The 57,671-nt window shown below is 45.2% G+C and carries 51 protein-coding genes and 1 riboswitch (2 of these 52 running past the window's edge); of the genes, 37 read left to right on the forward strand and 14 right to left on the reverse strand.

What is annotated here, in order from left to right; all coding sequences use genetic code 11:
• A protein-coding gene (trxB, locus tag ASD24_RS06540; RefSeq protein ID WP_056693304.1) for a thioredoxin-disulfide reductase crosses the window boundary here: on the forward strand, positions 1 to 874 show its 3' portion. 68 nt of this gene lie to the left of the window's left edge; 874 of the gene's 942 nt are visible here — the last part of the coding sequence; its start codon lies off the left edge, out of view; its stop codon occupies positions 872 to 874.
• An 82-nt stretch (positions 875 to 956) separates the two neighbouring features.
• Positions 957 to 1,187: a glutaredoxin family protein gene (locus ASD24_RS06545; protein WP_056693307.1), complete on the forward strand. Its 231-nt coding sequence runs from the start codon at positions 957 to 959 to the stop codon at positions 1,185 to 1,187.
• A 269-nt stretch (positions 1,188 to 1,456) separates the two neighbouring features.
• On the opposite strand, the gene ASD24_RS06550 is transcribed toward ASD24_RS06545, so the two are convergent.
• Together ASD24_RS06550 and ASD24_RS06555 are read right to left on the reverse strand one after the other, a co-directional pair.
• The gene (locus tag ASD24_RS06550) at positions 1,457 to 1,654 is read right to left on the reverse strand and encodes a hypothetical protein (protein WP_056693310.1); all 198 of its coding nucleotides are present in this window, start codon (positions 1,652 to 1,654) and stop codon (positions 1,457 to 1,459) included.
• Between the two features lie 144 nt (positions 1,655 to 1,798).
• Positions 1,799 to 2,959 carry an ROK family transcriptional regulator gene (locus tag ASD24_RS06555; protein ID WP_056693313.1) on the reverse strand — a complete coding sequence of 387 codons (1,161 nt, stop codon included), beginning with the start codon at positions 2,957 to 2,959 and terminating at the stop codon, positions 1,799 to 1,801.
• A 201-nt stretch (positions 2,960 to 3,160) separates the two neighbouring features.
• On the opposite strand from ASD24_RS06555, the gene xylA reads away from it, so the two are divergent.
• From xylA to ASD24_RS06595, 8 genes are all read left to right on the forward strand, one after another.
• Complete coding sequence (xylA, locus tag ASD24_RS06560) at positions 3,161 to 4,477, forward strand: xylose isomerase (RefSeq protein ID WP_056693316.1); 1,317 nt, start codon at positions 3,161 to 3,163, stop codon at positions 4,475 to 4,477.
• A gap of 684 nt (positions 4,478 to 5,161) precedes the next feature.
• Positions 5,162 to 6,655: a xylulokinase gene (xylB, locus tag ASD24_RS06565; protein ID WP_056693321.1), complete on the forward strand. Its 1,494-nt coding sequence runs from the start codon at positions 5,162 to 5,164 to the stop codon at positions 6,653 to 6,655.
• Positions 6,656 to 6,999: 344 nt separating this feature from the next.
• Complete coding sequence (locus tag ASD24_RS06570) at positions 7,000 to 7,716, forward strand: glycosyltransferase family 2 protein (protein ID WP_235540425.1); 717 nt, start codon at positions 7,000 to 7,002, stop codon at positions 7,714 to 7,716.
• A gap of 895 nt (positions 7,717 to 8,611) precedes the next feature.
• Positions 8,612 to 9,682: a glycosyltransferase gene (locus ASD24_RS31400; protein WP_056693512.1), complete on the forward strand. Its 1,071-nt coding sequence runs from the start codon at positions 8,612 to 8,614 to the stop codon at positions 9,680 to 9,682.
• Between the two features lie 239 nt (positions 9,683 to 9,921).
• Positions 9,922 to 10,554: a bifunctional 4-hydroxy-2-oxoglutarate aldolase/2-dehydro-3-deoxy-phosphogluconate aldolase gene (locus ASD24_RS06580; protein ID WP_056693324.1), complete on the forward strand. Its 633-nt coding sequence runs from the start codon at positions 9,922 to 9,924 to the stop codon at positions 10,552 to 10,554.
• A 152-nt stretch (positions 10,555 to 10,706) separates the two neighbouring features.
• Complete coding sequence (locus tag ASD24_RS06585) at positions 10,707 to 11,630, forward strand: alpha/beta hydrolase (protein ID WP_235540429.1); 924 nt, start codon at positions 10,707 to 10,709, stop codon at positions 11,628 to 11,630.
• Positions 11,631 to 11,987: 357 nt separating this feature from the next.
• Complete coding sequence (locus ASD24_RS06590) at positions 11,988 to 14,363, forward strand: S-layer homology domain-containing protein (RefSeq protein WP_162248928.1); 2,376 nt, start codon at positions 11,988 to 11,990, stop codon at positions 14,361 to 14,363.
• 199 nt (positions 14,364 to 14,562) lie between these two features.
• On the forward strand, positions 14,563 to 15,690 hold the full coding sequence (locus ASD24_RS06595; RefSeq protein ID WP_056693330.1) for a transglutaminase domain-containing protein: 1,128 nt from the start codon (positions 14,563 to 14,565) through the stop codon (positions 15,688 to 15,690).
• A gap of 196 nt (positions 15,691 to 15,886) precedes the next feature.
• On the opposite strand, the gene ASD24_RS06600 is transcribed toward ASD24_RS06595, so the two are convergent.
• Both ASD24_RS06600 and ASD24_RS06605 read right to left on the reverse strand, forming a co-directional pair.
• Complete coding sequence (locus tag ASD24_RS06600) at positions 15,887 to 17,353, reverse strand: amino acid permease (RefSeq protein ID WP_056693333.1); 1,467 nt, start codon at positions 17,351 to 17,353, stop codon at positions 15,887 to 15,889.
• Positions 17,354 to 17,476: 123 nt separating this feature from the next.
• Positions 17,477 to 17,696: riboswitch (Lysine riboswitch) on the reverse strand.
• Between the two features lie 146 nt (positions 17,697 to 17,842).
• The gene (locus ASD24_RS06605; RefSeq protein WP_056693338.1) at positions 17,843 to 18,985 is read right to left on the reverse strand and encodes a virulence factor; all 1,143 of its coding nucleotides are present in this window, start codon (positions 18,983 to 18,985) and stop codon (positions 17,843 to 17,845) included.
• A 234-nt stretch (positions 18,986 to 19,219) separates the two neighbouring features.
• On the opposite strand from ASD24_RS06605, the gene ASD24_RS06610 reads away from it, so the two are divergent.
• Positions 19,220 to 19,648, forward strand: coding sequence for a hypothetical protein (locus tag ASD24_RS06610; protein WP_056693341.1), 429 nt, complete (start codon positions 19,220 to 19,222; stop codon positions 19,646 to 19,648).
• Between the two features lie 54 nt (positions 19,649 to 19,702).
• On the opposite strand, the gene ASD24_RS06615 is transcribed toward ASD24_RS06610, so the two are convergent.
• Positions 19,703 to 20,398: a response regulator transcription factor gene (locus tag ASD24_RS06615; protein ID WP_056693344.1), complete on the reverse strand. Its 696-nt coding sequence runs from the start codon at positions 20,396 to 20,398 to the stop codon at positions 19,703 to 19,705.
• A gap of 430 nt (positions 20,399 to 20,828) precedes the next feature.
• Between ASD24_RS06615 and ASD24_RS06620 the strand changes: the two genes are divergently transcribed.
• The 6 genes from ASD24_RS06620 (at position 20,829) to ASD24_RS06640 (ending at position 29,828) form a co-directional block, all read left to right on the forward strand.
• Positions 20,829 to 23,681, forward strand: coding sequence for an ATP-binding protein (locus ASD24_RS06620; protein WP_056693347.1), 2,853 nt, complete (start codon positions 20,829 to 20,831; stop codon positions 23,679 to 23,681).
• Between the two features lie 394 nt (positions 23,682 to 24,075).
• Positions 24,076 to 25,422 carry a cytochrome ubiquinol oxidase subunit I gene (locus ASD24_RS06625; protein ID WP_056693351.1) on the forward strand — a complete coding sequence of 449 codons (1,347 nt, stop codon included), beginning with the start codon at positions 24,076 to 24,078 and terminating at the stop codon, positions 25,420 to 25,422.
• Positions 25,419 to 26,453 (forward strand): cytochrome d ubiquinol oxidase subunit II, encoded by a 1,035-nt coding sequence (locus ASD24_RS06630; protein ID WP_056693357.1) that lies wholly within the window; start codon positions 25,419 to 25,421, stop codon positions 26,451 to 26,453. The genes ASD24_RS06625 and ASD24_RS06630 overlap by 4 nt, the downstream gene beginning before the upstream one ends.
• A 5-nt stretch (positions 26,454 to 26,458) precedes the next feature.
• Positions 26,459 to 26,611, forward strand: a complete 153-nt coding sequence (gene cydS, locus ASD24_RS30155) for a cytochrome bd oxidase small subunit CydS (RefSeq protein ID WP_156395355.1) — start codon at positions 26,459 to 26,461, stop codon at positions 26,609 to 26,611.
• Positions 26,612 to 26,676: 65 nt separating this feature from the next.
• The gene (locus ASD24_RS06635; protein ID WP_056693360.1) at positions 26,677 to 27,765 is read left to right on the forward strand and encodes an MBL fold metallo-hydrolase; all 1,089 of its coding nucleotides are present in this window, start codon (positions 26,677 to 26,679) and stop codon (positions 27,763 to 27,765) included.
• Between the two features lie 437 nt (positions 27,766 to 28,202).
• Positions 28,203 to 29,828 carry an ABC-F family ATP-binding cassette domain-containing protein gene (locus ASD24_RS06640; RefSeq protein ID WP_056693362.1) on the forward strand — a complete coding sequence of 542 codons (1,626 nt, stop codon included), beginning with the start codon at positions 28,203 to 28,205 and terminating at the stop codon, positions 29,826 to 29,828.
• A 153-nt stretch (positions 29,829 to 29,981) separates the two neighbouring features.
• On the opposite strand, the gene ASD24_RS06645 is transcribed toward ASD24_RS06640, so the two are convergent.
• Positions 29,982 to 30,170, reverse strand: coding sequence for a hypothetical protein (locus ASD24_RS06645; RefSeq protein WP_056693364.1), 189 nt, complete (start codon positions 30,168 to 30,170; stop codon positions 29,982 to 29,984).
• A 302-nt stretch (positions 30,171 to 30,472) separates the two neighbouring features.
• Here ASD24_RS06645 and ASD24_RS06650 point away from each other — a divergent pair, with 302 nt between their 5' ends.
• Entirely contained in the window at positions 30,473 to 31,360 is an 888-nt protein-coding gene (locus tag ASD24_RS06650) for a cation diffusion facilitator family transporter (protein ID WP_056693368.1), read from the forward strand.
• 122 nt (positions 31,361 to 31,482) lie between these two features.
• Here ASD24_RS06650 and ASD24_RS06655 read toward each other — a convergent pair whose 3' ends face one another.
• Both ASD24_RS06655 and ASD24_RS29885 read right to left on the reverse strand, forming a co-directional pair.
• Entirely contained in the window at positions 31,483 to 31,956 is a 474-nt protein-coding gene (locus ASD24_RS06655; RefSeq protein WP_056693370.1) for a hypothetical protein, read from the reverse strand.
• Between the two features lie 395 nt (positions 31,957 to 32,351).
• A complete protein-coding gene (locus ASD24_RS29885; RefSeq protein WP_017692264.1) occupies positions 32,352 to 32,516 on the reverse strand; it encodes a DUF1328 domain-containing protein in 165 nt (54 codons plus the stop codon).
• A 222-nt stretch (positions 32,517 to 32,738) separates the two neighbouring features.
• Here ASD24_RS29885 and ASD24_RS06660 point away from each other — a divergent pair, with 222 nt between their 5' ends.
• The 11 genes from ASD24_RS06660 (at position 32,739) to ASD24_RS06710 (ending at position 45,024) form a co-directional block, all read left to right on the forward strand.
• The gene (locus ASD24_RS06660) at positions 32,739 to 33,248 is read left to right on the forward strand and encodes a DUF948 domain-containing protein (RefSeq protein WP_056693373.1); all 510 of its coding nucleotides are present in this window, start codon (positions 32,739 to 32,741) and stop codon (positions 33,246 to 33,248) included.
• 83 nt (positions 33,249 to 33,331) lie between these two features.
• Positions 33,332 to 33,865: a hypothetical protein gene (locus ASD24_RS06665; RefSeq protein WP_056693375.1), complete on the forward strand. Its 534-nt coding sequence runs from the start codon at positions 33,332 to 33,334 to the stop codon at positions 33,863 to 33,865.
• Positions 33,866 to 33,992: 127 nt separating this feature from the next.
• Positions 33,993 to 34,337 carry a general stress protein gene (locus tag ASD24_RS06670; protein ID WP_056693378.1) on the forward strand — a complete coding sequence of 115 codons (345 nt, stop codon included), beginning with the start codon at positions 33,993 to 33,995 and terminating at the stop codon, positions 34,335 to 34,337.
• Between the two features lie 336 nt (positions 34,338 to 34,673).
• Positions 34,674 to 35,843: a PP2C family protein-serine/threonine phosphatase gene (locus ASD24_RS06675; protein WP_056693379.1), complete on the forward strand. Its 1,170-nt coding sequence runs from the start codon at positions 34,674 to 34,676 to the stop codon at positions 35,841 to 35,843.
• A complete protein-coding gene (locus ASD24_RS06680; RefSeq protein ID WP_056693382.1) occupies positions 35,840 to 39,559 on the forward strand; it encodes a response regulator in 3,720 nt (1,239 codons plus the stop codon). Before ASD24_RS06675 ends, ASD24_RS06680 begins: the two co-directional genes overlap by 4 nt.
• Before the next feature lie 68 nt (positions 39,560 to 39,627).
• Complete coding sequence (locus ASD24_RS06685; RefSeq protein ID WP_056693384.1) at positions 39,628 to 40,500, forward strand: CheR family methyltransferase; 873 nt, start codon at positions 39,628 to 39,630, stop codon at positions 40,498 to 40,500.
• A 15-nt stretch (positions 40,501 to 40,515) separates the two neighbouring features.
• Positions 40,516 to 42,189, forward strand: coding sequence for a response regulator (locus tag ASD24_RS06690; protein WP_056693390.1), 1,674 nt, complete (start codon positions 40,516 to 40,518; stop codon positions 42,187 to 42,189).
• A gap of 82 nt (positions 42,190 to 42,271) precedes the next feature.
• Positions 42,272 to 42,610: an STAS domain-containing protein gene (locus ASD24_RS06695; RefSeq protein ID WP_056693392.1), complete on the forward strand. Its 339-nt coding sequence runs from the start codon at positions 42,272 to 42,274 to the stop codon at positions 42,608 to 42,610.
• A gap of 18 nt (positions 42,611 to 42,628) precedes the next feature.
• Entirely contained in the window at positions 42,629 to 43,081 is a 453-nt protein-coding gene (rsbW, locus tag ASD24_RS06700) for an anti-sigma B factor RsbW (protein ID WP_056693393.1), read from the forward strand.
• The gene (locus ASD24_RS06705; protein WP_056693399.1) at positions 43,078 to 43,851 is read left to right on the forward strand and encodes a sigma-70 family RNA polymerase sigma factor; all 774 of its coding nucleotides are present in this window, start codon (positions 43,078 to 43,080) and stop codon (positions 43,849 to 43,851) included. Before rsbW ends, ASD24_RS06705 begins: the two co-directional genes overlap by 4 nt.
• A 153-nt stretch (positions 43,852 to 44,004) precedes the next feature.
• Positions 44,005 to 45,024, forward strand: a complete 1,020-nt coding sequence (locus tag ASD24_RS06710) for a magnesium transporter CorA family protein (RefSeq protein WP_235540431.1) — start codon at positions 44,005 to 44,007, stop codon at positions 45,022 to 45,024.
• Between the two features lie 17 nt (positions 45,025 to 45,041).
• Here ASD24_RS06710 and ASD24_RS06715 read toward each other — a convergent pair whose 3' ends face one another.
• The 4 genes from ASD24_RS06715 to ASD24_RS06730 all read right to left on the reverse strand — a co-directional run bounded on the left by ASD24_RS06715 (position 45,042) and on the right by ASD24_RS06730 (position 47,233).
• Positions 45,042 to 45,407: a DUF5665 domain-containing protein gene (locus ASD24_RS06715; RefSeq protein ID WP_056693403.1), complete on the reverse strand. Its 366-nt coding sequence runs from the start codon at positions 45,405 to 45,407 to the stop codon at positions 45,042 to 45,044.
• Positions 45,408 to 45,640: 233 nt separating this feature from the next.
• Positions 45,641 to 46,066, reverse strand: coding sequence for a YtxH domain-containing protein (locus tag ASD24_RS06720; RefSeq protein WP_056693406.1), 426 nt, complete (start codon positions 46,064 to 46,066; stop codon positions 45,641 to 45,643).
• Positions 46,067 to 46,130: 64 nt separating this feature from the next.
• Positions 46,131 to 46,388, reverse strand: a complete 258-nt coding sequence (locus ASD24_RS06725; protein ID WP_056693407.1) for a GlsB/YeaQ/YmgE family stress response membrane protein — start codon at positions 46,386 to 46,388, stop codon at positions 46,131 to 46,133.
• 146 nt (positions 46,389 to 46,534) lie between these two features.
• Positions 46,535 to 47,233, reverse strand: coding sequence for a phosphatase PAP2 family protein (locus ASD24_RS06730; protein ID WP_056693409.1), 699 nt, complete (start codon positions 47,231 to 47,233; stop codon positions 46,535 to 46,537).
• Positions 47,234 to 47,409: 176 nt separating this feature from the next.
• On the opposite strand from ASD24_RS06730, the gene ASD24_RS06735 reads away from it, so the two are divergent.
• Positions 47,410 to 48,429, forward strand: coding sequence for an asparaginase (locus tag ASD24_RS06735; RefSeq protein WP_056693411.1), 1,020 nt, complete (start codon positions 47,410 to 47,412; stop codon positions 48,427 to 48,429).
• Positions 48,430 to 48,727: 298 nt separating this feature from the next.
• Entirely contained in the window at positions 48,728 to 49,453 is a 726-nt protein-coding gene (locus ASD24_RS06740) for a pirin family protein (RefSeq protein ID WP_056693413.1), read from the forward strand.
• A 218-nt stretch (positions 49,454 to 49,671) separates the two neighbouring features.
• Here the strand turns inward: ASD24_RS06740 and ASD24_RS06745 are convergent, their stop codons facing one another.
• The gene (locus ASD24_RS06745; RefSeq protein ID WP_056693416.1) at positions 49,672 to 49,893 is read right to left on the reverse strand and encodes a DUF1128 domain-containing protein; all 222 of its coding nucleotides are present in this window, start codon (positions 49,891 to 49,893) and stop codon (positions 49,672 to 49,674) included.
• A 155-nt stretch (positions 49,894 to 50,048) separates the two neighbouring features.
• On the opposite strand from ASD24_RS06745, the gene yyaC reads away from it, so the two are divergent.
• From yyaC to ASD24_RS06770, 5 genes are all read left to right on the forward strand, one after another.
• Positions 50,049 to 50,606, forward strand: a complete 558-nt coding sequence (gene yyaC, locus ASD24_RS06750) for a spore protease YyaC (RefSeq protein WP_235540433.1) — start codon at positions 50,049 to 50,051, stop codon at positions 50,604 to 50,606.
• Between the two features lie 289 nt (positions 50,607 to 50,895).
• Positions 50,896 to 51,693 (forward strand): alpha/beta fold hydrolase, encoded by a 798-nt coding sequence (locus ASD24_RS06755; RefSeq protein ID WP_056693417.1) that lies wholly within the window; start codon positions 50,896 to 50,898, stop codon positions 51,691 to 51,693.
• Positions 51,694 to 51,994: 301 nt separating this feature from the next.
• The gene (locus tag ASD24_RS06760) at positions 51,995 to 52,699 is read left to right on the forward strand and encodes a DUF6483 family protein (RefSeq protein WP_056693419.1); all 705 of its coding nucleotides are present in this window, start codon (positions 51,995 to 51,997) and stop codon (positions 52,697 to 52,699) included.
• A gap of 95 nt (positions 52,700 to 52,794) precedes the next feature.
• Complete coding sequence (locus tag ASD24_RS06765; RefSeq protein WP_442952581.1) at positions 52,795 to 54,021, forward strand: class I SAM-dependent methyltransferase; 1,227 nt, start codon at positions 52,795 to 52,797, stop codon at positions 54,019 to 54,021.
• A 1,404-nt stretch (positions 54,022 to 55,425) separates the two neighbouring features.
• A complete protein-coding gene (locus ASD24_RS06770; RefSeq protein WP_327205231.1) occupies positions 55,426 to 56,874 on the forward strand; it encodes an O-antigen ligase family protein in 1,449 nt (482 codons plus the stop codon).
• Between the two features lie 90 nt (positions 56,875 to 56,964).
• Here the strand turns inward: ASD24_RS06770 and ASD24_RS06775 are convergent, their stop codons facing one another.
• Positions 56,965 to 57,312 carry a dehydrogenase gene (locus tag ASD24_RS06775; RefSeq protein WP_082560313.1) on the reverse strand — a complete coding sequence of 116 codons (348 nt, stop codon included), beginning with the start codon at positions 57,310 to 57,312 and terminating at the stop codon, positions 56,965 to 56,967.
• Positions 57,313 to 57,472: 160 nt separating this feature from the next.
• On the opposite strand from ASD24_RS06775, the gene ASD24_RS06780 reads away from it, so the two are divergent.
• Positions 57,473 to 57,671: the start of a DedA family protein gene (locus ASD24_RS06780; protein ID WP_056693428.1), read on the forward strand. It continues 419 nt past the right edge of the window; 199 of the gene's 618 nt are visible here — the first part of the coding sequence; the start codon lies at positions 57,473 to 57,475; its stop codon lies off the right edge, out of view.

Here is a 57,671-nt window from a genome sequence, read left to right on the forward strand (position 1 = left end):
CAACTTGAGCCCACTCGTTATTGAAGGACCACAACCTGGTGGTCAACTGACAACAACAACAGAAGTTGAGAACTTCCCAGGTTTCCCTGACGGAATTATGGGTCCTGAATTGATGGATAATATGCGTAAACAAGCAGAACGCTTCGGTGCAGAATTCCGCACAGGCTGGGTTAATAACATCGACATGAGCGAGCGTCCATTCAAAATCCAAGTTGAAGGTATGGGAGAACTCGTATCGGAAACGCTGATCTTGTCTACAGGCGCATCTGCTAAATATCTTGGCATTCCTGGTGAAGAAACCAATGTTGGACGTGGTGTAAGTACTTGTGCAACATGTGACGGATTCTTCTTCCGTAACAAAGAAATTATTGTTATTGGTGGCGGTGACTCCGCGCTTGAAGAAGCAAGCTTCCTGTCCCGTTTTGGTTCCAAAGTAACGTTGGTACACCGTCGTGAAGAACTGCGTGGCTCCAAAATCATGCAGGATCGTGCACGCAGCAATGAAAAAGTAGAGATGGCTTTGAATCGTACTCCGCTTGAAGTACTTGCTGGTGAGAATGGTGTAACTGGTCTGAAAGTGCTGAACAACGCAACAGGTGAAGAAGAAGTGATCCCTGCGAGCGGTGTATTCGTAGCGATTGGTCATACGCCTAACACAGGCTTCTTGGGTGGACAGATCACAACTGACGAGCATGGTTATATTTTGACAACACCAGGCACATCCGAGACAAACATCCCAGGTGTATTCGCTTGTGGAGATGTACAGGATACTCGTTACAAACAAGCCATTACAGCAGCAGGAAGTGGATGTATGGCGGCAATGGATACAGAGAAATATATCGAGAGCCTGGAGCACACTGCAGTTTCCCTGTAAGAATCTGCTGAATGCTGAATGAAGCAAGATGGCTAGATCAATAAATATAAAAAATAACTAAACTATATGAGGTGAATAGATCATGGAAAACGTAATTGTATACACATCGACTAACTGTCCGAACTGCAAATCAGTTAAAAGTTTCTTGGCTGACAAAGGGATCGCTTATGAAGAGCGCAACATCGAAACTAGTGATGAATTCGCACAACAAGTATGGGACATGGGCGTACGTGCTGTACCACTAACTGTTATCGGCGAACATCGCATCCTGGGAATGAACAAAACACAATTCGCTAAAGCATTGGACGCATAAATTAGACGAATCGTCTGAGCGCTACAAGGTGGAAGACTTAAGATAATCTATAGCTATTCCGGTTCGCGCGAGCCGTTTGAATATAAATATACGAAAGAAGCCTTAGTCCAGATTAGGATTAAGGCTTCTTTTGTTCGTTCTGCTTCTAAACAGGTGATTACACGAGAAATCCCCTTCCAGTAGCAATTCAGAGACATGATCACATGTCCTTTGAATGACTGCAGAAGAGGATTTTGCGTTGCGTTGTGTTACTTCAAGTTATTGTTCATCTAGAAAAAGATACTCATAAAGGTCTGAAATATTACATACACCACTAAGCCTGACAGCATGTACATGAAACCAGCCTTTTTTTTGCTCTGAAATAACCGGAGTATGCCAAGGCTGAACATTGGCGCAAGCACGATCAGGAACAGGAGTACGGTGACAAACATTTGCGCCGAGATATCTGAGGTATCTACGTAGGTCACAGGTGTTCACTCCGTTTCGTTATAGGGAATAACATAACGACGCACATGTCGCCATGACAAAAATCACATATATACATTATACCCCTGGATTTCTTTAACAAAAAGGGAGGAAATGGGGCGAAATGATGTCAATTTCATTAGTTATTAGACGGATACTCTGATTCTACCTAAAAATTGGGAAATAGCAGAGTAAGCTGCACCCACTCTTGTTGAACGGCTACCTAGAGCAGCCCATTCAATCTGCAAACTGCGGCGATGATATGGCAGTGTCCGCTCCTCAACAACTTGTCTTAATGCCGTTTCGATCCATGGGCGTGCTTTGGATAATCCTCCACCAATAATGATACGTTCTGGATTGAAGCTATTGACGATATTGGTAATGCCAATACCTAATTTACGACCGATGCCTTCGTATAATGTCAATACAGCTTCATGCCCTTGAGCGGCATATTCAATCAATTCTTTGGTTGTGTGTGCAGGCAGATGCACTTGATAATGTTCATAAGCTCTCTCCGAAGCGTATAACTCCCAGCAGCCACGATTGCCACAAGAGCAAGGTCTTCCCTCAGATTCAATAGACATATGACCGGTTTCTCCAGCATAACCCCAAGCGCCTTTGTACAATTCGCCATCTACCATAATGCCTGATCCAATCCCGATGCCCGCGCTGATGTAGATTAGATGCCGAACGCCGATACCTGCGCCAAAATTCAGTTCACCATGAGCACCAGCATTGGCCTCATTATCAATCGTGACAGGTAGTTGGAAAGCTTTCTCTAACATGGCACGTAGTGGAACTTTCTCCCACTGTAGATTGGGTGCGTATAGCACAGTACCTTCCTCATCAACCATGCCGGGTACACCGATGCCAATACCAATTACGCCATGAGGTGAAAGCGGTGCAGTTTGTATTAAGTAATCAGCCGCGAGCTTCAACTGCTCAAATACGGACGATACATCATGCTGCTCCAATTGCACAGCATATTCGGTAATAATATGGCCTTCCAGATCCGTAAGTACACCTTTTAAATGAGTGACACTGAGTTCCAATCCAACCGCATAGCCGGCTGTACCTCGAAAGAGCAGCATCAGTGGTTTGCGTCCGCCACTAGACTCCCCTGGGCCGATCTCTTGTACTAACTCGTCATTGATTAAATCAGCGACCAGATTAGAGACCGTGGCTTTGTTAAGCCCTGTAACCTCGGATACTCGCGCACGAGAGAGGGGGGCATGACGTCTAATAGTATCGAGGACGATCGATTTATTTATTTTTTTGACCAGCATCTGGTCTCCGGTAATTTTCATATCAACAAGGCACTCCTATTCTCTCTGCTAAAAGAGTTCACAATGATATCCGATAGCAAGCTATTCGACTATTATAGCGTAAACAAACGTGCAAAAAACATTTTTATTTAACTTTGTTTAATGGATAGACAAAGTATAATCGATGTGATAGGATAACGGTGTAAACGATTTCTTTAAAACTATTGAGGAGGCATTTTACACATGGCCTATTTTGAATCCGTTAATAAAATTGCATTCGAAGGTAAAGATTCCACGAATCCATTTTCTTTTAAACACTATAATCCAGAAGAAGTTGTTGCTGGCAAAACGATGGAAGATCACTTCCGTTTCGGCATGGCTTACTGGCATACATTAACTGCAGGCGGCAGTGATCCGTTTGGTGCGGAGACTGCTGTTCGTTCTTGGGATAGCTACTCCGGTCTGGATAAAGCGAAAGTTCGCGTTGAAGCGGCTTTTGAATTTATGGAAAAAATGAATCTGCCGTACTTCTGTTTCCACGATGTGGACATCGCTCCAGAAGGTGCAACACTGCGTGAATTCTACAGCAACATCGATACGATCGTTGATCTGCTGGAAGAGCACATGAAAGCTAGCGGCAAAAAGCTGCTCTGGAACACAGCGAACATGTTCTCCAACCCACGCTTCATGTTTGGTGCAGCTTCCACGTGTAACGCTGATGTATACGCTCATGCAGCAGCACAGATCAAGAAAGGTCTGGAAGTTGGTAAACGTCTGGGTGCAGAAAACTATGTATTCTGGGGCGGTCGTGAAGGTTATGACACATTGCTGAATACAGACATGCAACTGGAGCAAGACAACATTGCTCGCATGTTCCATATGGCTGTTGATTATGCGAAGGAAATCGGCTTCGACGCGCAATTCCTGATCGAGCCTAAACCAAAAGAGCCAACGAAGCATCAATATGACTTCGATGCAGCTACTTCCATTGCATTCTTGCAAAAGTATGATCTGGACAAACAGTTCAAGTTGAACCTTGAAGCGAACCACGCTACACTGGCAGGTCATACGTTTGATCATGAGATCCGCGTAGCACGTATCAACGGCATGCTCGGTTCCCTGGATGCAAACCAAGGCGATCTACTGATCGGTTGGGATACGGATGAGTTCCCAGTGGACATGTATGATGCAACGCTGACAATGTATGAAGTATTGAAAAACGGCGGTATCGGCCGTGGTGGCGTGAACTTTGACGCGAAAGTTCGTCGTGGTTCCTTCGAGCCTGAGGATCTGTTCCTGGCACACATCGCTGGTATGGACACGTATGCAAAAGGTCTGAAAGTAGCTGCAAAACTGATCGAAGATCGCGTATTCGATGACTTCATCGAAAAACGTTACAGCAGCTTCAGCGAAGGCATTGGTGCAGAAGTGGTTGAAGGTAAAGCAACACTTGCTTCCCTTGCTGAGTATGCACTGAACAACGAAAGCCCACGCAAAAATCAATCCGGACGTCAGGAATTGCTGAGAGCAAAACTCAACCAATACATCCTGGCTGACTAAGACAGTCATAGAGCAAGACGGATTCATGCTCTGATGGCTCTGCCTATGACCAGATCATAAGCGAGCTTACAGCAAAGCATGAATACCTCTTACTACTCGGTGCAGGAACATCTTGCACCCTGGACGTTGAATAAGCGTGACATTCAAACCGTCCCCGCTTTCCTCTGGGAAGGCGGGGACGGTTTTTTTTGAAACGTGAGCAGCACGGGATATGGCGATCTTACAATGAAATGTAGGAAGGGCATGCCGAATGAAGTGGACAGAAAGAGCCCGGAGAAACGAAGCGCGCGCATTTATCCCCGGATTTTACCCTTGAACAAGGGGAATGAGAAAATCTGACGGTTAAGGCGATCGGAGGGTCTTCTGACCACGGAGTGACCTTACATGCCCGAGGCTTACATCGTTCACAACCAATGACGGTGTGATGTCATTGGAGGATCCTAGCTGCCAAAAACGAGTACGTTGTACCGTTTGAATGAAATGCATAAAGGGCATGCAAAACGGAGTGATCAGAAAGAACCCAAGGAAGCGAAGCGCGCGCATTTATCCCGGGATTTCTCCCTTTCCAAAAGGGAATCAAGGAAATTCAGGGATAACGGCGATCCAAGGGTCTTCTGATTACGGAGTGACCTTACATGCCCGAGGTTTTTATTCAATCCTGCTACAAACGAAAGGAGTATACTTATGAGTTATGTAATTGGTGTCGATCTGGGAACGAGCGCAGTTAAGACTGTACTGGTTGACCGTGAAGGTAAAGTGGCATTTGAAGCATCTGAGTCATACCCGCTTTACCAGCCTAAGGCTGGATACAGCGAACAGAATCCAGAGGACTGGGTAGAGCAGACGATTGTATCGCTTCGCAAATTGTTGGAGGTATCTGGCGTACAGCCTTCCGAAATTGAAGGTTTGAGCTTCTCTGGACAGATGCATGGACTTGTGTTGGTAGATGCCGCAGGCAAGCCACTTCGCAATGCTATTCTATGGAATGATACACGCACAACGGCACAGTGCCGCCGCATCGAGAAGGTGCTGGATGGTAAGCTGTTAAGCATCGCCCGGAATCGTGCACTTGAAGGATTTACATTACCTAAAATCTTGTGGGTTCAAGAAAACGAACCTGAGGTGTTGCAACAGGCAGCTGTGTTCCTATTGCCGAAGGATTATGTGCGTTATCGCCTAACCGGAGATTACGCAATGGATTATTCTGACGCGGCGGGTACGTTGCTGCTTGACGTTGCGGGCAAGCAATGGAGCCAAGAGATTGCAGAAGCGTTTGAACTGCCCATCTCACTCTGTCCACGACTTGTGGAATCTTTCGAGGAAGTGGGGACACTGTTGCCGGAGATTGCGGATCAAACGGGGCTGGCAGCAGCGACCAAAGTATTTGCAGGTGGTGCTGACAATGCCTGCGGCGCGATTGGTGCAGGTATCCTGAGTGAAGGGCAGACCATGTGCAGTATTGGCACATCTGGGGTTATTCTGTCCTACGAGGAGCGCAAAGATCTCGATTTCGAAGGAAAAGTCCATTTTTTCAACCATGGTGAGAAGGATGCCTTCTATATTATGGGGGTAACCCTGGCGGCAGGATATAGCTTATCCTGGTTTAAGGATACATTTGCAGCGGACAAATCATTTGATGTGCTCTTACAGGGCATTGATCAGGTACCCGCTGGAAGCCAAGGCTTATTGTTCACGCCATACATTGTAGGGGAGCGTACCCCACACCCTGATGCTAACATTCGTGGTAGCTTTATTGGTATGGATGCTGGGCATAAGCTGGAACACTTTGGACGTGCAGTGATGGAAGGCATTACGTTCTCACTTCGCGAATCCATTGATATTTTGCGTGGGTCTGGTAAGACCGTGACAGAAGTTATCTCCATCGGCGGTGGTGCTAAGAATGAAGCTTGGCTGCAAATGCAAGCAGATATCTTCAACGCAACCATCGTGAAGTTGGAGAGTGAACAAGGTCCAGCGATGGGAGCAGCGATGTTGGCAGCTTATGGATGTGGTTGGTTCCCATCATTGCAAGCATGTGCTACAGCGTTCCTTCGTCCAGCGAAATCCTATGATCCTAACCCAGAAACAGTTGCAGTATATGACGGGTTATTCGCACTGTACCAAGAGGTGTATGGACAGACGCGCAGTCTGAATGATCGTTTGGCTCAATATCGTTAATCGAAGAATGAGTGAGTGAATTCATACATTAAACCTTTTCGATATCCTAAGCATCCGCGAAAGCGGGTGCTTTTTTGCCATATACACTTGCCAATCGCATAGCACATAAACGCGTAGTACACACCGCACATGTACGAAATGAGCATGCCTGACATAACCTTAATCCTCCTATGCATACAGTAGCTATGGGGGCACGATCTGTTCCAATGAGCATGAATGGATGGTGTACAACATGAATGGTTCACCTGATATATGATTCATCCCGTTAAGGATTAGACCCAGTTCTATTGTCTTAAGAATGGGCATACATACATGGTCACGATCTGAAGGGTGGGGGTGAAGCTTTGACAGAGCATCAGGACAACAGTAGACCGCATATGACCTTATCGATGATTGTTCGTAATGAGGAGCATCGTTATTTAAGGCAGGCACTGGAGACGCATCGGCCTTGGATTGATCGGGCAGTTATCATTGATGACGGCAGTACAGATGGCACAGTTTCGATGTGTCGGGAGATACTTCAGGATATACCGCTACTATTAGTAGAGAATTCTACACCCCAGTTTGCGGATGAAGTCAGTCTACGGAAACAGCAGTGGCAGGCAACCATCTCTACCAAACCAGAGTGGATTCTGAATTTAGATGCTGATGAGATATTAACACCTGATTTTGGAGTTATACGCGACCAACTATTAAGTGGAGAAGAGGATGCGATCTACTTCCGCTTGTTTGATATGTGGAGCGAGACTTCATATCGAGAAGATCAGTATTGGCAGGCTCATGCGTACTATCGTCCATTTCTTATTCGGTATCGTCATGACTGGGATTATGAGTGGAAGGAAACACCTCAGCATTGCGGCCGCTTCCCGCTAACGATTCAGCATTTTTCCTACGCTTGTCATGTACCTCGGGTGAAGCATTATGGTTGGGCACGGGAAGAAGACCGAATTCGTAAGGTGGAGCGTTATCAGGCACTAGATCCGGATGCGAGATATGGGTGGAAGGAACAGTATGAGTCTATTTTGGATCCAGAGCCTAGACTTCTGCCATGGTTAGAATAAGGGAGGAGGAATAAGATTGAAGAAGGGAAAACCTAAGCAAAACATACTGATTGCGAGTCCAGTGCGTCAAACTGCACCCGTGCTCCGAGAATTCCTTGAATCCCTATGTGCACTGGAGCGAACCACGGTAAGAACAGACTATTTATTTGTGGACGATAATGAGGAAACTGCCTCTTCGGATATGCTTCGAGATTTTGTAACAGAAAATGAAGGTACCATTATTACCGTAGACGCGATGCTGAATGAAGATGAAGATTATCAGAAAGGTTCATACACCAAGGATGAGGGTGGACACTATTGGCAGGATGAACAAGTCTGGCGGGTAGCTGGCTTGAAGAATCAGATTTTGAAATACGTGTGTGAACACCGGTATGATGCCGTATTTCTCATCGATTCTGATCTGGTGTTACATCCTAGAACACTGGAACAGCTCGTTTCCACGGAGAAAGAGATCGTATCCAATATCTTTTGGACGCGCTGGCAACCAGGCGCAAGGGAGATGCCTCAAGTTTGGCTGCAGGATGAATATCAGTTGTACCGCCGAGGTGTGAAGGTAGCTGAGGGAACGGAAGCAGATAATCAGACGATTCAGACAGAAGTTTTTTTGCAGCAATTGCATCATCCAGGCTGTTATGAAGTAGGGGGGCTGGGGGCATGTACGCTCATACGTAGGAATGTATTGGAGGCAGGTGTTACGTTTGATCAGATCCCTAATGTTTCATTTTGGGGGGAGGATCGTCACTTCTGTATTCGGGCTCAAGCATTAGGATTTTCATTGTTTGTTGATACACATCATCCTGCCTATCACATCTATCGTTTGTCTGAACTGCCAGGGGTGGCCGCTTATAATCGGAGGGTTAGGCGTGCAGAAGAGACGATAACGATAACACTATGTATGATTGTGAAAAATGAAGAGAATTCCCTTGCGCGCTGTCTGGACTCGGTTAACGGTATTGCAGATGAAGTGGTTATTGTGGATACTGGCTCGACAGACCGTACCCGCCAGATTGCTACAAGGTATACGGAGCATATTGTAGATTTTGAATGGGTAGATGATTTTGCGGCTGCGCGGAATTTTGCCTTTGATCAGGCGACGAGTGAATATATCCTCTGGCTCGATGCCGACGATGTGTTCGAACCTCAAGATCGGGAGAAGCTTATTGCTCTGAAACGATCCCTTGATCCAGCGGTGGACAGTGTGACGATGAATTATAATCTTTCATTTACAGCAGATGGTCAGGTAGCATACAGTCTGAGGCGGAATCGACTGGTTCGTCGGGATCGTCATTTTCGCTGGATTGGTGCAGTGCATGAATACTTGGAAGTGAGCGGGCATTTGCTGCATAGTGATGTAGCTGTCACACATAAGAAAGATAAAGTATATACAGATCGTAACCTGAACATTTATCGCAAACGGGAACAGGCAGGCGAAGTCTTTTCTCCGCGTGACTTATATTATTTTGGGAATGAGCTTAAAGATCACGGACAGTATGAGGACGCGGTAGCTTATTATACGAAGTTTCTGGATACGGGGTTAGGCTGGGTAGAGGATCAGATTGCTGCATGTCAAAAGATGGCGGATTGCGAAGCTGCACGGAAACGTCCAGATCAAGAGATTGCTGCACTGCTAAGATCATTCGCTTATGACTTACCGAGAGCAGAGATATGCTGCCGCCTTGGAGGCTATTTTGCCGACCGTGAGGATTACCGCAAAGCGGTGTTCTGGTATGAACAGGCGACTCAGGCTATACGACCTGCTGACCCCATCGTTCCAGTGAATGAAGCCGCGTGGACTTGGATGCCGCACCTACAGCTATGTGTGTGTTATGACAGGCTGGGTAATCGGACCAAGGCGAAAGAACATAACATGATTGCTCTGGCTTACCATCCAACCCATCCAAGCATGCTGTATAACGAAAAGTATTTTCGAGAGATGGATCAAGACAGTGTGTTAGAAAATGCGTAAACGAACCTTATAACGCGTTAGATATCCAACGATGGTGATCGGGACAGCTCTCTAGAAGAGTTGAAACGGTTATCATCGTTTTTCTATTCTTTTCGTAGTTCAACCAAGGGAAGATATGTTTTACAATAGTTCTAAGGGGTTGTATAAAAAGTCTACATTAATTATAAAGAGTGCCTAATGGGTTCATCGGCATTGAAGTTGATATTGAGACGAATTGATGAAGCGAGGGGAATAGGAATATGAATTTGACGGAAACATTATTAGAATCAAGGCTGGTCGCGATTGTACGTGGAATTAGCCGAGAGGCTGCTGTTACTGCAGGGCAAGGAATGACTGAGGGTGGAATACGTCTGATGGAGGTTACGCTCAATACGGCGGGTGCACATGATATTATTGCTGATTGGCGAGAACGACATGAAGGACAGGCCTATGTAGGAGCCGGAACCGTATTAAATGTACAGATGGCACGAGAAGCGGTGGCTGCAGGCGCACAATTTTTGGTCTCGCCCAATGTCGATCTATCCGTTATTGAATATGCTGTAGAACAAGGTGTAGAGATCTGGCCTGGGGCAATGACACCCACGGAGATTGTTGCTGCCTATGAAGCAGGTGCCAAGGTGGTGAAGCTGTTCCCAATGGCAAGTCTAGGCATTCCGTATTTGCGGGAGATCAAGGCGCCATTGAATCATATTCCACTGCTTGCGACTGGTGGCGCGAACTTAGACAATATAGCAGAGTATTACGCTGCGGGTGCAGCAGCGGTAGGCTTGGGAAGCGCGCTTCTTCCTAAAGAGGCACTAGCAAGTGGTAATTATGAACAGATTGCGGCATGTACACGTGCATTTGTAGACGCGGCTAGAATAAAAGGATAGTGACAAGCCATTCGTAAATTGGGTAAGTATAAGTTTGACGAAAGATATGTGAGTGGGTAAGAATGATCTATTTCATCGATGATCCTTAATGTGTAGTTAATAATCCTATCTTATGATGAAGGTATGCCAAGAGCCGGAGAGGAGAGACGCCTGTGAAGACGAGAACGATGGTTGGGGGAATGATTGCTTTTGCAGCCTTAACTGCAGGAGGACTGTGGAAAGCAGCGGTGAACAGCCAAACGCCAAAAAAAATTCCGATCACGTTGACGCCGCCTATGCCCTTTGAAGATGTAACCTTTGATAGTGGTGGAGGGAGAGTGCATGGCTGGTTCATTCCTGCTGCTGCAAATGTACCGAAGCCGTGGCCGTTAGTCATCATTGCGCATGGTTGGGGTTCTAATCGCTCCCGGGTACTCCGCTATGCACGCCCAATCTGGGAAGCAGGATACGCTTTATTTATGTATGACGTTCGCAGTCATGGAGAGAGTGATGCCGTTCCAGCGGCTTCAGCCTATTTATTCCGTGATGATCTACTCTCGGCGTTGAAATATATGTCCACAAGACCTGAGATTGATCCAGAAGCCATCGGGGTGTTGGGACATTCACTTGGGGGATTAGGTACAATTCTGGCTGTAACGGAGAATCTCCCTGTCTCTGCAGTGATTACGGACTCGATGCCATCTCAGTTTGAAGTTATCGTAAGTTCGGAACTAAGACGGCGTCGTCTCCCATTATTTCCGCTGGCTCAGCTTATACCGCGAATCTGGTTCTGGCGACTCGGAGAGTCGCTGAAGTCCTATCGACAGCGCGAGCCTGTAATGTTGTTGAATGAACGGCGTAAAGGGATGCAGTTACCACTGCTTATGGTTCATTCGAAAGGAGATAATTTTATCCCTCCTAGCGAGCTGGAGTATTTTATGACCAAAGCCGATCCCCCGGTAGAGCATTTATGGGTGAACAGTGGTGGACATAGCTGCTCAGAGGAAGATCCAGCATTCTGGGAGACGGTTATTCCTTTCCTGCAGAAGCATGTTCAAGTACAAGAGCAGACCCAAGCGGCAGCGAGTGATGATTAATATCCCAGACAATGATATAGAGGTTTGTGCACACGAACTAATAAAAGTATGAAAGTGAAACGCCAACGATGTTGGCGTTTTTTTGTAGTTAAAAGAATTCATAAGTTTTTAGCGGAACTGAACCATTCGATTATCGCAAAATAAATCTCAGCTAAGCGCAGTATATCTTCTTTGAAAGTACGTCGATAGGTGTTTTTCTAACGTTTTCGGATAATTTGCCAAAATTCACATTTGTAAAATTGTTGGGAAAAGGACGATTAAAAAGGAAGCTTATGGTATCATAGAATAGACTAGCAATATTCATGCGGGGTTATTTGATGTGTGTCCATGTATGAGATTGAAGGGAGAGGTACAGATTTGAGTTTTCACGTTCGATTCAAAATGATGACCGCTAAAGCAGCAACAGCTGCAATGGCAACCTTGCTTCTGGCATCGCAAGCTCCAGGGTTTGCAGGCAGCGTGTCAGCAGCAACAGCGGAACAGGTAACCGAAGCTTCAACGGGGGAAGATGTATTAAGTGTCGTAAACAGTGATGTGCCGGAAGGAGCTAAGATCTCCTCTAAGCAAGCCAGTGATAACATATTGAAACTATTTCCGTTGCTCCAAAAGGCAACCATTACATCTGCCAATTTCGATTCACCGAACTCTTTCCCGCCGCCAGATTATAAAGCGTGGGAGATTGGTTTTGGAATTCGTGAAGGCAATAGTTCCATGGGGTTCAGCGCCACTGTACATGCTGGCACAGGTGAGGTACTCAGTGTGCATTTGCCTTCAGAGCTACTGGACAAACAGCGTACTGAATCAGACCGCCAGGTGAAAGAGTCTGAAGCAGAGAAGCTGGCTGAAGCATTTTTATATGAAGCTATACCAGATTTAGAGAAAGACGCATTTGTAGCTATTTCTGATTCCTATCCATACGCTGTACAACAATCGTTATTCGGCAGAACGGAATATCAGTACCAGTATCAGTTGAAGCATGAAGGTCTATTATCTGAGGCTGAGACAGCTTATGTGAACGTTGATGACCAGGGAAGAGTCACAGGTTATTCACGCAGCACTATTGAGAGCGACTACCCTTCATCGAAGCCGGTACTATCTGCCGAGCAGGCCAAAAAGAAATTTGACGAGCAATTTGATGTTGAGCTTGCTTATATTTCACCAGATGGATTCTCATCCCGTAAAGGGCAGAAATATTATCTTGGCTATTTACCCAAAAGTTCAGGCAATGGGCTGGATGCAAACACGCTGAATCCAATTAACCCAATGACTGGTGAAGAAATAACGTCCGATTCGGAGCAACAAGACAAACCCTTAAAGGGAAGTGTGGCTGCTTTTGTTCCAAATACAGGACAGAAATTGAATGCATCTCAAGCCGAGAGCTTAATTAAGAAGAATTTCGACATTCCAAAAGGATATCAATTAGATCATAGCCAGCTGATCAAAGGTTATTATGCTAGCCCTAACAGTCAGGTCTGGAGTTTGAGCTGGAGTAATCGCAATGCGAGTGCTTCATACATGTTCATGAGAGATATCTCGGCACAGGTTGATGCAGTGACAGGGCAGATCTACAGTTTTAACGTGTATCAGCGCATCATGCCAGGAACGACAGAAGTGGAAGCTACGGAGGAGACAAGCAGTAAGTCTGTAACCAAAGCAGAGGCAGAGAAGCTGGCGGTCAATACGGCTATTGCACTTGCTCCAGATGCAGCGAAGCAGTTCCGCCTGTCCACAGTCATTGAAATGGATGGAGCAAGAACGTTCCTGTTCAAACGATATATGAATGGAATTCTAGTAAAAGACGATTCTCTACAGGTTCAAGTGGCGAAGGATGGTTCTATCACGGAATATTATGCGAGAGTAACTGCAACTCCAGAGCAGTTACCTACAGATGCGAAGCCTGCCATCAGTTATGAGGATGCCAAGGCAACTTATCTTAAAGAGATTCAATTGATTCTTGCCTATTCCCGTTATGGTGGATATGGTATGACGAATGGGGAAGCAGTCCCTATGGGAATCAAATTGGCATATGTGCCAACACGTAGTGAAAACTCGATCTATGGTCTGTATGAGGTACTGGATGCCAACACGGGTGAGTGGAGAAGTATGTATGGAGACTTGAATTCATCCTCCAAGACACAGCCTACGGATATTGCAGGGCATGTTGCAGAGACAGCCCTTACAAGCATGATTGAGCATGGCGTATTCATTGCTGATGAGCAGGGGCGTATTCTTCCAGATCGTGTCATTACAAAAGGGGACTGGTTCAACTATTTGGCCAGAGCAATCAATCCGAGTATGGATATGTATTACGGGGGAGACAGTGATGACAAGCCTTTCGCTGACATTACGTCTGATAGTCCTTACTATCCAGCGGTTCGAACGTTGCTTGATCAACGTTGGTTAGGTGGATCTGACCCAGAGAAGAATTTGAATCCTCAAGAAGAAATGACACGCGAAGAGCTGGCTGTATTACTCGTTCGGATCTTGCGGTATGAGAAATTGGCTGGATTCTACACGTTACCTTCTGATCTGCCTAACATCGCAGATGCAGGAGCTGTGACGAACAAAGGCGCAGTTTCACTCAGCCTGAAGCTAGGCCTGCTACCTTCCATTGAAGGCCGCTTCATGCCGGCTCGTAAGGTAACCGTTGCAGAAGCTGCGCAGGTATTAGAACGACTTGCGAAGCTCCAAGGCAAGACAGACACGTTTATGAGCGGTAACCGCCTGTATTAAACGAGAGCATGATGTCATAAATCCGTGGTAAGTTCATAGGATAAGAATAACGGAATGATGTTTATTTTACTGAAGATAAGAGGGACCTTCTGTGGAAGGTCTCTTTTGATTCTTTTCGACAAAACTAGAAGCCTGATGTCAGTTGCTTTTGTGATACAATGAGGCATGAGAACTTTGCGAAGAGAGGTGGTATCCTTTCATGGGCAAGAATGGGAAACGAATTATCACCATTTTGCTAGCTAGCTGCTTAATTGCTGTGGCTTTACCGCGGACGGTTGATCTGGATCAATTATATGCTGCATCCGGAACGACGGACATATCTACGACTGCAGAATTGCGCAAGACGTTGTTAACGGCGATGTCTCAGCGTACAGAGGAACTTGTTTTTACATACAAGGGTAATGTGAAAGGCCTCAAAAAACAGTTGCAGAGCTCTATCGATGAAGCGATGAAGAGCGACCCTTATATTCAATATACGGTGAAGAGTTACGCATTTAATTATAAAGGCTCCAATGTGTCGGCAGAGGTACATATTACATTGTCCTATCGGGAAACGAGGGCACAGACAGACTATGTAAACCGAAAAGTCGCGAGCGTCCTGAAGGAGATCATCGTTCCAGGCATGTCCAATCATGAGAAGGTTAAAGTGATCCATGACTGGATTGTGCTTAACCTCGCCTATGATACCTCGCTAAAGAAATATACAGCATACGATGGACTGGTAACGGGTAGCACCGTGTGTCAGGGATATTCTTTGCTGGCTTACCGCATGTTAGAGCAAGTGGGCATTGAGAATCGGATCGTTGAAGGTACAGCTGGTGATCAGCTGCATGCTTGGAATCTGGTTAAACTGGATGGGAAATGGTACCACATGGACACAACGTGGGATGATCCTACACCTGACCGTAAAGGAAAGGTGAGCTATAATTATTACTTGCTGAGTGATACTGAAATGGCGCGTGACCACTTCTGGACGAATAATGGTAAATATCCCGCTGCCCCAACGTTATACCGTGAGGTGCTGCATGGTCTGATTACCGAGGGAGGTAGTAAAACAGCTGCTTATCAGAAGCTGTACCATACCCTGGACTATTCCTTGTATAACGAGAGTGATGCGATTCGGGAACATGCTGCCTTGAAGGAGAAAGTACAAACGGTAATGAAGGACGGGGGAACATCGCTAACATTCAGATATAAAGGAACAGAGCAAGGTTTAGTTCAGGATCTACAGGATTTATATCAGCTAGGGATGAAGTCGATATCCTATTACGTTTCGAACATGGCAGACACCACCGATTTGCGTGTGAAAATTACATGGACGTTATAATCGCTGACTATCATTTGCTAACGATATGAATAAGAACGTAAGAACGGATTCATTATTAGGAACGAGGGCGCTTCATGCAGAAGCGTTCTTTTTTATGTCCGAAGGAGAAATAGTTGGTTCAAACAATTGCAGATCGCAAACCTCAATATAATAAAAGACAGCTTTCCCTCCGCACGGAAGGAAAGCTGTCTGTAATTTAATCTGTTGAAGAGGTGAAATCACATTCTTGCAAAGGCACCACCTTGGTTTTCTTAATCCATTTGTACCCGAGCCACAGAATTAGGAACAACGGTACACTTAAGTAAGCAACTAGTGCGCCGCTCCAATCAATCTGATCGCCTGTAAATGCCTGATAGTTCTGGCCGATTATAACGATAATGCACAATACAAAAGCAAAAATCGGGCCAAATGGGAACCAGCGTGCACGGTAAGGTAGATCATTCAGATCTCTGCCTTGAGCAACGTAAGCCTTACGGAAGCGATAATGACTGATGGCAATACCGAGCCAGGTGATAAAACCACACATACCGGATGCATTAAGCAACCACGTGTACACGATCCCATCTCCAAACAGGGAGGCAAGGAAGGCCAGCATTCCGACTGCAGTCGTGATGAGCAGGGCGTTCATAGGAATACCTTTTCTGTTCAATCGTGCCAAGAAACGTGGTGCTTTGCCATCCCGAGCAAGAGCGTAGAGTACGCGGCTGGAGGCATACATACCTGAGTTACCTGCTGACAGTACAGAAGTCAAAATTACGGCATTCATAACAGAAGCGGCAATCGCTAGTCCAGCCTTCTCAAACACAAGGGTAAACGGACTGACACCGATATTATTCAAATCACCTTTGAGCAGATTCGGGTGTGTATATGGAATGATTAGACTGATCACCGTAATCGCCAAAATGTAAAAAATAAGGATACGCCAGAATACTTGCCGAATCGCACGAGGTACATTTTCACGTGGGTTTTCACTTTCTCCGGCAGCGACACCAATCAGCTCCGTCCCTTGGAAGGAGAATCCTGCTGCCATAAATACACCAAGCACGGTGAAGAATCCACCATGGAAGGGTGCGTCGCCTATGGTAAAGTTGCTAAACCCAACAGCTTCTCCGCCCATAATACCAAAGATCATAAGTACACCCACCGTAAGGAAGATAATGACGGTAGCTACCTTGATGATGGCGAACCAGTATTCCGATTCTCCGTATCCTTTAACCGACAGAATATTTAAGGAGAAGATCAGTACGAGAAATAACAAACTCCACAGCATAGAATTGCTATCTGGGAACCAGTATTTAATAAGCACAGTAGCTGCAGCAAGTTCTGCGGCAATGGTAACAGCCCAGTTGTACCAGAAATTCCAGCCCATCGCGAACCCAAGTGCAGGGTCAACGTAGCGGGCGGCATACGTATTAAATGAACCGGAGTCAGGCATGAATGTGGCCAACTCTCCGAGACTTGTCATGAGGAAATATACCATGATTCCTACGGCTGCATAAGCAATGAGTGCGCCGCCCGGGCCAGCGGTAGAGATGGCAGTACCACTTGCAAGAAACAGTCCGGTACCGATCGATCCACCAAGAGCGATCATGGTCATATGCCGGGCACGAAGCCCTTTTTTTAGTGATGATCCAGTTGATGTAGCATTGTTGCGGTCTTGCATGGAAACACTCCTTCATTCAAATACTGAGTTGTTCATATAGGTAATGGATACATAACAATAACAAAGACCGCAGGCATTCCGCCTGCGGTCTCTTTATCTAGTCCGCACCACATTGTCCCCGATGTTTAAGATAGCTCAACACAGTAGAAATCATACTTGCTTGAAGCGTTGTATGTTCCAACTGTGACAGTTCTGCACCTTTCGGCAACAGCCCCAGCGACACTGGACTAAACAAGGAAGCGTCCAGTGAGCTTCGGCGGGTGCACCTTTCTGCTGAGATCTTAAGCGGCTCCTTAGCGCCTCCTTCAGCATACTGATCGCACCCGCGACCTCTACCTCATCATCAATGGATGAGGTGTATCTATATGTCTATGAAATTTTTATGGGTTCCAAACATGACAAGCTTTGTTTGGTTTCCTGAACAGAGACTCAGTATAACGCTCAATGTTTCCTAGTGCAATAACAAATATTGGTTACGACGTTTTTGGCCTATTCCGTTTTTTTGTTCCGGCCAGCCATTTGCTGCCATACCGTACCGGCTGCCTGTTCACCTGATTCAATGCGTTCCAAGGCCATCTTCGCTTGCAGGCTTACTTCGAATTCGGGATCTTCAGCAGCTAGGCGTAGAGCTTCTTCCGCTTCTTCCGTCCCAACTTCATAGAGGAAACGGGCTGCACGCCAGCGTACAAGCTTGCTGTTATCAGTTAACGTGGCTGTCATAGCCGCAGTTGCAGCCGGATCTCCGATATCAGATAGGGTATCTCCTGCGGTACGACGTACAGCAGGTGAGCTATCTTGTAGTGCTTCATATAACAGCTCCATGGCTTCTGGTGTGCGAATGTCACCGAGATATACAACAGCTAATCTCCGTATTTGCATTTTCTCATCCTTAAGCGCATGAGCTACCAGTGGCAATCGCTCTGGTGTGGGCTCCATACCGTCGAACGCTGCGTAGCGTACATTCCAGTCTGTGCTGTTTAGAGCTTCTTCAAGCTCAGCACCTTCGAGCTGGCGGCGACGTTCCACAAATTCTTCGGCATTGGTACCGTGCGCAATGGCTTGCTGGATCACTTGATTCAATCGGTCAGCAGGATACGCAGCTTCAAGCTCCTGTTCTACTTCGCGAGCGATATCTGGAAGTTCACCGTAACGAACACCGTAGTCTTTTAGCTTCCGTTCTTTGATCAGCGTAGCACTGGCGACTTCAGTAACGGCTTTGACAAACCGATCTGAGAGTCCGACACGTTCTTCTTTTGCACCTGCTTTTACCCGAATCTGCATAGGCACACCTCGGAAGAATTGTACGAATACTTGTGCTTCACCAAAATGTTCGCCGGAATGATCTTCACCGTCAATCCAATCCAAATCTAGACCCTGTTGTCCTAGGCGGCTCTGAACTTCACCAAGGATAACTGACCAGTCTGCATTCCCTTTACGATCCAAAGCTACGAAGTCGGTGGTGTGAAATACACTTTTTACACCAGGGATGTGAAGCATTTGGCGAATAAAGGCTGGGGCAGAGCGCTCATTGTCCAGCGTATATGTTTTGCGGATTCCGTCTTCCAGACGTTCATCCAGATGCAACATCATCGTATTAGGACTGGGTGTTGGTTCAATGGAAACAATATTCATCGATTCATAACCTCCTATATTACCAGATCTTCTCTTAGATTCCCGTGAAGTAAAGCACACGGGTACTTCTCTATTTTACATGAATGTGTCTAAACTGCGAAATCAACGCTAATGCGCCAAATGTATATTGTAAAGAAGTGCGAAGATTGTTAACACTTCTTTCATGTTCACGCACAAACATTTTTAAATGAAAAAGCTCACAATAGAAGTAATGAAATTACTGGAGGTAACATTATGGAGCCCATTACTGTTCTTTCGGATGGAAGCCGTAGCATTGCATATGACGAGATGATTCCAAGGTTGCGACAATGGATCGTCGAAGAGACATGCGAACGAGAACACGAAGGAATAATGAAAGAGCGGAGCGGATGGGAGAAGTCCCGTTATTGTATCGTGGATTATAAGGACGCCTCCTGTGCAATATCCGCAGCTAATGCGATTCGGGCGTTTATGCCTCAGATTCCATTGCTTGTCATTACTGATTTCCATTCACTTATTCGCAAACGACATTTGCAGCAAATTTCGGGTTCAGGGGAAGTTAAACTTAGCTTGTGGCACCCTGGACAATTAGATCAGTGGTTATCCGAGATTCAGCGCTGGCTTCAAACTTCTCCGCAGGACAATAAAAACGCCATTCCTTCCACCATGTCCATTCGATCATGACAGGGGAAGTAATGGCTATGTATTTAAGTGATGATTCAAGCAATTATAGTAAAGCTAGATGACATATTTATAGCCTGTTCCCCAAACCGTTTTGATAAAGCGGGGATTTTTGGGATCGGGTTCAATCTTTTTACGCAAGCTGGATATGTGTACATCAATGGTACGATCCAGATACGCCCGTTCTGAGCCTTTGATGCGATCCATAAGCTCATTACGTGTAAATACTTTGCCGGGATTACCGTATAATTCTTTCATAATTTCAAACTCAATATGGGTAACCTCGATTTCTTGTCCATCCACAAAAAGGGTTCGTCTATATTCATTCACGCTCACATGTCCGGCCACATCGGTCGGTTTTTCCTCTTGGAGCGGTTTGTCGGAATAGGTAATGGCTGATCTGCGCAATAGAGCCTTAATTCGAGCATCGAGCTCTTTCAGGCTGAAGGGTTTACATAGGAAATCATCCGCACCATTATGTAATGCTCGAAGTCGATCATTTAACATTGTGCTTGCAGAGATCATAAGAATAGGCACTGTTGATTGCTGGCGAAACGCATCTACAAGATCATTGCCATCCGTTTCAGGCAACATAAGATCAGTCACCACAATGTCTGGTTGAAACTGAGGGAACAGCAGTAGAGCGTCCTTTGCATGATGAACCCGTTCAGTTATGTACCCCTCCTCCTCAAGAAAGAAAGCGATCATGTCCGCGAGATTTTTCTCATCCTCTATAAGAAGTACTTTGATCATTGAGGTCACACTCCTGGGTGAATTGAATTTGTTAAGAAATTACGAAGTTCGCACTGAAATATTGTTAGAAATACTGCAAAAATTTTAATGGTTTTATTCCAAAATATAGGGTGAATGAATCTATTTCATAACGTACTAAACAATGAATTTGGGTAACTAGTCCTGATTTTTTGAAGCAGCTTAAGATATTGTGAGATGAATTCATGTATGTATAAAAACAATTGCTGTAGCCAAACTTCACTATTCTATCATGAGTGTAATACGCTTGGCGACCATTCAATAATTGCCAAAGAGATAACATGACCTAACTACAGTATAATAGATCAGGAGCGATTTAGGGGGAAAAGTGTCGTTATTTACCCTTATTTATGGGAGGAACTAAGTTTGCCATTTAAAATACATAAGAGAAATAGCAAAGGGAAATGTGCTGATGGCTAATCTCAAGGCAAGACAGATGTTGGAATGGGTCATATTGAAACTACGTGTTCCTTGGATTGGAACAGCAATCCTTATTCTGCTTGGTACTATAAGCAGTTTGTTTCCAGTGACATTATTTTGTGGTGTAAATTTGGTACTGGTAAGTGCAGCCGTGTTAGTTGCTTTGCGGTTACATGGTGCTATTTATGGATTTGTGGCCATGACCATCATTCTTATCCTCAAACTTTTGTTAACAGAATTTGAGCCTGAAACGATGGTTATCGCCATGCTGCGTTATATTGAACTCATATGGATGTTAGCGTGGCAGATTCGTTGGAAGAATGGAAGTATCATTAAAGCCAACACTGTATTTTGGGTAGTGATGTTGTTACCAATCACAACGTATGGCTACTTCATTCAGGGTATGAGTCTAGAAGATGTGAAGTATACGTATATGCATATTGCTGTCATTAGCATGGTGAATGCATTAATTGCGGGCATTGTGGTGGATTTTTGGATTACAACAGGTGAGGATAAGGCGAAGAGAACCGGCACGATTCCACTATCTCGCATTGCGTTCAAATATGTGGTGGCATTTGTAGTAATCGTGTCTCTAGCTTTATTATCGGCCGATAGCCGTAGGCAACTCGATCAGATTAATGATGCCATTCGTGCGAATATGGAGCATGCCGCTACGGCAGTTATTCAGGATCTGAACAGTGGATATGTAACGGCGGATAATATGGCTCAAAATATGGAGCGGTACCATCATCTATTGGGTGTGAATGTTATTCTGCTTCGTGCAGGCGACGGAAAGGTGGTAGCTTCGGGGTTAGGTAATCTGAAGACGGGGGATGTACTGGATTTGAAGCAGTATCGACTGATCCAGACGGGAGACAATGATCTTCTAGTCCATTCTGGTGAATCACATCAGCGGAATATACTTAGTTTCTGGAAACAGATTTCGTTCATCTATGAAGCAGATCCAATACCAAGTCTCCCTTATCGGGTCATCATCGAAACAAGCGCTGAAAATTATTATAATCGCATTGAAACGGTCTACCTGACCACGCTTCAAAGCCTGTTTATTATTATCGTCACTTCCATGTTGGTAGCTGCCCCGCTCAGTCGCAAGGTGGTAAGTCCTATGCAACGGCTTACTCGTGTGACAGGCTCTCTACCAAGGCTATTATTCCGTAATAATGGCAAGATGGAGTGGCCGACAAGTCACGTTACAGAAGTGCAGATCCTGATTGGTAATTTGCGTAAGATGGCTGATGTGCTTATTGAACAATTCGAACAGATTCGCCAAGACAAATTAACGCTCGAGGATCGAGTCAGGGAAAGAACCAAAGAGCTGAAGAATAGTGAAGAGATTAAACGCGCCATTATTGATTCTTCCATTGATGCCATTATCGCTGTGGACTCGAATGGACTTATTATAGAATTCAACCCTGAAGCTGAGAGAATGTTCGGTTTAACGCGGGAAGAGGTCATTCTGCAAACGGATGCCCCGTCTCTATTCCAAGGCGCAAGCTGTGTTGAGATCAAAAAAATGCTTGAGCAATACGAATATAAGCAGGGCAAGCGATATACCATCGTGGATGAAATTTCTGGTATTCGCCGAAACGGCGCGTTATTTCCGATTGAGTACAAGATTGTGGAGATTCGTCTAGGCAACAATGAGTCGTTATACAACCTCTTTATTAAGGATATTACTGAACGAACGAGAGCCGAAGAAGAACGGGTACGGCATGCACTTGCTCTAGAGCAGTTAAATGCTGAGTTATATCATGAGAAGAATGCAATTCAGGAGCAGCGGGACATTAGTGAGCATTTTATCGAATCTGTCCGTGAAGGGCTGGTCATGTCTGACCGTTCAGGAACGATTACCATCGTGAACAGACGGATAGAAGAGATGTTTAGCTTAGGGAACTTCCTGGGCAAGTCGATTGAAAATTTTGCTCAAGCAATTGACCAGATCGTCTTAACCGATGATTTTAATCTGACAGAGCAAACCCATGCCTTTCTGAACGGAGAACGTTCCTTTGTGGAGACCGAGTTCTGGTTTAATGATGTGAGAAAAAGTGTATTTTCTCTATATATTAAGCAGGTGGATGTGCCGGGCAAAAAACATGGATTTCTGCTGGTGTTCCGGGATCGAACACAGGAAGAACATCTGAATCGAATGAAGAATGAACTGATTAGTGTCGTATCCCATGAGTTGCGTACACCGGTAGCCACCATTATGGGGTATGTGGAGTTAATGATGATGTATGATCTGCCGGCATCCCAGCGTCAAGAGTTTATGGAGACGATCTCGGCGGAGGGAGCAAGGCTCAGCAGCTTACTAGATGATGTCCTGGATATCCAGCGTCTGGATAACGAAGGTTTAACCTATCACAAAACGTATGTGCCACTACTGGAATTGGTGGAGGGTGTCGCCGAGCAATGGAACATGAAGTCGGTTCAGCGTATTGAGGTTCATGCGTTTAATGGTGATTTCTTTGCTTATGCGGATCAGAATCGAATGGTACAGGTATTGCACAATCTGATAGGCAATGCAGTCAAATATTCTCCAGGCACCGATCGCATTGATATAACACTGTGGGAAGAAGAGGAATGGTTGTGTATTGATGTACGTGATTACGGCATTGGTATCGCGGAGAATGTGAAGGATCTGCTCTTTACGAAGTTTTACCGTGTAGATAACTCGGATCATCGCCAGATTGGTGGAACCGGCATTGGACTATACATCTCCCGTAAAATTGTAGAGGATCATGAAGGTACAATTGGCTTCATCTCTGCCCCAGGCAAGGGAAGTACGTTTAAGATTAGGTTGCCTAAACAGAATGAACTCTTGTAATAAGTGATCTTAGGAATTCAGTTACCATACTAAAAAGCCATTATTTAATTTTATTGTCCATAATAAAGTCTTTACCTTCACATTGCGCCTCGGCGTACTGCGAAGGTAAAGGCTTTTTTGGTATTTTACATTTTTCGGGATAAAAAAAGATGAACTTTTGCAAACTGTCTATAGAGCCAATTTTTGCAATTCGTGAATAAGGAGGATGGCTGGGATATGTTTCGTAAACAGGAGAAAACGCTCATCATCGTCTGTCTGGTAGCAGCCGTTGTGGTGTTATATGCCGTTGTGAAAAGTATCATTCGCATCATGAGCTATTGAGAAGGGCTTCCCTCATGTCTGTAGCCGAAAGCTTAGTAATACATACTGACTATGCTGAAGAGGAGTGTCACCCATGTCTTCGATGGACCCAGTTCTATTAAGTCGTATTTTGACTGGTCTTACTCTGTTTGTTCACATCATTTTTGCATCAATCGGTGTTGGCGTTCCGCTAATGATTGCTCTGGCAGAATGGCGCGGATTGCGCACAAATGATATTCATTACACATTGCTAGCACGGAGATGGGCGCGAGGTTTCGTCATCACCGTGGCCGTTGGTGTAGTAACCGGTACATCCATCGGGTTGCAACTCAGCTTGCTCTGGCCGATGTTCATGCGTGTTGCAGGTCAAGCGATTGCGCTGCCACTTTTTATGGAGACATTTGCTTTCTTCATCGAGGCGATCTTTCTGGGGATCTATCTGTATACGTGGGATCGGTTTAAAAAGAAATATACCCATATGCTGTTGCTCATTCCAGTTGCCCTAGGATCATCGGCATCGGCCATATTTATCACAACCGTTAACTCATTTATGAATCAGCCTCAGGGATTTACACTTGTGAACGGCATTATGAAGGATATTCACCCCATTGCAGCGATGCTTAATCCGGCTACGCCGACCAAAGTATCTCATGTACTGGCTTCCTCTTATACGCTGAGTGCAGGTGTGCTTGCCGGAATAGCGGCATTCAGTTTGCTTCGGGGACGAGATCACGTGTATTACAAAAAGGCGCTTAAACTAACGACAGTGTGCGCGCTCGTATTTGCGGTAAGTACCGTCATGATTGGAGACTCTTCTGGGAAGTTCTTAGCCAAGTACCAGCCAGAGAAGCTGGCGGCGGCCGAATGGCATTTCAAGACGATGACCAAGGCACCGTTAGTCTACGGCGGGATCTTGGATGAAAACAACGAGGTGAAGTATGCACTAGAGATTCCGTATGCACTTAGTATTTTGGCAGGGAACCGTCCGGATACGGAAGTGAAAGGGCTGGAAGAATATCCAGCAGACCTCAGGCCGCCGTTGTCCATTCACTATATGTTCGATCTCAAGGTGACCACAGGAGTGATCATCTTATTGATCCCAGTGCTTTATGTGTTTCGTCGTTGGTTACCTGGGCGTAAGCCGTATCCGAAGTGGCTATTGTTAGGCATTGTTCTGCTGGGGCCACTCGCGATGATTGCGATAGAGCTCGGTTGGATGTTTGCGGAGGTGGGCAGACAGCCGTGGATTTTACGTGGATATATGAAAGTATCCGAGGCGGCAACCACATCTTCATCTGTCGGTTGGATGCTGGTGCTGTTCATTGTGCTATATCTGATACTCTGTTTCTCTTGTATTCGGGTGCTTAGCAAGCTATTCCGTAACAAGGAAGCAGAGAAAGAACTGGACTCACTGGGGCTTGAAGGAGGGATCGTGCATTGAGCTTTGAAATTGCAGGCATTGCCATCTTATGGACGTTCCTATTTGGGTATCTAATCGTAGCCTCCATTGATTTTGGAGCAGGCTTTTTCAGCTTTTATAGTCTGCTAACCGGTCACGAGAATAAGATTCACAACATTATTCAACGATATCTATCTCCGGTGTGGGAAGTGACGAACGTATTTCTTATCTTTTTTGTCGTCGGTCTGGTGGGGTTTTATCCCGATAGTGCCTTCTATTATGGTACGGCACTCTTAGTACCCGGATCACTTGCGATTGTATTGCTGGCGATCCGAGGTGTGTATTACGCCTATAATACGTACGGTAATCACGGCAAGAACAGTCGGATTTACATGGCTTTATACGGTGCGACGGGATTGCTGATTCCGGCGGTATTTTCCACCATTTTGGCTATATCCGAAGGAGGCATTATCGAGCAGGTCGGTGAGCAGGTGTTTTTTCGCTGGAGAGAGTTTCTGACGAACCCCTACACGTGGTCTGTTGTATTGCTGGCAATCGTGAGTGTGCTGTATATATCGGCGATGTTCTTGTCCTATTATGCCAAGCGGGCAGGGGATGAAATTGCTTTTGAGGTGTTGAGAGAGTACGCGCTGTTATGGAGCTTCCCCACAATATTTGCGAGTTTTCTTGCATTTTTGCAAATTAACAAACAAAATCCGCTTCACTTTGAACGGATGCTCGATATCTCCTGGATGTTTATCGCTTCATTTATTTGTTTTGTCATTGCTTTATCGTTTGTATGGAAGCGAAAGTATTTGGGCTGGTGTTTTATTGCCGTAATGTTGCAATTTGCCTTTGCATGGTATGGATATGGTCGTTCCCATTTGCCGTACATCCTGTACCCGTACATTAATATTTATGATAGCTTTACGAATCGAACGATGGGAATTGCACTGATTACAGCGTTCAGTCTAGGGCTGCTAGTGCTCATTCCATCGCTGGTACTGATCATGAAACTGTTTCTATTTGATGCGAACTACGTCCGTGGATATTCGGGCAAGAAGAAGGGATGAGCTTCATGTATCTGGAAGGTGTATCCGGCATTCCGGGAATTACAGGCTTGAGTTTTTTTGAGACATTTACGATTATGTATGCTCCACCACTGATTATCGTAGCCGCGATTGCCTTTTTATTTGTCTACTTGGCGATGTGCAAAAACCCGAAGGACTAACAGGCTGTTTTTTTCAAATAGGTTGATCCTGGGTTAAAATAGTAGGAAGGGAGGAGGACCCTTTCATGCCGAAAATTCGTTATAACAATATTGATAATGTAAGCACGGATAAGACATTGAAGGAATTCAAGCAGTGGAGGGAAGAACGGCGCAACAAGGTAAAGGATTATTCGTACACTGTACCTAAGCACCCACCTGAGCTGGATTACTTACATGCCAACCGGGAGGAGACAACCCTTACCTGGATTGGTCACTCCACTTTTTTTATTCAATACTACGGTTTAAATATCGTGACGGATCCGGTATGGGCAGAGAAAATGGGATTTCAACGTAGACTTGGTGCCCCTGGTATTCCGATTCAGGATATTCCACCGCTCGATATTATTTTGATCTCCCACTCCCATTATGATCATTTGCACCTGGCCTCCTTACGGAAGCTGATTACAGCCAAAACACTGTTGATCGTACCAGAAGGGCTGAAGCGGAAGATGATTCGTAAAGGTTTTCACCGTTGCCACGAGATGAAATGGTGGGAACATATGACAGTGGGCGGCGTCAAAATAAGCTTTGTACCTGCCCAACACTGGACACGACGTACATTGTTTGACACGAACAGCTCTCACTGGGGTGGTTATGTGTTGGAGGTGGTTCATCCCACATCTTCTGAAGCTGCTGAGGAAATGGCTGCTACGAACATGCGAAACGATTCAGCAGATGCAACAGGCAACACGTCTCATGCCCAACAATCCGAAGCTTCTGCATCGCAGGAGTTAACGGCACAGCAAAGTGTAGAGAAGCCACCCGTCGTTTATTTTGTTGGGGATACCGGCTATTTCCCAGGGTTCAAAACGATCGGTGAACGTTTCGATATTGGTGTTACGCTGATGCCGATTGGTGCGTACGATCCAGAATGGTTTATGACCTCTCAGCATGTGACACCAGAAGAAGCATTGCAGGGATTTGTGGAGTGTGGCTCCCAACTTATGGTGCCTATGCACTACGGAACATTCAGACTGGCTGACGATACACCTAGGGAGGCGCTTGACCGTCTGGAAGCGGAACGTGAGAAATTAGGGATAAGTGCGGAGCGGATTCGTGTGCTTGGTCACGGAGAGACATTACGTATCAGGCATGAAACACATAATCAAGACTAACAATAGCAAGCCAAATATGCTAATGTAAGGTTATACCCGCATGAATAATTTATTACCAAATCTTTAAGAGGTTGTTCAAAAAGTCCGCTTTTGATTACGAAGGATGCCCGGGTGGCATCTCTGCGTCAAAGATGATGGGATTCAGCCGAAATAAGTGGATGCTTACGCAGCTTGTTTCCTACGGAATCATGTAGTTGCTCACGTAGGTTTCCCTACGCTCTGCTACTCCATTTCTATCTTCATCCCACCTTCTCGGTACTGAAAACCGTCCTTTTTGAACACGTATCTTAATGTAAAAAGCGGCCAATTTTCGAATTCGCCGCTTTTTTGTGTTATAATATGGTGCCAGAATAGGCTACGGGATATTGAATCCAAGATTAATGCAAGTTGCTATTCATGCAGAATGCAGATTAATAAATAAAGGATGGTAATGCTTAATGATTAGTACAAGCGGCATAACGCTCCGCTACGGAAAACGTGCACTTTTTGAAGATGTGAATATCAAGTTCACGCCAGGTAACTGTTACGGCTTGATCGGTGCCAATGGTGCCGGTAAATCAACGTTCTTGAAAATTTTGTCAGGTGAAATTGAAGCAAACTCGGGCGAGGTGCACATCACCCCGGGTGAACGTATGGCCGTTTTGAAGCAAAACCATTTTGAATATGATGATTATCCAGTTCTCGAAACTGTCATTATGGGTCATAGTCGTCTCTATTCCATCATGAAGGAAAAGGACGCTTTGTATGCCAAAGCTGACTTTACAGAAGAAGATGGTTTGCGCGCAGGTGAGCTTGAGGGTGAATTTGCTGAGTTGAATGGCTGGGATGCTGAGCCAGATGCAGCGGCACTCTTGATTGGTCTCGGTATCGACCGTGACATGCATGAGAAGAAAATGGTAGAGCTGAGCGGTAACGAAAAAGTACGTGTACTCTTGGCACAGGCATTGTTTGGTCGTCCAAACAACCTGCTTCTCGATGAGCCTACCAACCACTTGGATCTCGAATCCATTCAATGGCTGGAGAACTTCTTGATGGATTATGAAGGTACCGTTATTGTGGTATCCCATGACCGTCACTTCTTGAACAAAGTATGTACACACATTGCTGATATCGACTTTGGTAAAATCCAGTTGTATGTAGGTAACTATGACTTCTGGTACGAGTCCAGCCAATTGGCACTTGCATTGCAACGTGATGCAAACAAGAAAAAAGAAGAGAAGATTAAAGAGCTGCAAGCCTTTATTCAACGTTTCTCAGCAAATGCGTCGAAGTCCAAACAAGCGACTTCCCGTAAGAAACAACTCGACAAAATTACATTGGATGACCTTCGTCCATCGAACCGTAAATATCCATTTATCAACTTTAAGCCTGAGCGTGAAGCGGGTAAACAACTGTTGACGGTTGATCGTGTAAGCAAGTCGATTGATGGTGTGAACATGCTGAATGATATTAGCTTTGTCGTGAACAAAGGCGATAAAATCGCATTTGTGGGTCCAAACGGTAATGCTAAATCACTGTTGTTTGATATTCTGATGGGTGAGATTGAAGCTGATAGTGGTGAATATACTTGGGGTGTAACGACATCACAAGCTTATTTCCCGAAAGACAACTCCAAATACTTTGATGGTGTCGAGATGACTTTGGTTGACTGGTTGCGCCAGTACTCCAAGGATCAGGATGAAACCTATTTGCGTGGATTCCTAGGTCGGATGCTGTTCTCGGGTGAGGAATCCTTGAAGAAAGCAAGCGTGCTTTCCGGGGGAGAGAAAGTTCGCTGTATGTTGGCGAAAATGATGCAAACCGGTGCTAACGCATTGATTCTGGATGAGCCAACGAACCACTTGGATCTCGAATCCATTACAGCGCTGAACAATGGTATGATTGATTTTGACGGCACCATGCTGTTTACATCCCATGACCATCAGTTCATTCAAACGATTGCCAACCGTATTATCGAAATCACGCCAACAGGCATCATTGATCGTCAAATGAGCTATGATGAATACCTGGAGAGCGACGAGATTAAGGAATTACGGAACAAGATGTACCCGGTTGAAGCGTAAATAAAAGATATAGATATATAAAAAGAACCGCGAAGCCTCTTTGGAGGATTGTCGCGGTTCTTTTTTGGTTGCAGTCACAACAAGGTAACTATCTAACCTAGCGGCCATTAGAGGCCGTTCTACAGCGTGCATTGGGGAATACACCCCAAAGGTCTAGGATCCGCCAGTACGGCGGCGCTGATTGTTAGGCTTTTTGTTGTTTTGGCTCTTCATCGCCTTTGGACCGCCTTCAAAATAGGCACTGGATTGGTTACCGGATTTTGATTGTTCTTTCTTTTGCGCCAGTTTTTGGCGTATCGCATCCTGCAAACTGACTTTTTTCGGTTCAGTATTATCGCTCATCGTTATTTCCCTCCCGGTCTTACAGTTAAGCCGTCCGAGTTGGACGGGATGTCCTTATTTTATACGTTTTACAAAAGCCCTACAAGGGCAACCTGATAAAATGCTGATCTTCAGCGCATAAACGCACATGTTGAACACAACCAACTTTCTGTCTAGTCACCCACACCGATGCATTCTAACAACTTTGTTTCAGCACCTCTATAGCACTGCATTCTGGCAACACTGTTTCTGTAGACCCACAAGGAGAGCCTTTGGTACGATGAATGAACCTGAATATGAGATAGTAAAGGGGTGTCACTAATTTGAATGCTTATGAAGAAATCCGTAAGGGAGAGCGGGGAGCATGGGTCAGCATAGCAGCTTACCTTGTCTTGTCTGCTTTCAAATTAGTCAGTGGTTATATATTTGCTTCCAGTGCGTTAGTGGCGGATGGATATAATAATGTCACCGATATTGTAGCTTCTGTCGCAGTGCTGATTGGTCTCCGGATTTCACAAAAGCCTCCGGATTCTGACCATACATATGGTCACTTCAGAGCAGAGACGGTCGCGGCACTCATTGCTTCGTTTATTATGGCTGTGGTGGGACTTCAAGTGCTTGTTGAAGCCGTACGTTCCTGGTATGATGGCAGCTTTGTAGCACCCAATCTGTGGTCAGCGGGAGTTGCGGTTATATGCGCCATTGCAATGTTAGGTGTGTATCGCTATAACTCTCGTCTGGCCAAACAAATTAACAGTCAGGCACTTATGGCAGCAGCTAAGGACAATCGTTCGGATGCGTGGGTCAGTATTGGAGCAGCCATCGGGATTATCGGAGCTCAATTCGGCTTACCTTGGCTCGATAAAGTTGCAGCTATCGCTGTAGGGTTGCTGATTTGCAGGACAGCTTGGGAGATATTCAGAGACTGTACACATCGTCTGACTGATGGATTTGATCAAAAGGAGTTAACTGATCTTCGATCTTCCGTTGCTCGTGTCCCTGGTGTGGAGACGATCAAAGATGTCAAAGCACGTATTCATGGGAGTCATGTCCTGGTGGATATCGTCATTGAGGTGGACGGAAAACTTAGTCTGATCGAAGGTCATCAGATCTGTGACAGGGTGGAGGAGCGATTGAAACGATCCCATAACATTATGCAGGTTCATGTACATGTCGAGCCTAGGATCGAAAATATCCCAAAGAATGAGTGAAGGTCATTACACTAGATCTAAGCTTAATAAGCTCATTATGATTCAGCTTCCAAAATAAAAAGAGGGCAGTCACGAGTTCACGTGCTGTCCTCTTTACTTATGGCTAGAAGGATTATACGATATTACTGAATAGCAACGTGAATCCAAGCTTTGCCTTTCCAAGTGTACACTTGTACCCATTCACCGCCATCGAAACCATCAACAACTTCGCCTGTAGTGTCGATGACTTGTGAACCAAGTGCACCGATTGGCTTACCGTTTGGAGCATCATAGAACCAAGTGCGCTCTAACAGGTTAAGCAGCATTGTAGGCTCAAGAACTTCGTCTCCCGCTTTTACAACAGGCTCATCGAACATTTTGTCAGGTGTAGTTGTTGAAGTTTCAGTTGTTGTACCTGTAGCAGCCTCGACTGTACCTTCAATTGTTTCTACAGCTGGTTTGTTAACTTCAACAGCCGGAGTTGTTGTTGCTGGTGTTGTTGCTTCAGTTCCAGTTTCAGGAGTCACTGTTCCAGTAACCGCTTCCTCAGCACCTGCAGCAGCAGCCATCGAGCCCATCAACGTTAAAGCAGCAGCAAAACTTACGATTTTTTTCATTTGTAATTCCTCCTCAGTAGGTATGTAATTTGTTGTCCTGTGTTAAAAATAACCAAGCAAGCTCACCTATGAATCACAAATTATAACAATATTTTCTTGCTTCCTCCAGAGTCAACTGGAGCATTTGTGGGTATTAGGAATGCTTGTAAAAATCATACTTCAGTGGGATGAAATCATTTTGGCTATGTCAAAAAAGTCCTATTTACGTTGTGACTTTATAACGGGCAGGAGAGCGATTCAGGAATAGGGGGGAAAGGAGTGTAATACATAATAGAGGTATAGGCACAGTGTGGAATGATGTTTTTATCTATTTGTAAACAAACAAAAGCCTACCGGCTATGGTTAGCGCGATAGGCTTCTGTATGTAAGACGTGATTTTCATTGAGTTACCTCATTCATCGCATTCGGCTTCGTCCCGTAATGAGGGAGATTACGAACAGTACAACGAAGATGAAGAAGAGGACTTTAGCGATCGAAGCAGCAGCTTCAACGATTCCGAAAAACCCGAAAATACCTGCGACAAGTGCAATAATCAGAAACAATACAGACCATTTCAACATGAGTTTTCATCCTTTCGATTTGAAATTGTGGAGCGAGATTTGAACACCTCGCCGCCTTGTGTAGTTGTTCTTTAACCGAGGACTTTTGAGTTGAAACATTCATAATTTTTCCAAGCAAGTGATTATATGAAGTGAGTTTTATCGTTTGTTTCGTCTCGGAAATGGTCGGGTAACTATAGCAATAATAACAATCAGATAGTATATCGAAAGCGAGGTTCTTCTATGATCTATCAAATTAGCGTGGCTTTAATTGCGGTGGCCTTTGCAGTCTTGGTTTTCTTTTTAATTCGTACTTTAAAATCCGCTCAGAGTTCATTGGACAATGTATCCCAGACGCTACAGGAAGTCCAAAAGACGATTGATGAACTCAGTTATGAAGTGAAACAGACGGTGAGACATGCGAATGATATTACGGCGGATGTACAACACAAAATGAAAAAAATCGATCCAGTTATGGAATCTGTTCAAAACCTAGGCGAGGTGCTCAACGAAGTAACTGCCGCGGCGAAACAAGTTTCTTCTACTATGATTGCTAAATTCCAGACAAAACGCTCCAATCAACAAGAAGAAAAAGCTCCTGAACCGATTCATGTACAGGCAGCGCCAGCCACCAAAACGGATCGTACCCTGCAAAGTTATGATGCTACATATAATGATGCGGCAAATGGTGGGAAGAAATGGTTGAAGTATGTGGATCTTGCAGCTAACCTTTGGCAACGTGCACGTAAATAACAAATGATATAAGTTCAACGTTCAACGAGAAGGAAGTCATTTAGAGCGGTGACGAACCTGAACTTCATGAAAGGGTGAGAATCATGATGAAACTATTGCTTGTAATGTTTAGCGTAATTTCTCCCTTTTCCGTTCAACCGGCAGCGACAACCGCTGCTCATGATCTGCCATGGACGGTATTGGAAGAGAAGACGCCAGAAGTTAATCTGGCTGTAGATCGATCCGAACCAGTTGAGGCATTTCGGACTCTAAATGATATTTCTTTGGAGGACAACATGCATCAAATGTTGTATCACAAGGGTCAGCCAATGGATATAAAAGAAGATCCGTATCTAGGGTGTCCTGAATTTGCATTTCAGGATGTGAAAGTGGGACTATGCGAAGATACAGGAGAGATTCAATATATTCATATTGATGCTTCTCAAGAACGATTTAAGTTGAATCAACAATGGATTGATATGGATCTAAGATCCATACAAGAGGAGCTTGGTGATCCTTATGTTATTGCAGAGGATGGAGAAGTATACCTTCGTGGAGACCAAGCTTTAAAAGTCTATTTGAAGTCAGGCACGGATCAAATTGAAGGAATTGACCTATTCGATGCAACCTTGTCCTAAAGCTACATCTTGTCTGTTTGAATGATGTTCTTGGGACAAAACATCATAAAGCGTTTCATCCCCAAATGCTATGGTTATATATTAAAAGTAGCTTGAGAAAGAAGAATATCAGAGGAGAGTGGAAACGATGAATTCAACCAATGCGCAAGCTTATGCTAAAGTGGTAGAAAACGGAGTCCAAGCGGTAGAAGCAGTGAAAGAGCTGCAAAACACCGGATACCTTGCTGATCATATCTTCGTTCTTGCCCATGAAAAGGATCGCACGGATCGCATTGCAGACACAGCGGATGCAAACGAAATTGGCATCAAGGAAGAGGGATTGTTTGATTCCATGGCTAATCTGTTCCGTTCCCGTGGAGATGAGCTTAGAGCCAAAATTGTATCAATGGGATTCACTGAAGCAGAAGCAGACTTCTACGAAAGTGAATTAGATAAAGGTAAAGTGCTAGTTATTGCCAAAAAGAAAGATTGAAGCGTACAAGCTTCAGACGACTACGATCATTTAATGTAGCGTACTGAATCAAAAACATAGATAAGGAATGGGGATTTCCCCATTCCTTATCTATGTTTTTGCAAGTTTGGAAGCGGGGTCAGAACCGTAGCAAAAACAGGGCACCAGCGGCGCAATTTCCTTCTAATGGTGCCATTTACTGATAGCAGTTTTTCATTTTTACGCTTATAGTTATAGTAGGAATTATTATGTCTACCGTCGTTTAAAATGCAGAAAATGTAACATTAGGGTTGTTACATGTTATTACAAAAACCAACTAATCGACAAACCCGGAACGCCACAGATAAGGAGATAGAAATGAAAATACTTATTGTTGACGACAATCCGACGAATGTCATTATCATTCGAGAAATTCTGAAAAAAGAAAACTATCGTGACATTGTAACCGCAAGTTCTGCTATGGAAATGTTTGAAGTCCTCGGAATAGGTGGAGAAAGTGATGAACTTCGTCCGAGACCGTCGGATATTGACCTCATTTTGCTAGATATGATGATGCCTGAAATGGACGGTATCGAAGCTTGTAGCATTGTGCAAAAGTTTGAAAATCTCAAGGATATTCCCATCATTATGGTCACGGCTATTGGTGATTCCAAAAAGCTGGCGGAAGCTCTAGATGCCGGTGCCTCTGACTATGTGACGAAGCCAATTAATAAAGTGGAATTAATGGCTCGCATCAGGTTGGCGCTGCGTTTGAAGCAGGAGAAGGATTGGCATAAGGAACGCGATCAGCGTATTCAGGATGAGCTCAAACTTGCGGCTATGGTTCAGAGTGCCGTACTCAGCCCAGCGATTGATGATCCCTTATTTCAAGTAAATGCCATCTATAAACCATCCTTTGAGCTAGCGGGTGATCTGTACTCGTGGTATCCACTAGGCGACGGGCGTTATGGTGTGATACTCCTAGATATGATGGGTCACGGTATTTCCTCTTCATTATTTACGATGTTTATCGCCTCGGTATTAAAAGACACGGTGACAACATATGTCGATCCAGAAAAGGTAATTCAGGAACTGAATCGGCGATTTAACCAGCTTAATTTGGGAAAACAATTGGTGCAGTATTATTTCACTGCGATCTACCTAGTCGTTGATACACGGAAGAAGCGTATCGATTATGTTAACGCAGGGCATCCACCAGCTTTATTTTTCCGTGAGGATGGTTCAATCACAACATTCGACAGCGTGTGCTGTCCGGTGGGCCTGTTCGATAAAATGGATATCGAACCTCAAACCATTCATTATGAGGGTGAAGGTCATATTGCTCTTTATACAGATGGATTAACGGAAGCTGTTCCAGGAGACCAGGAAGACCAGCTCGAATTCCTGAAGGAACAGTTGAAAGGCCAGCATCTGTGGAACGAGCCACTGATGCAAACCTTGTTCTTTGATGACGAAATTCCTCAGGAGCGGGATGACGATAAATGTCTGGTATGGATCACGTTAAGTGAAGGGGCGGAAGCAGAGTGAAAATCAGAAATAAACTGCTGGTAGGCTTTACCGCTCTGATGGCAATTCTTATTGCTCTTACATTTATAAGTTATGAGCGGTTGAACAATAGTAATCAGCAATTGGATCAGATGTATCAGGAACGTTATTTGAAGGTGAGATTCACGTCGTCTGTACGCGGAGAAGTGAACGATATGGCTAAAGTGCTAGCTAACTTGTTGCTCAATCCGACCAATTCGATTAGCGCTGCTGACGGTGACCTCAAGGAAATGATGAAAAACGCCAAAGGCTATCTCACAGAAGTCCGCGAGCGTGCCGACAGTGCATCAGAGCATCAGTTAGTTGACCGAGTCAATACGGCTTGGGATGCCTATGCGGCTTATGGAACGAGGCAGCTCAGCTTGATGTCTCAGGGACGCGTAGATGATGCGAATAACTACCGTAATTCGACGGGTTTAGCTGTGCAGAAAGAGGCAGTGGATAGCCTTAATGCTCTTTCTCGTTATCAGGATCAAGAGATTGATTCAGAGATTACATTAGCCAATGAAGCTTACACACAGGCTGTGCAGATCACCTTTGGCATTATGATTGCTGGTGTATTACTGGCACTAGGTGTCATTATGTGGGTGCTGCCAAGCATTACGAGAGGTCTCAACACGGTATCCATGATGATCACAAGCTTCGGTCATGGTCGTTATCGTACCATTCAACGGATTCGGATCAAATCCACGGATGAGATCGGTCAGATTGCAACGGTATTCAAAGAAGTATCGGGCGACTTAGAAGAGAAAATGGAAATAGAGAAAGCATATTTACAAGCGCAACAGGATCAGAACTGGATGAGTTCCAATATTGCAAGAGTTCCAGAGTTATTAAGAGGAATTGGTTCAATCCGCCAGATTTCGCAAATGTTTATTAGTGAATTTACACCTGTGCTAGGTGCACAACTAGGTGTCGTTTATTTAGTAGATGAGGAGAAGCATCCCGATGAATTAAGACGCTACGGTGCGTACGCTTTTGAAGAGAATGAGAATGTAGGAAAAGAAGTTTATCGCATCGGAGAGGGGTTGATTGGTCAGGCTGCCCTGGATATGAATCCGATTATTGTAGAAAACACACCAGAAGACTATGTGCATATCGGTTCGGCATCTGGATCTTCGCGAGCGACGAGCATTATGATCTATCCCGTTGTTTTTGAGGATGAGCTTATTGGTGTGGTTGAACTGGCTTCATTCGATGGGTTTACCGATCTGCATAAACAACTATTCTCGCAGCTGATTATGAATCTGGGTGTAATCCTTAACAACGTTCGCCGTCGTTTACGCGTGGAAGAATTATTACGTGAATCTCAAGCGCTCACGGAGGAACTCCAAGTGCAATCCGAGGAGCTGCAGACACAGCAGGAAGAGTTACGCCGCTCTAACGAAAACTTAGAGGAACAGACAGGTGCACTCAAGCGTTCCGAGGAGCTGCTTCAGCGGCAACAGGAGGAACTTGAGCACTTTAATACGGAGTTAATTGCTAAGACGCGTGCACTTGAAGAGCAGGTGCGAGAAGTTGAAGAGAAGAACGACGAGATCGAGAAAACAAAAACGCAGTTGGAACAGCAGGCTATGCAGTTGTCGATGACAAGTAAATACAAATCCGAGTTTTTGGCGAACATGTCACATGAACTACGTACACCGCTGAACAGCCTACTGATTCTTTCTCAGTTATTGTCTGAGAACAAAGATGGAAATCTGACGGTTAAACAACAAGAGTATGCTCAAACGATCTATATGTCAGGTGCAGATCTACTGAAAATGATTGATGAGATCTTAGATTTGTCCAAAGTAGATGCTGGTAAAATGGATATCAACTATGAGACCGTTCGAATGGAAGAGTTAACACAATTTGTCGAACAGAACTTTGGCGCCATGGCGAACAAAAAAGAGCTTGATCTCAACATTGATTTCGACAGTAATCTACCAGAGTGGGTATATACAGACAGCCATCGTGTGAAACAAATTCTTCGTAACTTGCTGTCGAATGCCTTTAAATTTACGAACCGAGGATCTGTAAGTATCATTGGACGCAAAGTAGCCCCAGAAGAACTTCCAGGGTACCTTAACAATAATCAGGAATACGTAGGATTTACCGTGAAGGATACAGGGATCGGGATTCCATCGGATAAGACAGATCTGATCTTTGAAGCCTTCCAACAGGTGGATGGTACAACCAGTCGTAAGTATGGAGGCACAGGACTAGGATTATCGATTAGCCGTGAACTTGCACGTCTGCTCGGTGGGGCCATTCAGGTAGAATCTTCTGAGGGTGTGGGTAGTGCGTTCACATTGTATCTACCTGATAATCACGAGGATGAAGCTCCGTTAGAGGAGTCACTGAGTGAGGCAGCTGTTACTTCTGAAATACCTATTAGACAAAAAGAAGCTCGAATGATGCGTTCAAGCAGACAGACCGTTATTACGCCAGATCCTGACAACAATGCACTTATGGAATTGTCAGCACCAGAGGCTACAGGTTCAACAACGGTAGAAGATGATCAAGGTGAAATTTCCGAAGGAGACAAAGTTCTCTTGATTATCGAAGATGACGTAAAGTTTGCCCATATCTTAATGGATATGGCGAGAGGAAGAGGCTTCAAAGCGATTGTAGCGCTGCAAGGGGATAAGGGACTTGAAATGGCTCGTCAGTACTTGCCTGACGCGATCATTTTGGATATTCAATTGCCTGTTATGGATGGCTGGGCTATTTTGGGAGAACTGAAAAGTAGCTCGACTACTCGTCATATCCCAGTACATGTTATTTCCGTCATTGATGACATGAAGCAAGGATTGATGATGGGTGCAATCGCATATCTAAAGAAACCTTCCAGCAAAGATTCGTTGGATAAAGCCTTCTCACATATCGAATCCTATACAGAGAACCAATTGAAGCGTTTGTTAATTGTGGAGGATGACGAAACTCAGCGTAAAGCAATTATTGAATTGATCGGTCATGATGATGTGGCAATAACAGCTGTCTCCACAGGAAAAGAAGCTTTAACCGAGCTGCATAGCCAGCGTTATGACTGCATGGTGTTAGACCTGATGCTGACTGACATGACTGGATTCGAGCTGTTGGATCAGATTAGGGATGATGAATATCTGAGTGACCTGCCTATTATTATTTATACAGGAAAAGAGCTTGATAGTAAGGAAGAGATGAAGCTTCGTAAATATGCAGAATCCATCATTATCAAGGATGTAAAATCGCCAGAACGGTTATTGGATGAAACCACCTTGTTCTTACACAGGGTAGAAGCGAATTTGCCTGAAGATAAACGCCGGATTTTGCAAAAGTTACACAACAAAGAAACGTTATTTGAAGGCAAGAAAATATTGCTTGTCGATGATGATATTCGTAACGTATTTGCTCTCTCTAGTGTGTTAGAAGGATATCGAATGGAGGTTACCTTTGCCGAGAATGGCCGTGAAGCATTAGAGATTCTGGAGCAAAATCCAGAAATCGACCTTGTGCTGATGGATATGATGATGCCAGAGATGGATGGCTATGAAGCGATGTCACGGATCAGACAGATTCCGCAATTCGAGAAATTACCGATTATTGCGTTAACGGCGAAGGCGATGAAGGATGATCGTGGCAAGTGTATTGAGGCTGGCGCATCCGATTATGTGAAGAAGCCAATCCAGACGGATCAATTATTATCATTAATGCGTGTATGGTTGTATTCGTAAGCCACTAGTTTGGGTAATGAAGGACAATACGCTAAATGTAAGTAACAAAAGAAGAGTGGAGAGAATTTATGACATCGTGGGAACCTACCGAGGCGGGGGCAGAATCAGGCCGCTTGGCGCAAGATGAAGAGCGCGAACTGATTGAAATCGAATTGCTGTTGGAAGGTATGCACCGTCTATATGGATATGATTTCAGAAATTACGCCTTGCCTTCTTTGAGACGAAGAATCTGGCATTACGCACATGCAGAAGGAGCAAAAACGATATCTGCTTTACAGGAGCGTGTGCTTCATAATCGCTCTGCATTTGAACGATTTGTGCAGAATCTGTCTATTCCTGTAACGGAGATGTTTCGGGATCCATCATTATTCCGTACATTCCGAGAACAGATTATTCCTGTGTTGAGAACATACCCTTATATCCGAATCTGGCATGCGGGATGTTCTACAGGGGAAGAGGTCTATTCTATGGCGATTATGCTTCATGAAGAAGGATTGTATGACAAAGCAAGAATCTATGCGACAGATATGAATGATCGCTCATTGCAACAGGCCAAGGAAGGCGTGTACGGCATTGAGAAAATGAAACTATATACAACCAATTATTTGGAGGCTGGGGGAACTAAAGCCTTCTCAGAATATTACACAGCTAAGTACAATTCCGTTATATTTCATCCTTATCTGCGGAAAAACATTATTTTTGCCGAACATAATCTGGCTACGGATCGTTCGTTTAACGAGTTTAATGTGATTTTTTGCCGCAATGTCATGATTTATTTCAATGATGAACTGCGGAACCAAGTGCACGGGTTGTTTCATGAAAGTTTGAGTCACTTCGGTGTCCTCGTTCTGGGGTCTAAGGAATCGATACATTTTACAGAATTTAGTGATGCCTACGAGCCGTTAGACCGGACGGAAAAAATATACCGGAAGATTAAATAGGGGGTTAGGCAAGTCATGGGGCTTAATGAACCAATCCATATATTGTTGGTAGATGACCGCCCCGAGAACCTGCTTGCTCTTGAAGCGGTTCTGGAATCGGAAAGATATAAACTCGTCAAAGCAACTTCAGGTGAAGAGGCACTTCGTTGTTTGCTGAAAGACGAATTTGCGGTCATTGTGCTTGATGTGCAAATGCCTGGAATGGATGGAATTGAGACTGCAAGGCTAATCAAAGCCCGCGATAAGTCTAAGGATGTGCCCATCATTTTCATCTCTGCAAATAGCAGGGAAGCCGAGCATTTGTTTGCAGGCTATTCAGCCGGAGCTATTGATTACATGGTTAAACCGTTTATTCCTCAGATTTTGAAGTCCAAAATTGAGGGATTTGTAGAGATGTTTATGACGAATAAAAGATTAAAGACCCAGACGATGCTGCTGCATCAAAAAACGCAGGAACTAGAGAAGATGAACCAGCAGCTCATTCAGGCTAAAGAGGAAGCGGAGATTGCTGCTAATGCAAAGACCGAGTTTCTAGCTATGATGAGCCACGAGATCCGTACTCCGATGAATGGAGTCATCGGTATGGTCGATCTGCTAATGGAAACGGAACTCAAGGAAGATCAGAAAGAGTATGCGGACATCGTTCGTCGTAGTGCCGATGCTTTGGTTACAGTAATCAATGACATTCTGGACTTCACGAAGATGGAATCAGGCAAGATGGAGCTCGAGGAGCATCCGTTTGAGTTAGTTGCTTGTATTCGGGAGGTATTGGGATTATTTACGGTCGAAGCAGGCAAAAAAAATCTCGAATTGGACTATTTCTTGGAATCGTCCGTTCCTCAGCTTGTTTACGGAGACATGGCAAGATTGCGCCAAGTATTAATGAATTTGATTGCTAATGCAGTGAAGTTCACGGATCATGGCGGAGTGTATCTCATCGTTTCGGTCAGTGAAGAGAAGGACGGGAGAATGACGCTGGAGTTTGCGGTAAAAGATACAGGCATTGGTATCTCTGCAGACAAAGTGGATCGCCTGTTCCAGCCCTTTTCTCAACTTGATACCTCAATGACTCGCAAATACGGCGGAACAGGGCTCGGGCTCGCCATTTGTCGTACACTCGTTGAGATGATGGGTGGTCACATCTATCTGGATACGTCGGAAAAGCTCGGAGCAACGTTTGTATTTACGATTCAAGCACAGCGTTACGTCGAAACCGAATTTATCGTTGGTGGTGGTGATGAACAGCTATCGGATGTGAAAAATTACGAGCACCAGCCAAGGGTATTAATTGTGGATGATCATCCCATTAACCAAAAACTGATGTCCATTATGCTAAGCAAGCTGGGGTTTGTTTCAGATATGGCTGAGGACGGGCAGAAAGCACTGGATATGGTTCTAGAACATCCAAAATACGATTATATATTTATGGATCTGCAGATGCCTGTCATGGATGGACTGGAATGTACTAAAGTCATTCGTGAACGTCTTCCTCAGACGGAGCAGCCTGTCATTTTAGCAATGACCGCAAATGTGATGGACGGTATTCAGCAACGCTGCTCAGCGGCAGGGATGGATGATTATATTAGCAAGCCCGTCAAAATGGGCAGTGTGAAGCAGAAATTGTCGCGATTTCAGGAACAACGAAAAATGTTTGAGCCCAGATCATCAACCATGAATCATGCCAATTAAGTTTTCCAATATTTGTTTTGTTTCACTTGGGCTCAAGTTGGGTTATTACTAAGGAAACCATTGATCAGGAGAGAGATGTCTAATGAATACAAATAAAAATGAAAAATTCAATGCAAAGACTGAGACACACGACGGCGTATGCACGGTGTATCTGACTGGCGAACTGGATTTGTCAGTTGCTCCTGAATTCCGTTTGGTCATGGAGCCGCTTGTAGACAACAAGGAACAAGATCTAATTATCAATATGAAGGATCTAAAGTATATCGACAGTACAGGGATCGGAATCCTGTTATCTGTTCTGAAGGCACGACATGGAATGGAAGCACGCTTTGAAGTACAAGAAGTTCCTGCGCAAATACAGAAGCTTTTTGACATGACGGGTATTGCCAAATTCTTTGTCTCACAGAAGAATTCCCAATAGGAAAGGATCGAAAAAGGAATGAATGCAGAAGTTGAAAGAATTACCCTTAACCTACCGGCCACAGCTGAATATGTGGATATCGTAAGACTTAATCTTTATGGGGTAGCATCCAAAATGGGATTCTCTTATGAAGATATTGAGGATATGAAAGTGGCTGTATCCGAAGCTTGTAACAATTCTGTACTATATGCCTACTCCCACGAAGGCGGCATGGTTGAAGTTGTATTTGAGGTGGATGGCGAAACGCTGGAGATTACAGTAAAAGACGAAGGTGCTAGCTTTGACCACATCAATCCTGCAGCAACACGTGCTGGCCTGCATGACAAAGAACTGTCAGATGCTCAGATTGGTGGACTTGGGTTCTATCTGATGCAAGCATTGATGGATGATGTTAGTGTGGAAAGTGAGACGGGCAAAGGTACGAAAGTGGTACTCGTTAAACGTCTTGCAAGAAGTGAGGAGAAAGTATGAACGAAAAAGTGACTCCACCAGAGTCCATGTCTGAAGCTGTAGGTTTGATCTGGGAATACCAGCAGACCAAGGATAATGAAATCGCTACTGTTCTTATCCGCAAATATGAACCGATGGTTAAAATGGCCGCAGGTAAGATTGCCCGAAATCGTCCGGATCTGTATGAGGATCTATATCAGACTGGACAGATGGCGTTGATTCGATTGCTACAGCAATACGATATTAACCTAGGGATTCCTTTCGAACCTTACGCAATGAAGAGTATGATCGGTCATATGAAGAACTACCTTCGAGACAAATCCTGGTACATTCAAGTACCAAGACGGATTAAGGAAAAGGGTGCCCTCGTTCAGCATGCCATTGATGAACTAACCGTGAAACTGGAACGTTCACCTAGTGTAGACGAGATTGCACACTATCTTGACCTTACCCCGGAGGAAACCATTGAAGTGTTGGCTGGCCGTGAGTGTTACCATTATGTATCCCTAGACTCCCCTCTATCCCAAGATGAGAGTGCGGCGACATTAGGTGAACTTATTAGTGCAGATGTCAATGACTTTGATTCGGTTGAGAAGCGAATGGATCTACAGCAGGCATTAGGACAGTTGAAAGAACAAGAGCAGAAAGTGCTCATTCTGGCTTTCCAAGATGGTCAGTCTCAGCGGGCGATCGCGCAGAAATTGGGTGTATCTCAGATGAGTGTATCCCGAATTCAGAAGCGAGCAACCGAGAAATTAAAACAGATTATGTCAAATGCCTCGATGCTATGAGATGTAATCTTCTGATGAAGTTGAGCTCGGCATAATGAAGGACACGTGATTCCGCTGGAATGCATACGTGTCCTTTTTTGAATGGATTAGTGAGTGTTGGAAGTGCTGTGGAGAATAGGATAAATGTATGCTGGAATGGAGGAGTTAAAACCCGTGGATGAGGTGGATTTGCAAATTAGACGAGATCGATTGTCTTTCTCGAATAAGTGGCAATGGTGGGACTGGGTAGCACCAGACAAAGAGAGTATGGATGAGGTTTTGCACGAACTGACGGAATCCTTCCCGGAAATGCAATATTGGCTTCGCAAAATCCCAGAGGTGCATTCCAATTACTTATCTGTCCGATTTATGAATGGTGAAGAGCCGGTTATATTTGGTTCTTTATTATATGCAGTGAAGAATGAGAAGGATAGTGAGCGAAAAGAAAATCAGATGTTTTTCTATGTGGATCAGAGTACACTTGTTACCCTCAACATGGATAATAATACGAGAGGCATCATGAATACTGGAGAGCGTGCTGCCATGCTGAATCAGTGCAATGAGGCAAGAGACGGCATGTTTGTTTTGTTTCGAGCGATACTGCACTATTATCATGTCGGAATGGATCATTTTGAGATGAATCTGCGTGAGCTAGAGCGGAAGATGGAATCACGCAATGCGCGCACACTGATGGATCAGATTCTCGTATCTCGGTACGAATTGCTGTATTGGAGCAATCAGTTTATTCCCTTTTCTGAGTTAATCGCAGCCTCCAAGGAAGCTTACCTGGATGAAATACAGGATAATCGTTTTTTTCGACAACTTCAGCATCGAATTGAACGGATCGAACGACTTTTTCAGCACTATGAAAAAGAAATCGACACGTTGATCTCAATCGACAATGCAACCTCCGGTGTGCGAGGCAATGAGATCATGAAGACACTTACCATCGTAACCTCTGTGTTCACGCCCGCTACGGCAGCTGGTGCGATCTGGGGAATGAACTTTGAGAACTTACCTCTAATTGATAAAACCTGGGGAGTGGTTCTGGTCATTGCCCTAATCCTGGGTAGTATGTCTGGCATGTACATTTGGATGATGATGAAAGGCTGGACAGGGGATCTGTTAAGAATGAAGTCCTCCCAGCCTCCAGTTGATGAGAACAAACGCCCCACTTCCGTTAGGAAAGGATAGGCTAGGGGCTCATCCTCCTAATTTTTGTAGTCTTCAATATAGCCCAGTAGATCCGCAATGTATTGTCCAACAATCGGCATGTTCACAAATTGACTTAGGAGATAACCGAGAAGACCCAGTACAACAAATGTTCCGACAGTTAATCCTAAACCACGAGCCATACCTGCTGTGAAATTGGTGATGATGCGTTTCTTGGGATTGGTATAGTTCTCGATGATATCCTTAATCTGCGCCTTCTCAAGACTATCCGCAATTTGATCTAGACGGGTATTGAGCTTTTTCACCTCATGTCGCAGTTCAAAAGGATGCTCAGACGTATCATACTGCTGTCTAGGAGGGTCTCCTGATAAAGGCGAGTTGCCGTTAATTGTAACTTTACTCATGTTCATTCCTCCTATGATGAGATGGGAAGAGAAATAGCCAGCTAAACTCAGCTGGCTATTTTACATTCAATTAGCCTTATAGAAGTTGTTCAAAAAGTCCGCTTTTGATTACGTAGGATGCCTAGTGGCATCTCAGCGTCGAATATGGAATTCAGCTGAAATAAGTCGAGGCTTACGAAGTTTGTTTCCTTCGGAAACAATGTAGTTGCTCACGTAGGTTTGCCTACGCTCCGCTACTCCATTTCTATCTTCATCAGACTGGTTGAATTCAGCTCTTTACGTGCATCATCCTTTGCTTCTTCAGCTGCTACAGCAACCTCGTTCGAAGCTTTGGATGTTTCGTTAGCGATATCCGTCGAAGCTCTACGCACGGAATCCATAACGTCATTGCGACCTTGATTCACGGTTTTTGCAATATCAGACGTTTTAGAAGATACCGTTTTGGCTAATTCGGATGCTTTATCACCTACTACGCATGCAACTTCCTTGGTACGATCAGTAACCATGCCGACTTTCTCGGAAAGGTCACCACGCAATTCACGTCCTGGCTTAGGAGCAAAGAGCAATGCTGCTGCTGCACCTAGCAAACCTCCGATGAAAATTCCTTTTGCGAAAGTGGAACCCGTCTGTACAGGATATTGTTCTTCTGCTTTATTCATATTCAATCACTCCTTCTTCAGATTAAGAAACGGATAACGAAACAACGAACACCTTGTTGACCGATCAGGCAGCCTGTCTGAACAGTCTGGACACAAGCCCCAGCAAGAACACAAAGAGCGCTGTACCAATGATGGCTGGAATCACTGCAAAGTTACCGATAACTGGTCCCCAGTTACCAAGCAAAAGTGCTCCTAACCAGGCTCCTGCAAATCCGGCAATCATTGCGCCGATGATACCTCCGGGCATGTTGTGACCGGCAAGTGCATCTCCGATCAAACCAATAATGACCGCCATGATTATGCTGATAATAATGCCCCACATAACAACCGCCTCCTTTAAACTTGATGTAGGATGTTGTCTGTTCGCGTTTGCTTACTTCGTATATAAACGCCGTGCTTCGAGGTGAAACAGTTAAACTTGTAGTTAGAGGGTTGGAAATTTATATGTGATGTGGCTTAGACCCGCTCTTAGCTCCGTTGTCTAATACCAGGGATCATGCAGATAATCCAAGCTAGACCCGCCATAAATCCAGTGAAAACATCGGAAGGATAATGAACACCTAACATGATCCGACTTAGACCAATCAACGTTACAAATATGATGCCACATAAAATAGGAATTCCTGGTCTGGATGTCCGCAATTGCCATTCAATAGCCCAGATGACGAAGAGCATACCGTAAAAGCCCATGGAAATCATGGCATGTCCACTAGGGAAGCTATAACCGTGAACAACTAATAGATGCTCAAGCTCGGGTCTGCTTCGTTGAAAAATCTCCTTTAATCCAGTATTCAGTGCCCACATAATGGCGAAACTGCCCAATAACGCATATCCATACAAGTAGAATCGAGGAATTCGCTGTAAGAAAAACAGGAACGTGAAGCCGATGGCTGCGAGTGCAGAGATCTTAAAGGATCCAAGCGCAGTAATAAACGAAGTGAAAGGAAACAGTTGAAGACGAGTTTCAGAATGAAGATAAAATAAACGTTGGATCTGATGATCCCATTGCAAAATCACATCCGCGCCCAGGATGTAGGCAAGAGCAGCAATAAGAAATACAACGACAGAACTTATGACAATGCCTGCGATACTCCATATAAGTAGGGTACGAATTGGTGAATTTGATTTAGCCAAAAAGCTCGGTGAGGACTGGGCGTTACGTAGCATGATGAGTATCTCCTCCGTTGATGTAGTCAGATAGGAATATGGTTAATGCTTTACCCGAAAGATATGTCGAAAAAACTGTAAAAATGAAGTTTTTGTACTATACTAATTAAGATATCCCATGCGGCGTCGTGACGCAAAGCAGATATGATTATGGGAGCATAAAGGAGAGAACTCGCATGGAGAGTGCCCTGTTAGTTAAAGAATACCGTGCTGGCGAGATGGAGTGCGCCCACTACGGTCACATAAGTATTACAGACGAATACGGTAAAGTGGTTTATTCGGTAGGTAATCCACATTTTAGAGCGTTTACGCGTTCATCAGCCAAACCGTTTCAAGCTATTCCAGGTATTCGTGCAGGAGTTGCGTCTCACTATGGGTTGTCAGCTCAAGAGATTGCTATTATGGCATCCTCACACCGATCGGAACCAGCTCACATCCAAGTATTGGAGCAGTTATCTGCCAAAATTGGACTGGGAGAAGAATGTCTAGTCTGTGCGGCGAGTTACCCTCTAAATGAGGAGAGTCGAAATGAATGGTTGCGCGGTCAGGGAGAGAAGCGCCGGATTTTGCATAACTGTTCGGGGAAACACTTAGGTATTCTTGGATACAGTCAGATGAAGAAGGTTGATCTGGGCAGTTATGCTGAGCGAGAACATCCGGTACAGCGCGAGATTTTGGAGACGATGGCGTATATGGCTGGGATTGAGAAGGATGAAATTCAACTAGGGACGGATGGCTGCGGCTTTCCGGTATTTTCGTTGCCATTATCAGCATTATCGAATGCTTATCTGAAATTAGCCTGTCCAGATCTAATCGAGGATGCTTCGACACGCAGTGCGGTAGAGACCATTACAGCGGCAATGAACGAATTTCCACTTATGGTAGGTGGGACTCATCGCGTGGATTCTGTTCTACTGGAAGACGACAACATCGTAGCCAAGGGCGGATTCAAGGGTGTATTCGGTTTTGCACTCAAAAAAGAAAGATTAGGCATCACCTTTAAGATCCTTGATGGTTCAGAGGAAGAATGGGCTTGGATTGCCCAGTCGATTCTTGAGCAAATTGGTTATGCGAACCAAGCAACTATTGCAAGGTTACGCGAAGTATATCCACCAGATATCCGAAATGATGCTGGCATCATTGTAGGACGTGCAGAGAGTGAATTCGTTTTACAATCAACTAAAAAAAGCGTATAAACTGAACTAAGTCGTGTCTGAAAACTCGCTGAAGTGCATCTTTTACCCTCTTTTCGCCCCTTGCTGCGTCACTTTCCCTTGACGTGCCCCGGCACGCCTGCGGAAAACTTCCTGGCCTGGAACGAAAATTCGGCAAAATCTGCGTCTTCGGAGTTTTCAGGCACTCCCTAAAGTGCGTGATTAGAATGCTCTAACCAAGGGTAAACATGACATACCAACTGGTATGAATCTATACCATTCGTATATACGAAGGCTGCTAAGAGATACTGGCAGCTCTAACCCTTGGAGGTGGATGAACATGATTAAAGTAGTGACATCGGAAGAAAGGCACACGTCGGATCGCGGTTGGATACACAGTGAGTTTAGCTTTTCTTTTGCAGATTATGATGACCCAAGCAATGCCCATTTTGGCTGCCTGTTAGCTCATAATGACAACACGCTGATGCCGCAAGAGGGCTTTAAGAGACATCCACATCATGATCTAGAGATTGTTAGTTATGTCATTTCAGGAACGTTGAAGCATACAGATACAATGGGAACAGAAGAATTGCTGGAACCAGGAACCGTACAGGTGATGAGTGCGGGGACGGGAGTCGAGCATTCGGAGACCAATCCTTCAACAGAGGAGCCGGTACGTTTTCTGCAAATGTGGTTCTTGCCTTCTGAACGGAAAGCCGAGCCATCGTATACCAACCGGCGTTTTCAGCCGGAGGATCATCTGAACCGGTTATGCCCTATCGTGTCAGGGCAAGCTGGAGAAGGCACGGAGGATGCGTTACCTATTCATCAGGATGTAACATGTTATATGTCTAAATTGGAATCTGGCAAAAAGCTAATGTATCCACAACATGAAGATAGGCGTACACACCTTTTCCTGATCAGTGGTCATATCTCCATTGAATGTGCTGATGGCAACTTTGATCTTAAACCGGGAGATGCAGCACGAATTCGTAAGAGCTGTGATCTGCAGATCACTGGAACGGGCAAAGAGCCTGCTGAATTTGTACTGATTGATCTACCATAAGGAGTTATATTCTGATGCTTTAGTTTTCAGGATGACTCGGATTCGTACTGAATCTGTACCTATGAATATTGGAAAATAAATGAACAGAAGAGGATCTATTCCCACTATGATGTGGAGAATAGATCCTCTTCTGTCTAAGGTTTCTTTCGCTACACTCTACGGTGTAGTATCAACTTCAGTCTGCCATCATGATGTCTGACAATCTGACAGCAAAGAAGTTACTTGCGCAGGTTACCAAGTTCAGAAGCTACGGCTTCAACCTCAGAGATGCTCAAGTGTTCTTTTCCCATAACCATCTCATACAGATCATGAAGGTCTTCATACTTTTCCAGTGGAAAAGATGATCCTTGCATTGCGGCTCCACTCGCCATCCGCAATTTGGTTTTGATTGCCTCAATCATATATTCCATATTGGCAGTACTTGCTTGCGTTAAATCCATCGTTATGTCCATCCTTTCCCTATCGGAAACTGTTGTCATTGTATCATGATTGGACAGGCTCAGGCGAATGCTTTTGCGGGAAAAGAGGGCATCAGGTAAAATGATGGATACTACAACAGTCGACATCTATGCGATGTGCGAAGGAGGAAACGTTTTTGGCAGCATATAAGCGGGAATTGATCCGCAAGCAGAATCGAGAAACCCGTAGAAGTGTGCAGGGAGAAGAGCTGGACTTGTTTTTCCACAACATATACCAGGTTCACTCCCCAGATGAGATCACCTTTGTATGTATTGGTACGGATCGTTCTACAGGTGATGCACTTGGGCCGTTAACAGGGAGTTTGCTGGAGGGAAAAGGAGTGGGGCATGTTATAGGAACAATGCCATATCCTTGTGATGCAGACACGCTACAACAGAAGCTAGCATCCATCCCGCCACATCATGTCATCATTGCCATTGATGCGTGTCTGGGGCCAAAGACTGCGGTAGGTCACTTTTACCTATTTAATCAGGCCTTGACTCCAGCTGAATCCGTAGGGGGCAACCTGCCATCCGTCGGACATTATAGTGTAGCCGCTGTGGTGAATGCGAATGGGCCAAGACCATATACTGTGCTGCAAATGACGTCTCTTCACCAGGTGATGAACATGTCCCACATGATTGCAGAAGCCGTGTTGAAAGCAGCAGTTTCGGGGCAAACGTTTCATTCCTGATAGGAAAGCTTAATAATATACAACCTGAGCTTCAGCTTGAGAGGTTGTTCAAAAAGTCTGCTTTTGATTACGAAGGATGCCTGTTGGCATCTCAGCTTCGAATATGGAATTCAGCCGAAATGTCCGTTGCTCACGTAGATTTGCCTACGCTCCGCTACTTCATTTCTATCTTCATTCCATCTTCTCGGTACTGAAAACCACCCTTTTTGAACACGAACTTGAAGTGAATGAACCAGATTCATTACAATGAACGCAAGTGCATTTATTATGTGTAGAGAGAGGGATACATATGGAAAAAGTGATGTGTGATGGAACGACGATTTGTTATGCTGAACAAGGTCAAGGAGATGCGCTGATCTTACTCCACGGATATTGTGGCAGTTCGTCCTATTGGGATGAAGTGGTACCTGAGCTTGCACGAAACTACCGCTGTATCGTGCCTGATCTGCGGGGACACGGGAAAACGGATGCGCCTGTAGGAAGTTATACGATTGATCAGATGGGCAATGATGTGCTGCAATTAATGGATGAGTTAAAGGTAGAGAAGGCAACGCTGCTCGGTCACTCCATGGGAGGTTACATCGCCTTGTCTATTGCTCAGCGTCATCCGGAACGACTCAATGCCTTTGGTTTGATTCATTCAACGGCTTACCCGGATAGCGAAGAGGGGAAAGAAAAACGACTTCGTGCCGTGTCAACGATACAGACGGACGGAATTGTGAATTTCGTGGATGGTTTGGTTCCCGCGTTATTTACCCCAGAGCATGTAGAGTCCATGTCGGCACAAGTTACACGTGTGAAAGAAATTGGGTATCAGACAGCACCACAAGGAGCTGCTGGCGCTGCGCTCGCTATGCGTGAACGTCCAGATCGTCGTGATGTATTGTCAGCTACACCATTACCTGTACTGTTGGTTGCAGGAGAGAAGGATGCTGTTATTCCGCCAGAACGCACCTTCACAAGTGATAAGCCACATATTGTACAAGCGGTAATTCCTGGAGTAGGACATATGAGCATGTACGAGGCACCGGAAAAGTTAATTCAGGTGATTAAGCAATTTATGGATGGATTGTCTTCATCGAAATAACGCATGGAACGGAGGATTATGGCTTAGCTTCATTTACAGCATAAAGTGATGATCCATTTAACCGTTTAATATCTATGATCCATATATATAAACCCTCTGCCAAATTCCTTATTCGGGAAGGCAGAGGTTTTTTTACGGTATAAGGACACGGCTGGAACGGCGTACTTTGGCTTTTTGATAGTGCATGCATTAAAATAATGTTCATAGAGGTTGTTCAAAGTCCGTCCTTTTTGAACACGCAATGAAAGACTAGCTAGGCCGAGGTATGGATCAACAAGCGAACGTTAAGGGGGCATATTGGATGTTCAGAAAAGACTATCTGCTCCGCATGGTGGAGGAAATGACTGAGGCGATCGGCAAAGTGTTCACGTTGAAGCAACAGCGGAAACATGCCGAGGCGCTGTCCGAACTAGATGAATTACTTCGCAGGAATTTTGGTTTGAATTCGTCTTTGCTGAATTCTTTGCCTGCAGAGGATGTTATCGAGCTGTTCCGTTTTCGTGGCATAATTGAAGTAGATAATTTGCAGCAAGCGGCACGCCTACTTGAAGAGGAAGCTTATATATATGGTGAAAAAGCGAAGGTTGAAGGCATAGGTGATGAGGAACGACAGCATTCATTAGATGAAGAACTCATTCGATTAATGAAATCTCTTCATTTTTATCTATATGCACTAAATCACGGAGCCAATCCGAAACTGCTGGATGCGCCGGATCGTGCCGAGTCCATTCTGGAACTAACCAAAGAATACGAACGACCTGCACGAACGGAGAAGCAGCTTGCCATGTACCGTGAACAGCAAGGAAAGTATGATCAGGCAGAGAACAGCTGGTATAGGCTGTTGCATGTTGGTGGAGAGCATCCTGTGAATTATCGTCATGATGTGCAGGCATTCTATGAACGGCTAAGTGAACTTGAAGATGCCAAGCTTGAGGCGGGAGGACTCCCTCGTGAGGAAGTGGAAGAGGGGCTTACCCAGTTAGATCGGGAAATGGCAAACGGATAGGAACACCGCTTGTTAGATGTCCTTGCTTGGAGCGGGGACGGAATTGTGGTATGGTAACGGTTGACCAAACCAAATCGAAAGTGAGATGTACCCCCGTGGATTCATTGCGAAAGCTTATACAAGACATCTTTGAACAGAACTCGCTGATTACGGCGACCTGGAGCCAGCTGCGCAGACGGGACAATGTCTCGTATACGAAAGTGCAAGTCAAGCCGGTAACGCTCAAAAATCAGTTGCATTATCAATTCGCTTTTCATTATAACAACAAAGTGCTGCATGAGAATTTGACTCCGGCTGAAGCGACTGAACGCATGACTGAACTGGCCGAAGAGACGTTTCGTCAAGGGCTGCTCTGTACCACAGAAGCAGACTATCAAATTTTGATCAGCAAAAAATATAAAGTCTCGATTCTAACCAAATCCGCATCCAAGACGGCTGTGGATCTGTCCCACAATCGCAAGAAGCAATATGTGCTGGAGGATGGGGTACCTGTTTCCTTCTTAGTTGAGCTAGGAATTATGAATGAGGAAGGTAGGGTGCTGGCTCGTAAATACGATAAGTTCAGACAGATCAATCGTTTCCTTGAGATGGTTCAAGATGTGATTCCCCATTTACCTGAGGGGCGTCCGCTGACCATTGTTGATTTTGGCTGTGGTAAATCGTATCTGACCTTTGCTCTGTATCACTACCTGTCCGTGCAGCAACGTAGATCCTTGAAAGTTATAGGTCTGGATCTGAAAGCGGATGTCATCGAGCATTGTAATGATCTAGCGAATAAGCTGCATTATGGTGATCTGAAGTTTCTAGTTGGAGACATCGCAGACTATGATGAGCTGAATGCAGTAGATATGGTCGTAACACTACACGCCTGCGATACGGCGACAGATGCGGCATTAGAAAAAGCAGTCCGTTGGGGAGCTTCCGTTATTTTATCGGTTCCATGCTGTCAGCATGAGCTGTTTGAGCAGATCGAGTCTACGGTCATGAATCCATTGTTATCCCATGGTATTCTCAAAGAGCGCTTCTCTGCACTCGCGACAGATGCCATTCGTGCTAAATTGCTGGATCTAATGGGATACAAAACGCAATTGCTCGAATTTATCGATATGGAACATACGCCCAAAAATATACTCATACGAGCTGTAAGAGGCCAAGCAGGTCCAACGAAGCAGTTGTGGGATGAGTACACAGCGTTCCGTGATTTCATTCATGCCGATCCGTATCTGGAACGAGCTTGTGCAGATCTGTTGCCAGGAGGCGGTTCTCGGGAAGCGTTAGGCATAGATGAAGCTACTGCTTCAAGTGATTGTAAGAACTGTTAATGAAGGGACATGGCTAATCCATAACTCAGGAACTAAAACTCATTAACCACAACGATACGTTCAATAAATGCGGCAGAAGTTCCCTGTAAAGGGGCTTCTGCGTATTCGTTTGTTAAGTTCAGCCAGAATTGTTCTGGCTGGCTTTTTTGTTTTTTTAGGTTAGCCAGTAATGATTGGTTAGCCTTATTTGTGCTTTTCAGGGAAGAGCGATTAATGGAGTAGCGTGGGATGAGTAGAGTGAAATGGTGAAATGCAACTGTCGATAGATTGGAACGGTGAAGCAAAAGTAGGCTCGTTTATGTTTCCTACAGATCCTGACCATACTGATAATCATTGAATGGGAAAGCTTATGAAAGCGAATCGGAATTGCTTCGTCACTTAGGTAGATATATGTAGCAGCTTGGTATAAAGACGACGACACAGTATAAGGAATTTAGAGATACAGATAGGAGGTGCCATGTGTCAGCAGAGAGGGATACGTCCAAACGAAAAGGGAGAAATTCGCTGGAATCATGCTTAACCGCAGCAATGGGGTTGATCGTTTGTATGCTCTTGTGGATGGCATCTCTACGCCGGGGATTGTTTTACGCCAGTGATGTTTATGGAATTCTCTTGTTGGCTTGTGCAGGGGCATTACTCGCATTCATCTTCGTATCATATTATGTACACCAAATGAAGTCTAAACGAAGGTTGCCTAACATAAATGAATTCGGTCTGGCCCAGTCAGAGGATAAGTCGATACAGTTACCTGCCTTGGGTTATTTTTCGTGGACGCTCTGGCCGTTAGGTATGATGGTATGCTTTGCCCTGCATGCGTTGACCGGCTCACAGAGTACACAGGGTAGTTTAGACGAAATGCTTCGTTGGAGCTTGCTAGCCATCTTTGCTCTGCTGGTAGTAATATTGGCTTGGCTGCCGCAAGGAGCAGGATGGTTTAGGCTCGGCTGGCAGATTACAGGCGGCGTGCTGGTGTTAAGCGGCATCTTAACCGTGTGCGGTATAATGCCGCTGCCCTTTGGGGTCATGCGAACAGCCGACCCTGAGATAAGCTCAGCTGGAGCACGGCTCGGCGGATTGCTGCAATACCCCAATGCGTACGGTGCCGTAGTCGGCATGTACGCACTGGAGCGGCTAGGCGCCGCCGCGCGCGTCATCGGCTGGCGACCGCAGCACGGCGTGCAGCCTGGAGCCGCACAGCCGCCGCGCGCCAGGCAGCTCATCGCGGCTGCAGCGCCGCTGATGCCCGCGATCGCCGCGCTCCTGCTGAGCGAGTCGCGCGGCGCTTGGCTGGCAACCGGCTGCGCAGCCGGTTGCGCCTTCGCCCTACAGCGGCGTGCATTCCGCCTGCCGCTGCTGCTGGCCACGGCCGCGCCTCTGGCGAGCGCGGCGTGGCTTCACCGCCAGTTGGCTGCTGCCCAACTGGCGCCTGCACCTGTGCCCGGCCTGCTGGCACTGGCCGGGGCATGGGCAGCTGCGCTGCTCGGCACGCTGCTGCTGTGCCGATTATGGCACGGCAGCGCGAGTTCGCGCGCAGCCGCCATAACGGCTACAGCGCTGGCGGCAGTTGCCGCAGCCACGCTAGCCGTGGCCTCCACCGCCGAGCGTCTCGCGGCAGGTGTCGGTACAGGGCTGTCCCGCCTACGGATGTGGCAGGACGCCCTGAAGCTGTGGACCGAGGCCGCATGGCTCGGCCACGGGGGAGAGACATGGCGCGGCATGTATCGCGCCATACAATCCTCGCCGTATGTTGGCGGCGAGGTTCACAGCGGCATCCTTGATCTTGCGCTGGATGCCGGCATAATCGGACTAGCGCTCGTTGTATTGTGGTTTATATCAACAATACGCATCGTATGGCGAAATGCCACTCACCTAGTTCCTTGCATCCTAGTTTTTGGTCTTCACGGTGCAATTGATTTTGACTGGAGCTTCACATTACTGTGGATGATGTTTATCTGGATTGGTGGCTGGGCATATGCCTTGCGATTCAATGTGCATCAAACGCTGGGAGCACAATCATCCGTGCACAGTCCAAAAGGGAGGATTTTGGAACATAGTCCATCTGTTTCACCGTTCGGATGTAGCACGAAGCTAATTCCTTCAAGGCAGCATGAATGGGGGAAAGCGAAACACGGTGAAGCATATTCTCAAACGGTATTCTCTCGATACAGGTATGAGATAGGGGATCTTATACATAAATATCAAATGGTGAATATATGGACTACAACTGGTTTGATCGTACTTACTGCGGTTTGTTGGATTGGCGGGATAGCTTGGCTGGCTAGCCAGCAAATGGAAGCGGAAATGCATTATCGTCAAGTCGTGCAATCAACGGATCTATCGGAGGAACAAGCAACGATACTTATTCAGGCATCCCGAGCGAATCCATACCGTTCAGATATCGCCATTACGCTAGCTCGTTTACTTCCTATGGTCGATGCAGAGAAGATGCTGCGACAGAGCCTGTCCCATACCCAATCGGATGCCAGAATGTATTTTGAATTAGGACAACTCACAGCCCGATCGCTTAAGAGCGAACAAGCCATACACTATTTTAACGAGGCCATTGCATTGAACAAGTATGATGCTACATTTCATTTCGGCGCTTTATATTGGATGGAGCAGATCGCGCAGCAAGAGTTGAAGGTAGGGCAACTGGATCAAGCCAGGCAGACCGCTGCGGCTGGAGTGCATATCGTTGAACGTTATAGGCAGTTGGTTGAAGAAGTGGCGATGAGTAATGATCGCAATGACCGCCATTTCGCACTTCACCAAGCAGCGACCGTGTATGAAGATAGGCTGCGAACGATAGCTGCCAAAGCCTATTTTTCTAAAGATTCCAGCAGCGTTCGCTGACCCATCTACACCGGCTCAACTGTAACACATGAGAGCGGAGAGGACAGGAAAATAGAAAAAAGCTGCTCCCGCTCTCTCGCTTTCACTTCTCTATAGTCGATAACCACCAAATGCCTGTTGAAATGCACGCTGAAGAGGCTCTAGCTCCACGCTCCATAATGCAGCAAGCTCTGAGCTTACGTCTGCGTTCCACCAATCACACAGTTTTTTGCGATTATCGCGATTTTCCCCGATCCAGAGCAGATTGCCAATCACTTTACCGTAATATAGCTCTTCTGCTTGCTTCATTAGTTCGGGGGAAACGTACAATTTGAGTCGTTTGGCTGTACGATATAACTCCTTGCTGCATGCGCGCCGAATGCCTCTTGCCGAGGGCAACTTCTGACCAGGCATGTTATGTTTTACCGGGGGAGTACCGGGTGTGGTTTTGCTTGACATCTCATCACGCTCCTCTTCCGATACCATATGCGGAGTTCCTCTTACAGGACACAATCCCAGTTGGGCAATGTAGCAACGTCTACAGCCCTGTGATAAAATAGGGACGAACATCCATAGTGCGAAAAGGCACTGCTAATCAGGATGAAGAAAGAGGGTTGAGATGGACGTTATTCATAACATAGTCAGCCAATTGTTCGATTGGATTCAAAGTCTTGGATACTTTGGGATCATGCTTGGATTAATGCTTGAGGTCATTCCAAGTGAAATTGTGCTGGCGTATGGAGGTTTTCTCGTATCACAGGGAAACATTAACTTTTTCGGTGCTATGATTTTCGGTACAGTTGGCGGTGTGCTTGCAC

This window comes from Paenibacillus sp. Root52, assembly GCF_001426865.1.
In the GTDB taxonomy this organism is placed as follows: domain Bacteria; phylum Bacillota; class Bacilli; order Paenibacillales; family Paenibacillaceae; genus Paenibacillus.

Bases quoted from the DNA above. Each gene is read 5' to 3' on its own strand.
- xylB (WP_056693321.1), top strand. From the start codon at position 5,162: ATGAGTTATGTAATTGGTGTCGATCTGGGAACGAGCGCAGTTAAGACT.
- ASD24_RS06635 (WP_056693360.1), top strand. From the start codon at position 26,677: ATGCCGAAAATTCGTTATAACAATATTGATAATGTAAGCACGGATAAG.
- ASD24_RS06645 (WP_056693364.1), bottom strand. From the start codon at position 30,170: ATGAGCGATAATACTGAACCGAAAAAAGTCAGTTTGCAGGATGCGATA.
- ASD24_RS06620 (WP_056693347.1), top strand. From the start codon at position 20,829: ATGGCTAATCTCAAGGCAAGACAGATGTTGGAATGGGTCATATTGAAA.
- rsbW (WP_056693393.1), top strand. From the start codon at position 42,629: ATGAATGCAGAAGTTGAAAGAATTACCCTTAACCTACCGGCCACAGCT.
- ASD24_RS06760 (WP_056693419.1), top strand. From the start codon at position 51,995: ATGTTCAGAAAAGACTATCTGCTCCGCATGGTGGAGGAAATGACTGAG.
- ASD24_RS06775 (WP_082560313.1), bottom strand. From the start codon at position 57,312: ATGTCAAGCAAAACCACACCCGGTACTCCCCCGGTAAAACATAACATG.
- ASD24_RS06595 (WP_056693330.1), top strand. From the start codon at position 14,563: ATGGGCAAGAATGGGAAACGAATTATCACCATTTTGCTAGCTAGCTGC.
- cydS (WP_156395355.1), top strand. From the start codon at position 26,459: ATGTATCTGGAAGGTGTATCCGGCATTCCGGGAATTACAGGCTTGAGT.
- ASD24_RS06755 (WP_056693417.1), top strand. From the start codon at position 50,896: ATGGAAAAAGTGATGTGTGATGGAACGACGATTTGTTATGCTGAACAA.
- ASD24_RS06545 (WP_056693307.1), top strand. From the start codon at position 957: ATGGAAAACGTAATTGTATACACATCGACTAACTGTCCGAACTGCAAA.
- ASD24_RS06735 (WP_056693411.1), top strand. From the start codon at position 47,410: ATGGAGAGTGCCCTGTTAGTTAAAGAATACCGTGCTGGCGAGATGGAG.
- ASD24_RS06605 (WP_056693338.1), bottom strand. From the start codon at position 18,985: ATGAATATTGTTTCCATTGAACCAACACCCAGTCCTAATACGATGATG.
- xylA (WP_056693316.1), top strand. From the start codon at position 3,161: ATGGCCTATTTTGAATCCGTTAATAAAATTGCATTCGAAGGTAAAGAT.
- ASD24_RS31400 (WP_056693512.1), top strand. From the start codon at position 8,612: ATGATTGTGAAAAATGAAGAGAATTCCCTTGCGCGCTGTCTGGACTCG.
- ASD24_RS06580 (WP_056693324.1), top strand. From the start codon at position 9,922: ATGAATTTGACGGAAACATTATTAGAATCAAGGCTGGTCGCGATTGTA.
- ASD24_RS06640 (WP_056693362.1), top strand. From the start codon at position 28,203: ATGATTAGTACAAGCGGCATAACGCTCCGCTACGGAAAACGTGCACTT.
- ASD24_RS06665 (WP_056693375.1), top strand. From the start codon at position 33,332: ATGATGAAACTATTGCTTGTAATGTTTAGCGTAATTTCTCCCTTTTCC.
- ASD24_RS06615 (WP_056693344.1), bottom strand. From the start codon at position 20,398: ATGATCAAAGTACTTCTTATAGAGGATGAGAAAAATCTCGCGGACATG.
- ASD24_RS06625 (WP_056693351.1), top strand. From the start codon at position 24,076: ATGTCTTCGATGGACCCAGTTCTATTAAGTCGTATTTTGACTGGTCTT.
- ASD24_RS06685 (WP_056693384.1), top strand. From the start codon at position 39,628: ATGACATCGTGGGAACCTACCGAGGCGGGGGCAGAATCAGGCCGCTTG.
- ASD24_RS06675 (WP_056693379.1), top strand. From the start codon at position 34,674: ATGAAAATACTTATTGTTGACGACAATCCGACGAATGTCATTATCATT.
- ASD24_RS06660 (WP_056693373.1), top strand. From the start codon at position 32,739: ATGATCTATCAAATTAGCGTGGCTTTAATTGCGGTGGCCTTTGCAGTC.
- ASD24_RS06670 (WP_056693378.1), top strand. From the start codon at position 33,993: ATGAATTCAACCAATGCGCAAGCTTATGCTAAAGTGGTAGAAAACGGA.
- ASD24_RS06555 (WP_056693313.1), bottom strand. From the start codon at position 2,959: ATGAAAATTACCGGAGACCAGATGCTGGTCAAAAAAATAAATAAATCG.
- ASD24_RS06745 (WP_056693416.1), bottom strand. From the start codon at position 49,893: ATGGATTTAACGCAAGCAAGTACTGCCAATATGGAATATATGATTGAG.
- ASD24_RS29885 (WP_017692264.1), bottom strand. From the start codon at position 32,516: ATGTTGAAATGGTCTGTATTGTTTCTGATTATTGCACTTGTCGCAGGT.
- ASD24_RS06695 (WP_056693392.1), top strand. From the start codon at position 42,272: ATGAATACAAATAAAAATGAAAAATTCAATGCAAAGACTGAGACACAC.
- ASD24_RS06600 (WP_056693333.1), bottom strand. From the start codon at position 17,353: ATGCAAGACCGCAACAATGCTACATCAACTGGATCATCACTAAAAAAA.
- ASD24_RS06725 (WP_056693407.1), bottom strand. From the start codon at position 46,388: ATGTGGGGCATTATTATCAGCATAATCATGGCGGTCATTATTGGTTTG.
- ASD24_RS06720 (WP_056693406.1), bottom strand. From the start codon at position 46,066: ATGAATAAAGCAGAAGAACAATATCCTGTACAGACGGGTTCCACTTTC.
- ASD24_RS06715 (WP_056693403.1), bottom strand. From the start codon at position 45,407: ATGAGTAAAGTTACAATTAACGGCAACTCGCCTTTATCAGGAGACCCT.
- ASD24_RS06655 (WP_056693370.1), bottom strand. From the start codon at position 31,956: ATGAAAAAAATCGTAAGTTTTGCTGCTGCTTTAACGTTGATGGGCTCG.
- ASD24_RS06610 (WP_056693341.1), top strand. From the start codon at position 19,220: ATGGAGCCCATTACTGTTCTTTCGGATGGAAGCCGTAGCATTGCATAT.
- ASD24_RS06740 (WP_056693413.1), top strand. From the start codon at position 48,728: ATGATTAAAGTAGTGACATCGGAAGAAAGGCACACGTCGGATCGCGGT.
- ASD24_RS06730 (WP_056693409.1), bottom strand. From the start codon at position 47,233: ATGCTACGTAACGCCCAGTCCTCACCGAGCTTTTTGGCTAAATCAAAT.
- ASD24_RS06705 (WP_056693399.1), top strand. From the start codon at position 43,078: ATGAACGAAAAAGTGACTCCACCAGAGTCCATGTCTGAAGCTGTAGGT.
- ASD24_RS06690 (WP_056693390.1), top strand. From the start codon at position 40,516: ATGGGGCTTAATGAACCAATCCATATATTGTTGGTAGATGACCGCCCC.